Raw genomic sequence first — 56807 nt, forward strand, 5'->3', positions numbered from 1 at the left:
GACCATTGCCTCGCGATCGACGCGACCGATGCGAACGGCCAGCCGTTGCGTGTGGCGCTGGTGGGCAAGCCGCTCGGCACCTCGCCGCGAGTCGCGATCCGGCTGGGCGACGTCGCCATGGCCGCCACGACCGGTTCGCCGACCTGCCCGTCGAGCCAGGCGCAGATCGACTGGTCGTCGCTGACAGGTCACCGCATCGTATTCGACTTGAAGGACGAGAGGGTCTGGATCGACTGACTTTACCAGCCAGCGGGGGCATACCGGGTTCGCGGTCGGTAGGCCGATACGGGAGTTGCCCCCGTATCACGTCCGGTCGGCAAAGCCGGCCATCCCGCTCATGGTTAACGCCGGAACGGGCAAAAGCGGCCAAATTCTTCCCATTTCGGGCATAACGGCGCAAGAAGCCGGCCTGATGACCACCCCCCTTTCCCCGTCAGCCCGCGATCTGGTCGCCGATGCCGACCTGGCCGCGCGATTGGCCGAGGCGGCGGGCAAGGTGCTGGTGGAGGTGCGCGACTCGCAGGAATGGCACCCGGCCGAGCTGGGCAAGGCGGGCGACGCCGCCGCCAACGAACTGCTTTGCCGCGCGATCGCCGCCGAACGTCCCGACGACGGCCTGCTGTCCGAAGAACATCCCTGCGACGGCACTCGTTTGCGGCGATCGCGCGTGTGGATCGTCGATCCGGTCGACGGCACGCGCGAATATGGCGAAGCGCGCGACGATTGGGCGGTGCACGTCGCATTGTGCATCGATGGCGCTCCCGTGGTCGGGGCGGTCGCGCTGCCCGATACCGGGCTGGTGCTGCGCTCCGACGCGCCGCCTGCGCTCGGACCGCTCAACCGGCCGCCACGCATGGTGGTCAGCCGGACCCGCCCTGCACCCGAGGCCGTCGCTGTCGCCGATGCGATCGGGGCCGAGCTCGTGCCGATGGGGTCGGCCGGGGCCAAGGCGATGGCGGTGGTGCGCGGGATCGCCGACCTCTATCTCCATTCGGGCGGGCAGCATGAGTGGGATTCGGCGGCGCCCGTCGCCGTCGCGCTGGCCGCCGGGCTGTATTGCGCGCGGCTCGACGGAACGCCGCTCCTCTACAATTGCGCCGACACCTATGTGCACGACCTGCTGATCTGCCGCCGCGAGCTGGTTCCGTCCGTGACCGCCGCTTTGGCCCGAGGAGTTGCGAATGCCGGTCTATGAACTCGACGGCAAACGGCCCGTCATCGGCGCCGACGTCTGGATCGCGCCCGACGCGCATGTGATCGGCGAGGTCGTGTTGGGCGACGCGGTCGGCGTGTGGTTCGGCAGCGTGATCCGCGGTGACACCTCGCTCATCACCGTCGGCGATCGTACCAATGTGCAGGACGGCGCGATGCTGCATTCGGATCACGGCGTCTCGCTGACGATCGGCGCTGAATGCACGATCGGGCACCATGCGATTCTGCACGGCTGCACGGTCGGCGATCGCGTGCTGGTGGGCATAGGCGCGACCGTGCTCAACCAGGCGGTAATCGGCGACGAATGCGTGATCGGCGCCAACGCGCTGGTGACCGAGGGCAAGAGTTTCGATGCCGGGAGCCTGATCGTCGGCAGTCCCGCGCGCGCGATCAAGGCGCTGGGGCCGGAACAGCGCGGGTTCCTGAAGGCGTCGGCGGCGCACTACGTCGCCAACGCCCAGCGCTTCACCAAGGGATTGAAACGGATCGACTAGGCCCGATCGACATTCAGCTATGATGTAGCATTTCGAGCCACCTATTGCCCGTCATCCCCGCGAAGGCGGGGATCCAGAGTCGCGAGAATGGCGGTTTCAAGCTGTAGATATAACCAGTCTGGATCCCCGCCTGCGCGGGGATGACGAACATGGAAGTGACGTTCACCGGTTAGCTGAATGTCGATCCTTCCTAGCGCGCCGCCCCGGCACTGGCCGGGGCGACGATGGCGTCAGTTCGCGCCCCCGACCCACGCCGCGACGCCGGGCCGCAACCGGTCGGCGACCGCCTTGCGCACCGCCATTAGCGCGATCGTCCGCCGCGCGCCACCGCGCGCCGCCTCGGGCAGGTACTTCTCGGCATAGGCCGTGATCTTGCCGGGCATCGCCGGATCGTTCGACCCCATTCCCAGGCTGACCAGGAAACCGGCGCGCGAGCTCTGTTCGATGAAGCCGTTGACGAGGTCGGCATTGGCCACCGCCCAGTCGAACGCCATGTCGGGATGCCCGCCCGACACCGCCCGCAGCAGGTTCGGCTTCTGCTGCGCGGTGAGCGTATCGCCCTTGAGCAGTACAAGCGCGCGCGCCGCCAGTGCGTCGTCCCGCGCCGCGCCGAGCAGGCGGACATAGCCGTTCTTCGCGACCGGATTGGTCTCCGCCGTCGTCAGCGCGAGCAGTTGCTCCCACTCCGCCGGCGTCGCGTTGCGCGCGAAGGTGTTGAGGATGGGGGTACGAATCGCCGGCGGGATCGCGTTCCTGTCGGTGCGGAGCTTGGCGAAATAGGATCGCGCATTGGCCAGCACCTCCGGGTCGCCCGCCGCCCCCAGCCGTCCGACCAGATCCTCGCGCAGGTTGGTGACCAGCGGCGATTCATCCGGCTTCGCTTCGTATCCGATCCGCGCCAGCACCGGCCCGAGCTTGCGCACGGTCAGCGCGTTCACCTGGTCGCGCAACGCCCCCTCGCCGACGATGCCCGAGATCGAGCCGAGTTCGTTCGACATCAGGCCCCATTCGAGTGGGCTGGCATCGTCCGGCACCGCGGCGAACGTCCTGGTGTAGACCGCGAACGCCTGATCGTCCGACAGCGCCAGCGCGAAATCGTCGGCCAGCGTGCCGAGCCGGTCGGCCGTGCTCAGCTGGCGGTATTGCGCGATCAGCGGCGCGTGCGTGTCGCCGCCGTAGCGTGCGCGGAAATAGCTGCCCTTGCCGACGTTCAGCAGCACCGGGCCGCAGCCCGGCACCGTCACTTGCGTCGCGGGGCCGGTCGCGATCGTGCTGACCGGCTGGCCGCCGACCGTCACGATACGCAGCGGCACGCGCCACGTCTGCGGCTTCTTCGATGCGGCATCGAGCCCGAACCGGCCCTGCGCCAGCGTCGCCTGGGTCTGCCCGCCGACGCACTTCGCGCCGGTCAGCGTGATGAGCGGCACCCCGCCCTGCAAGGTGAAGTCGTGCGCGAAACCGGTCACCGGCTTGCCCGATGCGGCCTCGAGCTCGGCCCAGAGCTGGTCGGTCTCGGTGTTGTTATAGCGATATTTCGCCATGTAGCGGCGGATGCCAGCGCGGAAGGAATCGGGGCCGAGCACCGACTCGATCATGCCGATGACCGCCTGGCCCTTTTGATAGGTGATGCCGTCGAACGCCTCGCCGATCTGGTCGACCGTCTCGACATGGCGGATGATCGGATGCGTCGCGGCGGTCGCATCGGCGTTGAGCGCCGCTTCGCGGTCCGATCCGACGGCGGCGTCACGCGCGTCCCAGGCGGGATTGAGGTCGGCCGACGACTTGTTCTCCATCCACGAGGCGAAGCCTTCGTTGAGCCAGAGGTCGTCCCACCACTTCATCGTGACGAGGTCGCCGAACCACTGGTGCGCCATTTCGTGCGCGACGACGGTGAAGATGCGCTGCTTGCCGCTGACGGTCGCGCGCTTGGGATCGAACAGCAGTTCGGGCTCGAAATAGAAGATCGCGCCCCAATTCTCCATCGCGCCGAAGAATTGCGACGAGCCCGGCCCGGCGATCATGTCCAGCTTGGGCAGCGGATAGGGCTGGCCGAAATAGTCGTTGTAATAGGTCAGCAGCCGCTTGGCGGAGGCGAGCGCATAGTTGCCCTGGCTCGACACGCCGCGCCGGGTGATGACGCCGATCTCGGTCTTGCCCGACATCACCGTCTTGCGCTCCATGTCGCCCATGCCGAAGAACAGCAGGTAGCTCGACATGACCGGCGACTGACGGAAGCGATAGACCTGACTGCCGTCGGCGCGCTTGGTCACGACGGCGGGCATGTTGGAAAAGCCGAGCTGCCCCTTCGGCACCACCGCCGACAGCGTGAAGCGCGCCTTGAAGCTCGGCTCGTCCCACATCGGCGCGAACCGGCGCGCGTCGGGCGCCTCGAACTGAGTCGCCAGCATCCGCGCCTTCGACCCGTCGTTGTTGGTGTAATCGATCGCGAACAGGCCGGCGGCCGACTGGTTGATCTTGCCGCTCCACGCGAAAGCGACGGTGTGCGGGCCGGCGGCGATCGGCCCCGGCAGCGTGAGCGTCAGCCGCTGATTGTCCTTGTCGATCGTGTACGGCACGACGCGCCCGTCGACCCGCGCATCGTTGATCGTCAGGTCCGCCGCGTTCAGCACGATGGTCCGCGTCGGCTTGCGGACGTTGACGGTCACCTTCTCCTCACCGGTGAAGGTCATCGCCGTCGCGTTCGGCGCGATCGAGATCGCATAGTCGATCGGCGCGACGTCGGTCGGCAACCGGCCATTGTCCGCGGCGAGCGCCGGGGCCGATACGGCGGACAGCAGGGCGGCGGCGACGGCGAACTTCATGGGTGACCTCTTCTTCGGTGTATTGCCCCGCCATAACGCGATTGGTTGCAATGGCAACGATCCTGTCGCGTTTGCCGCGCTGGACAGCCATTTCGGTTGCGCTATGAAATCCATATGTCGTTGCCGCCGCTGTTCGACCGCCTGCGCCTGCCCGTGATCGGGTCGCCGCTCTTCATCATCTCCGGGCCCGATCTGGTGATCGCGCAATGCAAGGCGGGGATCGTCGGGTCGTTCCCGGCGCTCAACGCCAGACCGCAGGCGCAGCTCGACGAATGGCTGCATCGCATCACCGAGGAGTTGGCGGCCTGGAACCGCGACAACCCGGATCGCCCGGCCGCGCCGTTCGCGGTCAACCAGATCGTTCACAAGTCGAACGACCGGCTGGAGGCCGACCTCGCGACCTGCGCCAAGTGGCAGGTGCCAATCGTCATCACGTCGCTCGGCGCGCGGCCGGAGCTCAACGAGGCGGTCCACGGCTGGGGCGGCATCACGCTGCACGACGTGATCGACGATCGTTTCGCGCGGAAGGCGATCGAAAAGGGCGCGGACGGGCTGATCGCGGTCGCGGCGGGGGCCGGCGGCCATGCCGGGCGGCTGTCGCCCTTCGCGATCGTCCAGGAAATCCGCCAGTGGTTCGACGGCCCGCTCGCTTTGTCGGGCGCGATCGCCAATGGCGGCGCGGTGTTGGCGGCGCAGGCGATGGGCGCCGACCTCGCCTATATCGGCTCGCCGTTCATCGCGACCGACGAGGCCAATGCGGTCGCCGGCTACAAGCAGGGCATCGTTGAGGGGCGCGCCGCCGACATCGTCTATTCGAACCTCTTCACCGGCGTGCACGGCAATTACCTGCGCGGGTCGATCGTCGCGGCGGGGATGGACCCGGACAATCTGCCCGAGGGCGACCTGTCGACGATGAACTTCGGCGGCAACCGCGAGGCGAAGGCGTGGAAGGACATCTGGGGATCGGGCCAGGGCATCGGCGCGGTCGACAAGGTCGAACCGGTCGCGGCGCGAGTCGAGCGGCTGGCGGCGGAATATCGGGCGGCAAGAGCGAGGATCACGGCATGACCATTTCTCGACGCGAGGCAGTGATGGCGGGCGGCGCGGCATTGCTGTTGCCGGCGGCGACGCGCGGCAGCGATCCACGGGCGAAGTTCATCGCCGGCGTCCGCAAGCTGGAAGCCGGGCTCGGACGCGGCGCGCGGATCGGCGTGCAACTGATCGACCCGGTCAGCGGCCGCAATGCGAGTTGGCGCGCGACCGAGCGTTTCCCGATGTGCAGCACGTTCAAGCTGCTGCTTGCCGGCCAGATGCTGTGGCGGGTGGATCACGGGCAGGAGAAGCTGGCGCGCGAACTGGCGGTGCCGGCGACCACCCTGCCCAACTCGCCGACCACGCGAGCGCATGCCGGCGGCCGGCTGAGCATCGCCGATCTGTGCAAGGCGGCGGTGACGCAAAGCGACAACACCGCCGCCAACCTGCTGCTCGGCACCGTCGGCGGGCCCGCCGGGCTGACCGCCTTCCTGCGGACGACCGGCGATCGCGTGACTCGGCTCGACCGTACCGAGCCCAGTCTCAACGAGGCGACGCCCGGCGACCCGCGCGATACGACCACGCCGGGGGCGATGCTGGAGACGCTGCGGCGGCTGACCTATGGCGCGGTGTTGAGCGCAGCGTCGCGGCAGCAGCTCGTCGCGTGGCTGCGCGCCAACACGACCGGTGGCGAGCGGCTGGCGAAGGGCCTGCCGGCCGGCTGGGCGATCGGCGACAAGACCGGAACCGGCACGCACATGAGCAACAACGACGTCGCGCTGATCTGGCCGGCCGGACGCGCGACGGAGAGGCCGATCTTCGCGACGGTGCTCTTGACCGGCGGCGCGGGCGACGATGCGCTCGCGCGCAATCCGGTGCACGCGAAGATCGGAGCGATGATCGGGGAATTGCTGGGGGCGGGCTGAACGCTTCGCCGTTCCCTACGTCATTGCGGCCGCGCCGCGGCGAAGCCGCGTCGTCGGTCGTGGCTCGCGCCACGCCGGCCGGGCTTCGCGCTCGACGGGATTTAGCTGCGCTGAATTCCGGCGCGAAACCTAGAACGCCATCGCCAGTCGGGCCTGCAACAACTGCGCCGGACTGTCCGCCGGCGGTTCCGGGTCGGCCTGCGCCCCGTCGAGCCGGGCGACGCGGCGGTGGAGATCGATGCTCGCGACGATCAGCGCCTGCGCATCCTCCGGCATTTGCGCGAGGATATCGTCCTCGGTCACCGGCGCCTCGCCGAGCCGCCGCGACGGGTCGAGCGCATCGCGCGGCGACAGTTCGCCGGCGTCGACCGCGCGCTGCGTCAGCAGCCAGGCGATGATGTGCATCAGCCGCGTCGTGACCTTCAGCGACTCGCACGAGAACGTCACCCGGCCGAACGGGTCGAGCTGGTCTCGCGCCGTCCGCGCGCCCTGGTCGAAATACCCGCGCGCCTCGTCGGCCAGCAGCATCGCCTCAACATAGAACGAGTCGATCAGCCGGCGATGCACGCCGACGCCGATCCTGTCTGTACGCTCCAACTCCATCCTGCGACCGTCGCCCGAAACGCGCCGTTGCGCAACGCAAGATGGCTCCTCGCCCGTCCCAATATCGATCAGGCGATGATGTCGGGGATCAGCTGATCCTGCAACTTGGCGATCTCGTCCTTCAGCATCAGCTTGCGCTTCTTCAGTCGCGCGATCTGCAACTGGTCGCCCCCGCCCATCACGATCAGCGCGTCGATCGCCGCGTCGAGATCGCGGTGTTCGGTCTTGAGCAGCCCGAGCCGCTGGATGATCTGTGCTTCGTCCATCAGGCCATCGGCAAAACGATGCGGCGCATCGATTCGCAAGCGAAATCGATGGCGACAATTAACGTCTTTCGTGTTCTACTTTCCTCCCCCACCTGAACGAAGGAGGTTGCTTTCCATGCAAAACCCGCATCTCTCGGCCCTCGAGACGAAGCACAACGTGCTGGACCAGCAGATTGTCGCGGAGAGCCATCGACCGCTCCCCGACTCGCAATTGCTTGCGGACCTCAAGAAGCAGAAGCTGCGGGTAAAGGAAGCCATCGCCGCCTTGTAGGCGACACCCGCGCGGTCGGCCCGGCCACGGCGCCGGGCGGCCGCAATCATCGCAGGATTGGTTTGATCGGCTTGTCGAGCGTCGCCGGTTCGACCTTCGCGACGACCGGCTTGCGCGCCGCCGCCGGATCGATCTCGCGGTCGAGCGATACGCCGATCCGTCCTTGCGTTGCCCATGCCACCTTGCCGCCGACCTTGCCGATGCCGCGCAGGTCGATCTTGACCGCCGTACCGATCGCGACCGGCCGGTCGAATTCGGCCATCAGGCCGCCCGGCGACAGGTTGCGGACGCGGACCTGATGCTGGCCCGCTCGTCCCTCGATTTCCAGCCCGGCGCTCAACAGCATGCTGTCGCGCGATTTCCCGCGCTTCGCTGTCGACAGCTCGACGACGTCAGGCGTGAACGAATCGTGCGGAAGATGCTTCATTGTACGCGCCCAACAGAAAGGTTCGGGCGCACGGATACGGCGCAAACTTGTCCAAAGTGTTAAACGTCGGAAAGGTGCTTCCGGCCGCCGCCGGACGGAAACTCAGTCCTCGCGCGAGACCTTCTCGTTGCGCTCGTGCCGCTCCTGCGCCTCGACCGTCATCGTCGCGATCGGCCGCGCTTCCAGCCGGCCGAGCGAGATCGGCTCGCCGGTCACTTCGCAATAACCGTATTCGCCTTCCTCGATCCGGCGCAGCGCCGCATCGATCTTGGAAATCAGCTTGCGCTGGCGATCGCGCGTGCGCAGTTCGATCGACCAGTCGGTTTCCGACGACGCGCGGTCGGTCAGGTCCGCCTCGCGCAAAGGCTCGACCTGAAGCTGCGACAGCGTGACCTCCGCCTCGCGCAGGATCGCGTCTTTCCAATTCTGTAGCTTGTTTCGGAAATAGGCCTGCTGGCGCGGCCCCATGAACGGTTCGTCCGGCCCCGGTCGATAGCCGTCATCGGCATCGTTGGCCGGCATGCCGAACCCGGAATTATCCACGCGATTGAACGCCGTAGCCATCCCCACTCTCCCGCATGGCTCGTGGCGACCTTACCTTGCCTATCGAACCAACCCCCATGGGGCGGGCCTATAGCGACGCGGTGACGGCTCCACAAGCGGGCGTCGCGACGAATACCTTACGCATCGCAACAGCTTGGGCGCGACCTCTACGCCGACCGGCGTTGCCGGGTCATGAACCGGGCGTGCAGCAACGCGACAGCATCGCGCGGACCGACTTCGCCGTTAACGCCGCGCGGTTCCACAATGGAACATTAACCATGTTCCGGTCCGGCTCACGCGACAACTTCACTCAAATCAGCCGTTATTCTTGGTTAACGTCGTTGCACTTAAGGATTTGTTCGACGTTTATCCGGATAGCGGCGCATCAGCTGCAACGAACCTTTGTCGTTCCTGTGGGGGCAGGCACGGTGAGAACGAGAGAGTGACGCGATGTCTGTTCGGATGGCCATGGCAAAACTTTGCGCCTGCGCATGCGGCGGCGCCATCCTGGGCGGCGGCGCCGTCAAGGTGGTCGAGCACCGCTCCACCGGGTCGGGCTATGTCAAGACGGTCAAGAAGCGCGTCGTCACGACTCGCGTCGCCGCGACGCGCGGATCGCGCGTTCGCCGCGTCGTGTCCACCACGACGACCTGCCCGCCCTCGGTCGTGACCGTCGCGGGCGGCGCCCCGCTTCCGGTACCGCCGCCGTTCGGCGGGTCGAGCGGCGAAGCGCCGGTGATGGTCGGCGGCTCGGGCGGCGGCGGTGGTGGCGGTGGATTCTTTGCCGGCGGCTTCTTCGGCGGCGGCGGTGGCGGCGGCGGGTCGGGCGGCATCGTCGTCTCGTCCACCTCGTCGAGCGGCAAGATCGATATCGACAATTCGAACTCGAACCAGAGCCAGAACAACAACGACAACAGCTCGAAGAACACGAGCAATTCGAACGCCAACGCGAACAGCAACAGCTCAAGCGAGAGCACCAGCAACGCGAACAACAGCAACACGAACAACAACGAGGCCAACGCCAACAGCAGCAACACGAACAACAATAACAACAACAATTCGAACGAGCAGAGCCAGAACCAGGGCCAAAACCAGAATCAAGGTCAGAACCAAGGGCAAGGCCAGGGTCAGGGACAAGGTCAGGGCCAGTCGAGCACGACGTCCTCGTCCAGCTACGGCTCGTCGTCGAAGGGCTGGAGCTCGTCGAGCAGCTGGGGGTCGAGCGGCTGGCACGGCAGCAGCGGGTCGAGCGGATCGACCGGCGGCCCGCCCGCCCCTGTTCCGGCGCCGCCGATGGTGTTCCTGTTCGGCGGTGCCGCCGCCGCGCTGGTCGCGCGTAAGCGCTTCGCCGGCAAGCAGACTACCGTGACCGCCTGATCTCCTGCGGGGGAGGCCAAAGACGGCCCGCGCTCGACAGGAGCGCGGGCCGTTTCTATTTTCGGAGTATGCGGTTCCTTTAGGCCGCGCTGAGCAGCTTCTCGATCTCCGGGATCGGATGCCCGGTCAGGTCCTTGGCCAGTTCGCCGGCCAGCCGGTTCTCCACCTCGACATGATAATGCTTGCGCAGTTCGCCCAACGTCTTGGCCGGGGCGGCGATGATGAGCTTCTCGAACTCGTTGGCGAGCGCACGTTTCTTCAGCATCGCGCCCACTTCGGCGGCGAAGCGATCCTCCTCCTGCTGGTGGAAATCCACTTCGTCCATCGACGATTGGCGCCCGCCGATCCCGCCCGACGCGCGGCCCGGTGCGTCGGTCTTCTGGTCGCGGTCGGCCGGATTGACCTGCTCCTCGGCATGTTCGACGATCAGATTGGGATGCGTCGCATCGCCCTCGTTGCGCAGGAACAGCGCCTTGCGGCCGTCCGCGACGACGACGAGGGTGTTGTTGGCGATCTGCATGGGGATTCTCCTTCTGGTTTGACCAGAGAACGCGGCAACCGCGCGGCGGGTTGCGCCGCCCGCGCGGCGTCGCCATAGCCTGCCGCGCATGCACGATATCCGCCTGATCCGGGACGATCCCGCCGCTTTCGACGCCGGCCTCGCGCGGCGCGGGCTCGCGCCGCTGGCCGCCGAGCTGGTCGCGCTCGACGAGCGTCGCCGCGCCGTCGTCACCGAATTGCAGGCCGGCCAGACTCGCCGCAACGAAGCGTCGAAGGCGATCGGCGCGGCGAAAGCGGCCAGGGACGAGGCGACCGCGCAAGGCTTGATGGCCGAGGTCGCGACGTTGAAGACGCGCCTGCCCGAGCTTGAGGAGCAGGAAAAGGCGCTCGACGCCGAGTTGAACGGCCAGTTGGCCGCCATCCCCAACCTGCCGCTCGCCGACGTGCCGGAAGGGTCCGACGAGGACGACAACCAGCTCGTCGCCGAGCATGGCCGCAAGCCCGACTTCGGCTTCGCGATCCGCGAGCATGACGCGATCGGCCCGGCGCTCGGCCTCGATTTCGAGACCGGCGCGGCGATGGCGGGTGCGCGGTTCACGCTGGTCCGTGGCGCGGCGGCCCGGCTCAACCGCGCGCTGGGCCAGTTCGGGCTCGACGTGCTGACCCGCGACCATGGCTATGAGGAAGTCGTGCCCCCGCTGATGGTGCGCGACGAAGCGATGTTCGGCACCGGGCAACTGCCCAAGTTCGCCGAGGATCTGTTCCAGACCACCGACGGCCGCTGGCTGATCCCCACCGCCGAGGTGAGCCTGACCAACATCGTCCGCGAGAAGATCCTGAGCGAGGCCGAGCTCCCGCTCCGCTTCACCGCGCTGACCCCCTGTTTCCGCTCCGAAGCGGGGGCGGCGGGACGCGATACGCGCGGCTTCATCCGCCAGCACCAGTTCGAAAAGGCGGAGATGGTCTCGATCGTCACCCCCGACCAGTCGGAGGTCGAGCACGAGCGGATGACCGCGGCGGCGGAGGACGTGCTCACCCGGCTCGGCTTGCCGTTCCGCCGGATGAAGCTGTGCACCGGCGACATGGGCTTCACCGCGGCACGTACCTACGACCTCGAAGTATGGCTGCCCGGCCAGGGACGGTATCGCGAGATTTCCAGCTGTTCGACCTGCACCGATTTCCAGGCGCGCCGCATGAACGCGCGGTACCGGTCGGAGGGCGAGAAGGGCACGCGGTTCGTCCACACGCTCAACGGGTCGGGGCTGGTGGTCGGCCGCATGATGGTCGCGATCCTGGAGAATTATCAGCAGGCGGACGGATCGGTCGCGATCCCCGACGTGCTGCAACCGTATCTGCGCGGGCTCAACCGGCTCGAACCGGCAGCGTAGCGGACTTTCCGAACGGCCCGCAGCCGCTATGCTGGCACGACGACGGGAGGGCGCGATGCGGACGAAGCTGTGGATCGTGATGGCGTTGCCGCTGAGCGCGTGCATCCCGGCCGGCCGCTACGATCCCGCCGACGCCGCGCCGCCGCCCCCGCCCGCGCCACGCGCCGTGGACGAGCAACCGGCGCCGATGCCGGATTATCGCGATCCGGCGCCCGCGCAGGACTATCCGGCCGAGCGGTACGATCCCGATCGCATCGATCCGCGCATCCCCGCCCCGCCCTCCGCGCCGCCGGCCTGGGTCGCGCGACCCGTCACCCCCGATGCGCGGACGATCCCCGACCAGACCTACACGGTCGAGCCCGGCGACAGCCTGCGCCGGATCGCCGAACGCGTCGGCGCGAGCGCGGACGTGATCGCGGCGGCGAACGATCTCGCGCCGCCCTTCGCGATCCGCGCCGGGCAGGAACTGCGCATCCCCGGCGGCCGCTACCACCTGATCCGGCCCGGCGAGTCGGGCATCGCGATCGCGCGAGCGTACGGCGTCAAATGGGCGGATATCGTCGACGCCAACCGGCTGGAAGAGCCCTATACGCTACGTGCCGGCCAGCGCGTGCTGATCCCCGGCGGCGGAGCCCCTGCTCGCCCGCCGCAGACGCTGGCAGAGCGCGCGGCGGCGTTCAGGATCGACCTCGGCGATATCGCGACCGGCGGCGGCGAGCCCGCCATCGCCGAGAACGACCGGCCGCCGCCGGCACCGACCAAGGTCCGTGCGCCGCTCCCCTCCTCGGTCCCGATCGACGCGCCGCTCACGCTCAACGGCCCGTTCCAGTGGCCGACCACCGGCGGACAGGTCGTCAAGCGGTTCGGCGCCGGCGCCAGCGGGGAGCGCAACGACGGCATCAAGATCGCTGTCCCGCTCGGCACCCCGGTCAAGGCGGCGGCGGACGGCACCGTCATCTATACCGCGACGGGTATCGCGGGGCTCGGCGGTCTCGTCATGGTCAAGCATGGCGACGGCTGGACCAGCGTTTACGGCTATCTCGGCCGCATCCTTGTCCAGCGCGGCCAGGCGGTGCGCCGCGGCCAGCAGATCGCGCAGTCCGGCCAGACCGGCTTCGCCGACCGCCCCGAACTCCATTTCGAACTGCGCAAGGGCCGCGCCCCGGTCGATCCGCTGACCAAGCTGTCGCGCCGATAGCGCGAGGGTTTGCCGCGCCGGGTCGCCATGCTACCGGCGCGCGCATCATGAGCACCTATCAGTCCGACCTGCTCCGCCTGCTCGACGAGCGCGGCTACATCCATCAGATGACCGACGCGGCGGGCCTCGATGCGCTCGCGGCGAAGCAGATCGTGCCCGGCTATATCGGGTTCGATCCGACCGCGCCGTCGCTCCATGTCGGGTCGATGGTCCAGATCATGCTGCTCCGTCGCCTCCAGCAGGCGGGTCACAAGCCGATCGTGCTGATGGGCGGCGGCACCGGCAAGGTCGGCGATCCAAGCTTCAAGGACGAAGCGCGCAAGCTTATGACCGAGGAGACGATCGCGGCCAACATCGCCTCGATCAAGCGCGTATTCGAACGCTTCCTGACGTTCGGCGACGGCCCGACCGACGCAGTGATGGTCGACAATGCCGAGTGGCTCGATCGCCTCGAATATCTGCCGTTCCTGCGCGACATCGGGCGGTATTTCTCGGTCAACCGCATGCTGAGCTTCGACTCGGTGAAGCTGCGGCTCGATCGCGAGCAATCGCTGTCGTTCCTCGAGTTCAACTACATGATCCTGCAAGGGTACGATTTCCTCGAACTGTCGCGTCGGCTGGGCGTACGGTTGCAAATGGGCGGGTCGGACCAGTGGGGGAACATCGTCAACGGCATCGACCTGGGGCGTCGCGCCGACGGCGTCGAGCTCTATGCGGTCACCACGCCGCTCATCACCACAGCGGACGGCGGCAAGATGGGCAAGACCGCGTCGGGCGCGGTATGGCTGAACGAGGATGCGCTGCCGGCGTACGATTACTGGCAGTTCTGGCGCAACACCGACGACCGCGACGTCGGCAAGTTCCTGCGGCTGTTCACCGACCTGCCGCTCGACGAGATCGCACGGCTGGAGGCATTGCCGGGCGCCGAGATCAACCAGGCGAAAATCGTGCTGGCGAACGAAGCCACGGTCATGTGCCGGGGACGCGCGGCGGCGGAGCAGGCGGCGGAAACCGCGCGGCGGACGTTCGAGGAGGGCGCCAGCGGCGACGCGCTGCCGACATTGTCCGTCAGCGGCTCGATCGCCGTCGTCGACGCGCTGATCGGGCTCGGCTTCTGTTCGTCGAAGGGCGAGGCGCGGCGGCTGATCGCCGGCGGCGGCGCGCGGATCGACGGCGAGAAGGTGACCGACGAGGCGCATGCGATCACGGTCGGCGCCGATACCGTGCGCATCTCCGCCGGTAAGAAGCATCACGGGCTGCTGACCGGGGTCTGAGCGTTCGATCGTTTATCGCTAACGCGCGTTAAATAGATTTCTTTTCAGGCCCTTCATGTCCTCGCCCTTACCCAGAACGGGTTACAGGGGCGTACGGACGATGGCGGCAACCGCATTGGCCTATTCAGAAAAGCGCGAACTCCCGCGCGACGAGGTCGATTACCGCGCGCGCGCCTGTGGCGGGGACGCGCAGACGGTGTGGCTGCAAGTCGTCAACCTGTCGGCGCAGGGACTGATGGCGCGCGTGAGCGGCGACCGGCCGATCGGCGAGCGGCTGCGCGTGACGTTGCCGGTCGTCGGCACCATCGTCGCCGAAGTGCGCTGGTCGCTGGGCGGCCGGATCGGCTGCGAGCTCGACCGGCCGATCGGCATGGCGGATTATTACGAACTGCTCGCGGCGCTGCTCAGGGGCGTGCGCTAGGCGCGGCGGACGCGCTGTCCTCAGCCCGACCGCAACAATTGCACTCCGGCGTCCCGCTCGAACAGGTAGAGCGCGATCCGCGCCGCCGTGCCACGCGGCGTCGCCAGCGCGCGGTCCTGATGCTCCAGCAGCCGGGCATCGTCGTTGGCGGCGGTCATCAACTCCTTCAGGTTCTCGGGCATCGGCAGGCGGAATCCCTGCTGCCCCGACTGTCGAGTCCCCAGCCATTCGCCGCCGCCGCGCAGGTCGAGATCGCGCTCGGCGATCAGGAAGCCGTCGGTCGTGTCGCGCATCAGCGCCAGCCGCTCGCGCGCGGTTTCGTTGAGCCGCTCGCTCCGCAACAAAATGCAGTGCGATACGCCGCCGCCCCGCCCGACCCGGCCACGGAGCTGGTGGAGCTGCGCCAGGCCGAAGCGATCGGCATGCTCGATCACGATCAGTGTCGCGTTGGGCACGTCGACCCCGACTTCGATCACCGTGGTCGCGACCAGCACGCCGAGCGCGCCGCTGGCGAAGCGCGCCATCACCGCATCCTTTTCCGCCGGCTTCATCCGGCCATGGACCAGCCCGATGCGATCGCCGAACCGTGCGCTCAGCGCCGCGGCACGCGCCTCCGCCGCGGCGAGGTCGGTCTTCTCGCTCTCCTCGACCAGCGGGCAGACCCAATAGGATTGCTTTCCCGCCGCCAGATGACGCCCCAGCCCCTCGACCACGTCGCCCAGGCGATCCTCGGCGATGACCGTCGTCCGGATCGGCTCGCGGCCGGGCGGCATCTCGTCGAGCCGGCTGACGTCCATTTCACCGTGCGTCGCCAGTTGCAGCGTGCGCGGGATCGGGGTCGCGGTCATCACCAGCAGATGCGGCGGCACCTGCCCCTTGGCCTGGAGCATCAGCCGTTCGGCCACGCCGAAGCGATGCTGCTCGTCCACCACGACCAGTCCGAGGTCGCGATAGCCGACGCCCTCCTGAAAGATCGCGTGCGTGCCGATCAGGATATCGATCTCGCCCGATGCCAGCCCCATCAGCGTCGCCTCACGCACCCGACCCTTGTCGCGACCGGTCAGCGCCGCCACTCGGACGCCGAGCGAGCCGAGCATCCGGCCGAGCGTGTCGAAATGCTGGCGGGCGAGGATTTCGGTCGGGGCGAGCAGCGCCCCTTGCGCCCCGGCCTCCACCGCGATCAGCAACGCCATCGTCGCGACCAGGGTCTTGCCCGAGCCGACATCGCCTTGCAGCAATCGCAGCATCGGGCGCGACTGCGCCATGTCGCCGGCGATCTCGCCGATCGTCCGCGTCTGCGCGCCGGTCGGCGTGTAGGGCAGCTTCAACGCGTCGCGCAGCCGCCCGTCGCCCTGCAACGCCCGCCCGCGCTTGGCCCGCGCCTCGCCGCGCACCAGCATCAGCGCGAGCTGGTTGGCGAACAGCTCGTCATAGGCCAGCCGCTCGCGCGCCTTGCCATCCTGCGGATCGGCGTGCGCGCGAGCCAGCGCCTCCCGCCAGCCCGGCCAGTCGTGCTTCGCCTTCAGCCCCGGCTCGATCCATTCGGGCAGATCGGGAGCGCGCTCGATCGCCTGATGCGCGAAATCGCTGAGCCGGCGCGAGGTCAGTCCTTCGGACAGCGGATAGATCGCCTCGCGCTCGCGGAACCCCTCGCCGGCCTCGATCAGGTCGGGATGGACGATCTGCAATTCCTGCCCGTACAGTTCGAGCTTGCCCGACACGCGCTTCGCCTCGCTTAGCGGGAGCAGCTTGCGCACCCAGCCCGACGATCCGCCGAAATAGACCAGGCTGACATAATTGCCCTTCGCGTCCGTCGCATGCACGCGAGTCGGCCCGCGCGGGCTGCTGCTGGTCTTGTAGTCGACCGGAGTCAGCGTGATCGCGATCGTTCGCCCGGCATCGGCCATGTCGAGTTCGTCGCGCGGAATCCGATCGACGAACCCGCTCGGCAGATGGAACGCGACGTCCAGCACGCGGTGCAGCCCGAGCTTGTCGAGCGGTTTGGCCAGCCCCGGGCCGACGCCCTTCAGCGACGTCACCTCGGCGAACAGCGGGTTGAGGATATCGGGGCGCATGATTATCTGCGGCTTATCGCGTTTCGGCTCGCGCCGGAACCGTGACAATCTCACCGCCGACGGCGCATTCCCGCGCTGCCGGCCAATCGCCGTTGGAGCAAGATGGACCGCGACACCCGCCTGAAACGTCTGCGCTTTCGCGCGTGGCATCGCGGCACCAAGGAGGCCGACCTGATGATCGGCGGCTTCTTCGATCGCCACGGCGCAACGTGGGACGCGGCGCAGCTCGACTGGTTCGAAGCGCTGCTGGAGGAACAGGATGTCGACATCATGGCCTGGGCGATCGGCACCCAGGACGTGCCCGTGCGTTGGCAGGGGCCGATGATGACCGACCTGAAGCAACTGAATTTCGTGCCGATCGCACGCTGACCATCCTTCACCGTTCGGTTCGAGCGAAGTCGAGAACCGGGACTGGGCGACCGCCCCGACAGGTGTCTCGACTTCGCTCGACACGAACGGACGCAGTTTGACCGACCCCCGCAAGATCCTCTCTGCCAAATCCCCCCTGACCCTCGCCGGCGTTCCGGCCGGGTTCCTGCCCGTGCTGCTCGCCGACCTCGCCCGCGCCGCCCCCGGCCGAGTCGTGCTGATCGCGCCGGACGAAGCGGAAATGCGCAGCATCGCGGCGACCGCGCCGTTCTTCGCGCCCGAGCTCGAGGTGATCGCCTATCCGGCATGGGATTGCCTCCCCTACGATCGCGCCTCGCCGACCTTGCGCGTGATGGCGGAGCGGCTGGCGGCGCTGCATCGGTTGCAGGCCAGGGCCAAGGGGCCGCAACTGCTCATCACCACCGCCAATGCGGCGACGCAGCGCACGCTGACGCCGTTCCGCATCCGCCAGCTGGTCGCGCGGCTGGCGGCCGGCGAGCGGATCGGGCGCGATCGGCTCGCGGCGCTGCTGGCGGCGAACGGCTATATGCGGACCGATACCGTCCACGACCAGGGCGAGTTCGCGGTGCGCGGCGGGCTGGTCGACCTGTTCCCGAGCGGCGAGGAACAGGCGCTGCGGCTCGATTTCTTCGGCGACGAGATCGAGAGCGTGCGCAGCTTCGATCCCGCCGACCAGCGCACCACGGGCCGGATCGAGGGCTTCACTCTGCTCCCTGCGTCCGAAGCGTTGCTCGACGACGAATCGATCAAGCGGTTCCGCGCCCGCTATCGCGAGACGTTCGGCGCGACCGCGACCGGCGACCCGCTGTACCAGGCGATCAGCGAGGGGCGTCGCCTCGCCGGCATGGAGCATTGGCTGCCGCTGTTCGAGGATCGGCTGGAGACATTGTTCGACCATATCGGCGACGACGCGATCGTCGTGCGCGAGGCGGGCGTGCCGGCAGCGGCGGAACAGCGGCTGGAGGCGGTCGCCGATTATCAGGCGAACCGTGTCAAGGCGCAGTCGGGCGATCCCGGCAGCTATCGCCCCCTGCCCGCCGACGCGCTGTACCTGACCCCCGACGAGTGGGCGAAGCGGCTCGACGCGGCGACGGCGCACCTGACGACGCCGTTCCACGAGCCGGAAAGCGCCAGCGTCATCGACTTCACTGTCGATGGCCCGCGCGACTTTGCGCCGGAGCGGTCGAGCGGCGTCAACATCTACGAAGCGGTGGTCGATCACCTCGCCAGGCTGCGGAAGGACAAAAAGAAACCCGTTCTCGCCAGCTATTCCGCCGGCTCGCGCGATCGCCTCGCCGGGTTGCTGCGCGACCATGGCGCCGAGCGGCTGGCGCTCGCCGATACGTGGCAGGAAGCGCTGGGCAAGGCCGATGGCGGCATCGCGCTCACCGTCCTGCCGCTCGACCACGGCTTCACCGCGCCAGACATCGCGCTGCTGACCGAACAAGACATGCTCGGCGACCGGCTGGTCCGGCGCAACCGGCGCAAGAAGTCGGCCGATGCGTTCCTGGCGGAACTCGCCACGCTGTCGCCGGGCGATCTCGTCGTCCATGCCGATCACGGTATCGGCCGCTACGAAGGGCTGACCCAGATCCCGGTGCAGAAGGCGCCGCACGATTGCGTCGCGCTGACCTATGCCGGCGGCGACAAGCTCTACGTGCCGGTCGAGAATCTCGAGGTCCTCAGCCGCTACGGTTCGGAGGAAGGCGCCGCGCTCGACAAGCTCGGCGGCGAGGCGTGGCAGCGGCGCAAGAGCCGCATGAAGGAGCGCATCCGCGAGATCGCCGGCGAGTTGATCGCGACGGCGGCCGAACGCGCGCTCCACCCCGGCGACGTGATCGAGCCCGACGAGGCCGGCTACCCCGCCTTCGTCGATCGCTTCCCCTACGAGGAAACCGACGACCAGGATCGCGCGATCGACGACGTGCTCGGCGATCTGGCGGCGGGCAAGCCGATGGACCGGCTGGTGGTCGGCGACGTCGGCTTCGGCAAGACCGAGGTCGCGTTGCGCGCCGCGTTCGCTGCGGCGATGGCGGGGAAACAGGTCGCGATCGTCTGCCCGACCACGCTGCTCGCGCGCCAGCATTACAACAATTTCGCCGCGCGCTTCGACGGTTTCCCGCTCAAGGTCGGGCGGCTGTCGCGGCTGGTCGGTACCGCCGAGGCCAAGGCGACGCGCGAGGGGCTCGCGGCGGGTACGATCGACGTCGTCGTCGGCACCCATGCGATCCTGGCCAAGGGCGTCGAGTTCAAGCGGCTCGGGCTCGTCGTCGTCGATGAGGAGCAGCGCTTCGGCGTCACTCACAAGGAACGGCTGAAGACGCTGCGCGCCGACGTCCATGTCCTGACCCTGACCGCCACCCCGATCCCGCGCACGTTGCAGATGGCGATGTCGGGCATCCGCGAGTTGTCGGTGATCCAGACCCCGCCGGTCGATCGCCTGGCGGTGCGCACCTACGTCATGCCGTGGGACCCGGTCGTGCTGCGCGAGGCGTTGCTGCGCGAGCATTATCGCGGCGGGCAGAGCTTCTTCGTCACCCCGCGGATCAAGGACCTGCCCGCGATCGAGGAATTCCTGCGCGAGAGCGTGCCCGAGATCCGCTACGTCGTCGCCCACGGCCAGATGTCGGCGGGCGAGGTCGAGGAGCGGATGTCCGCCTTCTACGACAAGAAGTTCGAGGTGCTGGTCTCGACCACCATCGTCGAAAGCGGGCTCGACATCCCGAGCGCCAACACGATGATCGTCCACCGCGCCGATATGTTTGGACTTGCCCAACTGTATCAACTTCGGGGCCGTGTTGGACGATCGAAGACGCGTGCTTATGCCTACATGACCACGCCGCCGAACCGAATCGTGACCGAAACCGCCGATAAGCGGCTCAAGGTGCTGAGCGATCTCGACACGATCGGCGCGGGATTCCAGCTCGCGAGCTACGACCTCGATATCCGGGGGGCGGGCAACTTGCTCGGCGACGAGCAATCGGGGCACATCCGCGAGGTCGGCTACGAACTCTACCAGTCGATGCTGGAGGAGGCGATCCTCGACGCGAAGGCCGGCGGTTTGGCCAAGCGCCCGCGCGATTTCTCGCCCCAGATCACGGTCGATGCGCCGATCATGATCCCGGAGGATTACGTCCCCGATCTCGACCTGCGCATGGGCCTCTATCGCCGCCTCAACGAGCTGGAGGATCAGGACGGGATCGAGGCGTTCGCCGCCGAACTGATCGACCGCTTCGGCAAGCTGCCCGAGGCGACCGCGAATCTCATCAAGCTCATCGAGATCAAGCAGAACGCGAAGACCGCCTGCGTCGCCAAGATCGACGTCGGGCCGAAGGGTGCGCTGGTCGCGTTCCACGACGATACGCCGCCCAACATCGCCGGCCTGCTTGCCTATGTCGAGCGGCTGAAGGGTGTCGCCAAGCTGCGCCCCGATTCGAAGCTGGTGATCGCGCGGGAGTGGACCGACCCGCAGGCACGGCTGAACGGCGCGCTGCAATTGTCGAAGGGGCTGGCGAAGGCGGCCGGCTGACCAACATATGTTGCTGAAACACGTGGATTTTTCGTAACGCGTTGTTATCCCGGCCGTGCGATACCCGAAATGGGTATGACGACGATCCGATTTCAACGATGGCGCCTGATGCGCGCGGCAACCGAACGGTTGGCCGATGCCCGATCGCTCGAGGATATCCTCGAAGTGCTGCGGTCGAGCGCGCGGTCGATCGTGCGTGCCGACGGCGTCACCGTCGTGCGGCGAGAAGGCGAGATGGTCCATTATGTCGGCGAGGATGCGATCGCGCCGCTATGGACCGGGCAGCGCTTTCCGCTCCGCTCGTGCGTGTCGGAGGTCGCGATGATCGACCGCGCGATGGTGGTTATCCCCGATATCCGGGTCGATGCGCGCGTGCCGCTCAACGCCTACCTCTCGACGTTCGTTACCGGGATGGCCGTCGCGCCGATCGGCCATGGCGAGCCGGTCGCGGCGGTCGGCGCCTACTGGCGCGCGCGGCATGCGATCGACGAGGACGCGCTGGCGCTGCTCGACATGCTGGCGAAGGCCGCCGGCGCGCAACTCGAACGCATCGCCGCCGAGCGCGAGGCCGGCCGCCACGGTCCGCGCGACGCGGCGTGACATTTTGCGCTGGCAATGTTGGATTTAGCGCGTCAGCCTAGCCGAGTTCCGCGGCGTTCGAGACGGTAACGAAAAAACACCGCGTCCGCGCAAACTTCGTCAACTTCGCCCGCCGGCGACCAGCCCGGCCAGCGCCTCGCTCGTCAACGGCTCGGCACACAGGAAGCCTTGGTAATACTGGCACCCCTCCTTCGCGAGCAGGTCGAGTTGCTCGCCGGTTTCGACTCCTTCGGCGATCACCGCCAGGCCCAGCGAGCGCGCCATGTCGATCACCCCGCGCACGACGACGCGATCGCGATGCGACCCGCCGATGTCCTGCGCCAACTTCTTGTCGAGCTTGAGATAATCGAGCGGCAACGCCTTCAGGTAGGCAAGGCTCGAATAGCCCGTTCCGAAATCGTCGATCGCCACCCGGCACCCGGCATGGCGCAACGCGGCGAGCAACTGGCCCGCCCCGCTCAAATCCTCGATCAGTCCGCTCTCGGTGATTTCGACCGTCAGCCGCGTCCGCGCGAACCCCGACGCATCGACGCGATCGAGGAACCGGTCGACGAACCCCGCTCGCGCAATGTCCGCCGCAGTCAGGTTGAGCGACAGGCGCAACCCGCCCAGCGGCATCGGCCACCGCGCCGCGCCGGCCAGCGTCAGCTGTTGCAGATGGTCCGACAACGCCAGGCCCAAGTCGGCGCGATCGGCGGCGGCGAACAATTGCTCCGCCCCAACGGCGCCGAACACGCCATGCTCCCACCGCGCCAGCGCCTCGACCCCGACGATCCGCCCGGTCGCGACCTCGACCTGCGGCTGGAACAGTACCGCGATCTCGCCGGTGTCGATCGCGCGGCGCAGGTCCACCGACAGCGCCTCGGCGATCGGCGGCTGGTCGGCGAGCCGGATCGTCGCGCCGCCCGACGCGCGTGCGTCGTCGAGCGCGTCGGCGGCGCGGCGCAGCAGCGTGTCGGGCGCCTCCCCCGCCTCCGCCACGCCGACGCCGAACCGCGCACCGACCGTGACCAGCGCGCCCTCGATCGCGAACGGTCGCGACAGCGCCGCGGCCAGTCGCTCGGCGAGCGCCTCGGCCTGATCCGGCGCGTCGAACACCACCAGGAATTCCGGTCCCTTGGCCCGCGCGACGAGTTGGTGCTCGCCGAGCACGTCCCATGCCGCCCCGGCCAGCCGTCGCGCCGCCGCCTCGATCAGGGCATCGCCGACGTCACGGCCATAGCCGCTGTTGACCAGGTCGAACCGGCTGATCGCCACGCGCACGGCGGCGGTCGCTCCCTCGGGCAACCGCGCCGCCAGCCAGCGCCGTGCGCCATCGTCGTCGGCCGGCTGCGCCATCGCGCCGGCCGCGCCGCCGGCGAAGCGCAATGCCGCCCGCACCTCGTCGTCGCCGAACGGCGCCACCAGGAAGTGGGTCGCGCCCGCCGCGTGGAAGCGGTCGAGCAGAGCGACATCGCCCGCCGCGACCAGCACCACCATACCGACGCGCCCGCTCCGCGATCGCAGCGCCTCCGCATCGGCCAGCGCCGCCTCGCCATCGTCGCGGGCATCGAGCAACAGCACGTCACCCAGCTCGCCATCCTCGGCCAGCGGCCACCCGCCCCCGCGCACCACGCCCGCCAACTCGGCGTGCCGCATGGCCGAACGGATCAGGACGGAGCGTTGCGAGGACGTGGCGGCGGACATCGCGATCGCCCCTAGCCTCACCTCGGTTAACATCGCCACCCCTAGCCCGTGTATCAGCCTTGCCGCCGCGCCAGCGAGCGCCTAGCTCTGCGGGCCATGGCGTCGTTGCCCGCCTTGCCGCCCGAACCGGGGCTGATCGACCGCCACGGCCGCGCGATCCGCTATCTCCGCGTGTCGGTGACCGATCGCTGCGACCTGCGCTGCCGCTATTGCATGGCCGAGCAGATGACGTTCCTGCCGCGCCGCGCGTTGTTGGCGCTGGAGGAGATCGCGATCATCGCCGCACGCTTCATTGCGCGCGGCGTGACCAAGGTCCGGCTGAGCGGCGGCGAACCGCTGGTGCGGCGCGACGTGATCGACTTGGTCGAGCGGCTCGGGCGGCGGCTCGGCGACGGGCTCGACGAACTGACGATGACGACCAACGGCACGCGGCTGGCGGAATTCGCCGGACGGCTGGCGGATGCCGGCATCCGTCGCGTCAACGTCAGCCTCGACAGCCGCGATCCGGCGCGCTTCCGCCACATCACACGGCACGGCGACGTGGCGCAAGTGCTCGGCGGCATCGCGGCGGCCCGGGCGGCCGGGTTGCGGGTGAAGATCAACATGGTGGCGCTCAAGGGCCTCAACCAGGACGAAATCGCCGACATGCTCGCCTGGGCGGTCGATCAGGGCCACGACCTCAGCTTGATCGAAACGATGCCGCTTGGCGCGATCGACGAGGATCGGGTGGATCGTTTCCTGCCGCTGACGGCGGTGTTCGAGGATCTGGCGCACCGCTTCGACCTGACCCGTGACAGCCATTCGAGTGGCGGTCCTGCCCGCTACTGGCGGGTCGGTGACAGCGAGACGCGGCTCGGGATGATCTCGCCGCTCACCGCCAATTTCTGCGACGGCTGCAACCGCGTGCGGCTGACGACCGAGGGCAAGCTCTATGCCTGCCTTGGCCATGACGACCAGGTCGACCTGAAGACGGCGTTGCGCACCGGCGGGATCGCCGCGCTGGATGCCGCGATCGACGACGCGCTCGCGATCAAACCCGCCCGCCACGATTTCCGGATCGCCGCCGGCGCCGCCCCGGCGGTCGCCCGCCACATGAGCGTGACCGGCGGATGAAGCGTGCGCTGGTCGCGTCGCCGACCCCTCCCGCCGAAGCCGCCGAGCGCGAACTGCGCGCGGCATATGACTGGGTGCCGGTCGAAGCGGCGGAAATGATCGTCGCGCTGGGCGGCGACGGCTTCATGCTGCAGACCCTGCACGCGCAGCTGGAGAGCGATGGCGCGCCGGTACCGGTGTTCGGCATGAACCTCGGCACGGTCGGTTTCCTGCTCAACGAATGGCGCTGCGCCGGGCTCGATGCCCGCATCGCACGGACCAAGCCGTTCAAGGTCACCCCGCTCCGGATGACGGCGCGGACCATCGCCGGCGAGGAACTCACGCTGCCGGCGATCAACGAAGTGTCGCTGCTGCGCGAGACGCGCCAGACCGCGAAGCTGGAAGTGACGGTCAACGATCGTGTCGTCCTGCCCGAACTCGCCTGCGACGGCATCCTGGCGGCGACCCCGGCCGGATCGACCGCGTACAATTTGTCCGCCAACGGCCCGATCCTGCCGCTCGGCTCGGCCTTGATCGCGCTGACGCCGATCTCCGCTTTCCGCCCGCGGCGCTGGCGCGGGGCGATCCTGCCCGACAAGGCGAGGATCAGCCTCAATGTGCTCGAACCGGACAAGCGCCCGGTATCCGCCGTCGCCGACCAGCGCGAGGTTCGTGACGTCGCGCGAGTCGATATCGCGGTCGATCATGCGCGCGAGCTGACCTTGCTGTTCGATCCCGAGCACGCGCTCGACGACCGCATTACGATGGAGCAGTTCGTCGCGTAGCGCGGCTTGCCGCATCCTGCGGCAAGACTCGCGCGAGCGCGGCCGGCATCGCGAAAGCGACGTCCGACGACGCGGCTTCGCCGCGGTGCTGCGTTGTTGGGGTTGCATCACGAAATCTGCCGGTTATAGAGCGCGCCTTCAACGCTGTTCCCTGATAGCTCAGCGGTAGAGCTCTCGACTGTTAATCGAGCGGCCGTAGGTTCGAATCCTACTCAGGGAGCCAGCGCTGACCGTGCCCGATCGTGGCACCCGCCCCCCTTACAAACTGCGACAATATTAGACCTTGCGGCGCGGGAGCCTTTTCCGTTCATGCGGCGTTCCATCTTGCGATGGCAGGATGGGGCGTTGCGGACCATCGACGAACGGAGAGTTATCATGGCGTTTTCCTGGCGACGCGCATCGGCCCTCGGGCTGATCGCCGCTTCCTCGCTGGCCCTGGCCGGCTGCATGACCGAGACCACCTATCGCCCGGCGACCGGCCGGGGGTTCGAGCGCGAGGGGTATAGCGAGCGGCAGATCGAGCCGAACCGCTTCCTGGTGATGTTCGCCGGCAATTCGGTGACCAGCCGCGAAACCGTGGAACGCTACCTGCTGTTCCGCGCGGCCGAACTGACCGTGCAGCAGGGCTTCGACTATTTCGTGATGGCCGATCGCGACACCGACAAGCGGACCCGCACTTACGTGACCGAGCCGTTCGGGCCGGGGCCGTGGGGCTATTGGGGGCCGCGCTGGCGCTATTACGGGCGCGGATTCGGCTGGCGGTCGTGGGATCCGTTCTGGGGCGATCCGTTCTGGGGTGACCGCGTCGACGTGAACACGGTCGACAAGTTCGAGGCGAGCGCCGAGATCGTCATGGGCCATGGCCCCAAGCCCGCCGGCAACGTTCGCGCGTTCGACGCGCGCGCGGTGATGGCGAATATCGGCCCGTCGGTGGTGATGCCGAAATAAGCCGGCCATCGGCTTGACCAGACGAAAAGGCCGGGGATCGCTCCCCGGCCTTTTTGCTGTCCGACGCTGTCCCCGAAAGGACAAACCAGGCGATCACCCCACCTGGCCGTGGCAATGCTTGTATTTCAGCCCGGAGCCGCACGGGCATGGCGCGTTGCGGCTGACCTTGCCTTCCCATTCCGCCGGATCCTCGCCGAGATCGGCCGCCTGCGGCTTCGGAATCGACAGCGTCGGCAGCGCGGCCGTGACCGTGCCGAGCGTCCCGCCGTCGATGTCGCGCGTGTCGTCGGTGCCGGTGAACGGATCGAAATGCTGGGTGATGAAGTCCGGCAGTTCGGGCAGCTCGGGCGGCGGCTGGAACCGGAACTCGGCATGCGCGAGCGTGCGCGTCACGTCCTCGCGGATCGCGCCGAGCATGCGTTCGAACAGCGCGAACGCTTCCTGCTTGTATTCGTTGATCGGCGTCTTCTGGGCATAGGCGCGCAGGTGAATGACCTGGCGCAGCGCGTCGAGCGTCGCAAGATGCTCCTTCCAATGATGGTCGAGGTTCTGGAGCAGGATCGACTTCTCGATGCTCGTCCAGGTCTCGGCGTCGATCTCGCCGCCCTTGGTGGCGACCAGCGCATCGGCCGCTTCCTTCAGTCGCTCCTCGACCATCTCGACATCGACCGATTCCTCGGTCAGCCAGTCGTCGATCGGCGGCTGGATGCCGAGCAAGTCGCTGGTCCGCTGCTTCAGCCCCTCGATATCCCATTGCTCGGGATAGGAGGCCGGCGGGCAATGTTCGCCGACGACGGCGTTGACCGTCTCCGTCCGCATGTCCTCGACCACGTCGCCGACCGCTTCCGCGTCCATGATGTCGGCGCGCTGCTCGTACACGACCTTGCGCTGGTCGTTCATGACGTCGTCATATTCGACGACCTGCTTGCGGATGTCGTAGTTGCGCGCCTCGACCTTCTTCTGCGCGGTCTCGATCGCCTTCGACATCCACTTCGACGGCGGCAGCGCCTCGCCGTCCTCCAGGCTGGAGCGCATCATCTTCGCGAACAGCGTATTGGGTCCGAAAATGCGGAGCAGGTCGTCGTCGAGGCTGAGGTAGAAACGCGACAGGCCGGGATCGCCCTGCCGCCCCGACCGACCGCGCAGCTGATTGTCGATGCGCCGGCTCTCATGGCGTTCGGTGCCGAGCACGAACAGGCCGCCGGCGGCCAGCACTTCCTGCTTCTCCGCGGCGATCTCCGTCTTGATCCGTTCGATCGCGACATCGCGCTCCGGCCCTTCCGGCATTTCCGCCAGTTCGTCCTCGACGCGGAATTCGAGGTTGCCGCCGAGCTGGATGTCGGTGCCACGGCCCGCCATGTTGGTCGCGATCGTGACGGCGCCCTTGCGCCCCGCTTGGGCCACGATGTGCGCTTCCATCTCGTGATAGCGCGCGTTCAGCACCTTGTGCGCGACCTTCTCCTCGTTGAGGAATTCGGACAGCATCTCCGACTTCTCGATCGAGACGGTGCCGACCAGGATCGGCTGGCCCTTCTGCTGGTGTTCCTTGATCGTCTTGGCGATGCCGCGGAACTTGTCTTCCAGGCTCTTGTAGAACGAATCTTCCTCGTCGACCCGCTGGACCGCGACGTTGGTCGGGATCGAGACGACGTTCATCTTGTAAATGTCGAAGAATTCGGCAGCTTCGGTCGCGGCGGTGCCGGTCATCCCCGACAGCTTCGGATACATGCGGAAATAGTTCTGGAACGTGATCGAGGCCATCGTCTGGTTCTCGGGCTCGATCTCGACGCCCTCCTTCGCCTCGACCGCCTGGTGCAGGCCGTCCGACCAGCGCCGGCCGTCCATCATGCGGCCGGTGAACTCGTCAATGATGATGACCTTGCCGTCCTTGACGATGTAGTCGATGTCGCGCTTGAACATCTTGTTCGCGCGCAGCGCCTGGTTGAGGTGGTGCACCACCTGCGTATTCTCGAAATCGTAGAGGTTCGCGCCTTCGAGCAGCCCCGCCGCCTCCAGTGCGCGTTCGACCGTCTCGGTGCCTTCCTCGGTCAGGATGATGGACTTCTGCTTCTCGTCCTTTTCGTACGTCTCGGGAGCGAGCTGCTTCACCACGGCGTCGACCTGACGATACAACTCCGACTTGTCATCGGTCGGACCGGAAATGATGAGCGGCGTGCGCGCCTCGTCGATCAGCACCGAATCGACCTCGTCGACGATCGCCATCGCGAACGGGCGCTGGACCATCTGGTCGCGCTCGTACTTCATGTTGTCGCGCAGGTAATCGAAGCCGAACTCGTTGTTCGTGCCGTACGTTATGTCCGACCCATACGCTTCCTTGCGCTGGTGATCGGTCAGGTTGGGGATGATGACGCCGACGGTCAGCCCCAGGAATTTGTAGATCCGCCCCATCCATTCGGCGTCGCGCGCCGCCAGATAGTCGTTGACCGTGATGACGTGGACGCCCTGCCCCGTCAGCGCGTTGAGATAGACCGCCAGCGTCGCGACCAGCGTCTTGCCCTCGCCCGTCCGCATCTCCGCGATCTCGCCGCGGTGAAGGACGATGCCGCCGATCATCTGCACGTCGAAATGGCGCATGCCGAGCACACGCATCGCCGCCTCGCGCACCGTCGCGAACGCTTCGGGGAGCAGGTCGTCGAGCGTCTCGCCCGCCGCCAGCCGCTCGCGGAACTTGACCGTCTGCGCGGCGAGCGTGGCGTCGTCCATCGCCTTCAGCGTCGGCTCGAACCCGGCGATCGTGTTGATCGTCGGCTGTAGCGACTTGACGTAACGGTCGTTCGACGACCCGAAAATGGCCTTGGCGATTCCGCCCAGCATGGTGATTTCCCCGTATGTAAATGATGCGCGGCGCCATCGCGGCGCTCGCGTCGGTTATCGGTCGGATGGAATGGCCGCGCGTATGGGCGGCCGGGCGCTCACTCGCGCCGGCGGCTCGCGAAGGCCGGGATCGCGGCGTGCAGTCCGAGTGCTTCGGGCAGCGCCATTACAGCCTGCGCCGGACCGGCGATCGGCTGGGCGGGCCGTGCCGCCACCTGCGCGCGCGCTGCGGCACTGGCTTGCGCCGCCTGCGCGACGCTCCGGCTGAGCGCGACCGGCGCCGGCGTCGCTCGCACGCCACCCGCGCCGCCGAGAGCGGACAGCAGGGCAGAGAGGAGCAGCAGCAAATTCAAGACGCGGCGTTACCTAGTGACGGCGAACGACGCTGCATAGGGGCGCGACTGGTTAACGTCCATCAAAACCGCGTCAGCGCTTGACGGGCGCCGATGCGGGAACGGCGACGGGTGCCGCCGGCGCCGACGGCGGTATCTCGAGCTTCCACCGCACCGACGAACTCCATCGGCTTTCGGTCGGTTTGCCCTTCTTGTCGCGCGCTGGCGTGAAGCGCGCGTTCGCCAGCATCAGGTTGCAGGTCGTCTCGTCAAGCAACGGCGATTCGGAGGTCGCGGTGACCTTGCAATCGGAGGCATGACCGGTCTCGTCGACGGTCAGCGTGAATGCGACGCGGCCTTCCTCCGCCGATGCCTTGGCCGCGGCCGGGTAGCTGTTCTCCGGAATCCACGCGCCCGGACTGCCGATCGGCTTGGCGGTCGGCAGCACATCCTGCGCCATCACGCCCGACGCAGCCGTCATTGCGGCCACCGCTAGAAAAACCCGAAACATACGATCCTCCCAGCCCCGCGCTCTACCGCAAGCGATCGCGCGACGCCACGCCCCGTTGTGTGCGAAGCAACACGCACTATGACGGCGCGGATGACCGCTCGCTCGCCCCTCGCCCCGCCGCCGTTGACCGACATTCCCGAGATCGCCGGCGTGACTCGCCGCGTGGCGCGGGCGCGGTACAAGACCTGGGATCGCTGCGACCTGACCTATGTCGAGCTCGCGCCCGGCACCGCCGTCGCCGGGGTCACGACCAGGAGCAAGTGCGCTTCGCCGGAGGTCGATTGGTGCCGCGCCGCGCTCGTCCTCGGCCGCGCCCGCGCGCTGGTGGTCAATGCCGGCAATTCGAACGCTTTCACCGGCGATCGCGGCCGGCATGCGGTCGAGGGGCTGGTCGCGCGCGTGGCGCATCATCTCGGCTGCGAGCCGTCCGACGTGTTCGTCGCCTCGACCGGCGTGATCGGGGTGCCGCTCCCGCTCGACAAGGCCGAGGCCGGGCTCGACGCCGCCTTCGCCGCCCAGCCGTGCGACTGGATCGCAGCGGCGGAAACGATCATGACCACCGACACCTTCGCCAAGGTCGCGGTGGCCGAAGCCGCGATCGGCGACCGCATCGTCAAGCTCGTGGGCATCATCAAGGGATCGGGGATGATCGCCCCCGACATGGCGACGATGCTGGGCTTCGTGTTCACCGACGCCGCGGTCGATCCGGCCTGGCTCCAGACGGCGTTGAGCGAGGCGAACGCCAGGAGCTTCTCGTGCATCACGGTCGATAGCGACACCTCGACCAGCGACACCGTACTGGCCTTCGCGACCGGCGCGGCGGGCAACGTCGCGTTGGCGAGCGACGAGGACGAGGGCGCTCTCGCGTTCCGCGCCGCGCTCGACGACCTCTGCCTGCAACTGGCGCATCTGGTGATTCGCGACGGCGAGGGCGCGACGAAGTTCATCCGCATCGACGTGACCGGCGCCGACAGCGACGCCAGCGCGCACCGCATCGGGCTCAGCATCGCCAACTCGCCGCTGGTCAAGACCGCGATCGCCGGCGAGGACGCCAATTGGGGCCGCGTCGTGATGGCGGTCGGCAAGGCGGGGGAGCCGGCCGAGCGCGACCGGCTCGCGATCCGCTTCGGCGACACGCAGGTCGCGCGCGATGGCCTGGCGGTAGCGGGCTATGACGAAGCGCCGGTCGCCGCGCACCTGAAGGGCCAGGAGATCGACATCGGCGTCGACATCGGCCTGGGCGACGGCAAGGCGACCGTGTGGACCTGCGACCTGACCCACGGCTACATCTCGATCAACGCCGATTACCGGAGTTGAAATTAAGAGGGCCGCGCCCGGCGGGACGCGGTCACTCATTTCAGGTCGGGGCTTGTGGCGTTACGCCAGTTCACCCTCGAGCCACGCCTTGATCCGGCCCTTGGGCTCGGCGCCGACCTTGGTCGCGGCGGGCGCGCCGCCCTTAAACAGGATCATCGTCGGGATGCCGCGCACGCCGTAGCGCGCCGGGGCGTCGGGATGGTCGTCGATGTTGAGCTTGGCGATCGTCACCTGCTCGCCGAGTTCGTCCGAAATCTCCTCCAAGCTCGGGCCGATCATCTTGCACGGGCCGCACCATTCGGCCCAGAAATCGACCAGCACCGGTTTGTCGGACTGGAGGACGTCGGTCTGAAAGCTGTCGTCGGTGATCGCTACGGTGGCCATCGGGAATCTCCTTCGCGGTCGCATGTAGGAAGGGTGCGCGGCCGGCTCAACTCCCATCCAGCGAATGTCGCTCGGCGCCGGGGCGGTGCCGCGCGAGCATATCGGCGGGCAGGTCGAACAGCCGCGGTGCGGACGTGTAGAGCAACGCCGCCTCGATCGCGCGGCCGGGAAAGATGACTTCGAGCGCGGAGGCATAGGCCGCCATCTGGCGCAGGTGAAACTCGGGCACCTCGTCGAGCGTCAGCGGGGTACGGCGCCCGGTCTTGAAGTCGACCACGCGCACGCGGTTCGGCTCGACCAGCAGGCGGTCGACCGTACCGGCGATGACCTGGCCCCCGGGCAGCACCGCCGAAATCGGCGCCTCGCCCAGCGAATCGGGGCCGAACAACGCCGCATGCGCCGGATCGGCGAGGATGCTGCACACCGTGCGGACGATATCCGCGCGGGCAGCGGCATCGCTCACCGCGCCGACCGTCGCCAGCCAGCGATCGGCCGCCGCCGGGCGCTGGTCCGGTGCGACCGCCGGCAAGCGCTCGAACAGCGCGTGGATCAGTCGACCGCGTTCGGCGCTGGCGCGCATCGCCGGCGTCGGTGGCGGATCGGCGACGTCGTCCTCGCCGATCGCGGACGGCGCCAGCGGACGCGGCGGACTTGCCTCCCTGGGCGCCGGCTGGCGAACCCATGCCGGCAAGTCATGGCACGGCTCGGGTGGCCGCGCCGTCGCTTTCGCCGCGACCGGGGCGGGCGGTGCATGGCCGAAGAAGCTGCGTCGTGCCGTGTCGCTCGGCTCGGCGGCGAGATTCGCCAGCGCCACATCCGCCAGCGCGTACCAGCTGAGATCGGGCGGAGCGCCATTGCTCCGCGCGCCCAACGCGCCCGCAATCTCCAGCCGTTCCTCGGCGCGAGTCGCGGCGACGTAGAACAGCCGCCAATGCTCGGCGAGGTCGCGCGCGTCGGCCTCCTCGATCACCGCCGCCAGCGGGCCGGACCGCTGCTCCTTCTTCGGCCGGAAGATCGGCAGGTCGATCCCGTCCTCGACCTTCCACACCAGGTCGCGCTGGAACGTCGCCTGCGGATCGGCGGTGGCGTCGGCCAGGATCACCAGCGGCGCCTGCAACCCCTTGGCGCCGTGCACGGTCATCACGCGAACCGCATCGAGCGGCGCGGACGGGTCGCGCTTGATCTCGACATCGCCGCGATCGAACCAGTCGAGGAACGCCTGCAAGGACGGCGTCGCGACGCGCTCGAACTCCAGCGCGGCGTTGAGCAATTCGTCGATCGGATCGCGCACCTCGCTGCCCAGCCGGCGCAACAGCTTGCGACGACCGTCCAGCGACCCCGTCAGCAGTTCCTCGAGAAATACGTACGGCGTGGTGAAATCGGCCCGGTTGAACATCGTGCGCAGCGGTTCGAGCCGCTCCGCCGGCTGCGTCTCGGTCAAGTGCAGCCACAACCCCTTGCGCCGATGCAGCGTCGCCGCCATCAATTCGTCCTGACTCCACCCGATCAGCGGCGACACCAGCAGGCTGGCGAGCGACAGATCGTCCTGCGGCTGCAACACGAACCGGATCGCGGCGAGCAGGTCCTGCACGCCGAGCGGCGCGGTCAGCCGCAGGCGGTCGACGCCCGCCACCGGCACCCCCTCGGCATAAAGCCGCGCGACGATCAGCGAGGCGAGCTCGCCGCGGCGCTTGACCAGAATCATCACGTCCTCGGGCCGGAGCGCCCGGCCCTTGCTCGCCAGCATCAATGGGTGCGCAGGGTCGAGCCATTCCTTGACCTGTCGCGCGACGCGCGCGGCATGGGCGCGGATCGCGTCGGGAATCCAGCCTTCCTCGGCATCGTCGGGCTCGTCCGCCAGCGTCGGCGACCACAGGTTGACGGCGCCCGGCCCCGCGACCTTGCTGGCATGCGCCTCCAGCGCGACCGCGCCCATCCCTTCGCCCGGCATCGCGTCGATCGCGGCATCGACGAATGCAAGGATCGGCGCGGTCGAGCGGAACGACGCGGTCAGGTTCAGGTTCCGGAACGGCGGCGGCGCGATATCAACCAGCTCGCTGTCGACCTCCGCTAGCGCACGAAACAGCTTCTCCGCCGCGCTGAAATAGATCGGGTCGGTGCCCTGAAACCCGAAGATCGCCTGTTTGTGGTCGCCGACGGTAAACAGCGTCCGGACGCGCAGGCTCTTGCTCCCGGCCCCGGCGAAGAAGTCGTCCGCGACCGACCGGACGATCGCCCATTGGTTGGCGTTGGTGTCCTGCGCCTCGTCGATCAGGATGTGGTCGGTCGCCTGGTCGAGCTTGAACCGCACCCATTCGCCCATGCCGGGCTGCGCGAGCAGATCGACCGTCGCGCGGATCAAGTCGTCGAAATCGACCGCGCCGGCATGGCGCTTCGCCGCGCGATAGGCGGCGGCATAGTCGCGCCCGACGCTCAGGCCCTGCGCGAGCAGGTCGGCGTAATCGGCCCGCGCACGAAGGGCCAGCAACGCGGAACATTGGTCGTAGAACCAGGTCGCGGTCGGCGGGTAGTCCGGGTCCTGCGGCGCCTGCGCCTTGGCAAACGAGCGGATGTCGCCGTCGCGCTTGGCCCAGACCTGGTGCAGCACGTCGAGCCCCGCCGCCCGCTCGGCCGGCGCCAGTTCGAGCCAGTCGCGGATCAACCCCGCCCGCTCGATCCCACTCTTCGTGCCCCAGGCAAGGTTCAAATCGTGGAGGACACGCAGCCCCTCTTCATCGAGCTCGCCGCACCCTTGCGCGATGGCCGCCTCGATATCGCCGTTCGGCAGGTCGAGCGCGCGGCGGACGAACGGTTGCACGCCCTCGCCCATCGGCAGCGCCGCCAAGGCGTCGGGCGCCCGCGCGCACGCCGTCAGGAAACTTTCCGCGCCGTTTTCGCCCAGCACCTTGCTCAGCGCGCCGATCGCCCGGGTCGGACCGTCGCGCCCATCGCGCTCGGCCTCGACCAGCATCCCGGCCAGCGCCTCGCGCGCCAGTTGCGACTCCTCCCGACCCTCCAGCGGGCGGAACCCGGGGACCAGCCCCGCCTCGACCGGAAACGCCGCCAGCAACGACTGGCAGAAGCCGTGAATCGTCTGAATACGCAGGCCGCCGCCGGGCGCGTCGAGCACCTTGGCGAACAGGGTCCGGGCATAGGCGATCTGGGCCGGGCCGCCCTCCTCGCCCAGCGCCTGCAAGTCGAGGAACAGCTTGTCCGGCGGCATCCGCACCCACGCCGCCAGCCGCGCGTTGATCCGCCCCGCCATCTCGGCCGCGCCCGCCTTGGTGAAGGTCAAGCACAGGATCGCGCCGGGATCGGTCCCGCCGAGCAACAGGCGATAGACGCGCGCCGCCAGCACCTGCGTCTTGCCCGTCCCCGCCGACGCAGCCAGCCAGACATGCGCGGTCGGATCGCTCGCCTGCGCCTGCGCGTCCACCAACGGCGGCAAGTTGCCGGCGCCCTCACTCACGGCCGTACCATTCGTCGCGCCGCATCAATTGGTCGTATTCGCCATAGGGCGCGTATTCGGGTCGCAGCTTGGCGGTAAACGGTTCGCCACCGGTCAGCCATCTGGCGGCGGCGCCTTCGAAGTTGCGCGCCGCGCGCGCGACGAACTCGTCGGCGGGGATCGGATCGCGCCCCTTGCACGGGGACGCGACATAGCCGAACTCGCCGCCCCGTTTCGCCAGCGACCAATATTCGAACCCGGTCGCAGTGCCAACCACCCCGGCGAACTTGCCGCGCTCGGCGATCAGCCCGAGCAGGCCGAGTTGCAGGCTGAACCCCTCGCGCACCGCGGCGACCGACGGCGGCTGGCCGGTCTTGTAGTCGATCACGACCAGCGTCCCGTCGGCGTTGCGGTCGATCCGGTCAAACCGGCCCGACAGCTCGACGCCGTGCAGGTCCAGAATCCCCTTCCCCTCGACCGCCAGGATCGTGCGGTCGCCGGCCTGCTCGCTCACCTTGCCCGCGATCCAGTCGATCGCCTCGATCAGGCGCGGTCCCCACAAAGCACGGATCATCGGATGCGTACGGACGTCGCCGATCAGCGCCTCCGCGCGCGGCCGCAGCGTCGCGGGGTCGGCGCCGTCTTGGTTGAACCAGTCCTCCAGGATCGTGTGCACCTGGTTGCCGCGCCACGCCGGGCTGGGCTCGGCATCGACCGGGTCGAGCGGCGTCAGTCGGAGCATGCGCCGCGCGTAGAAGGCGTAAGGGTCGGCATTCAGGCGATCGACCTCGGTCACGGAGATCTTGCGCGGCCGGTCGGCGAGCGGCGGGGTCGGCGCCGGGCGCAAGGCCGGTGCGAAGTCGGCCGGCGTGTCGATCGCCGTCGCCCAATCGGCCAGTTCCGGCGCGCGCTCGAACCGCTCCCCCGCCAGCGCTTCGAGCCGCAGCCAGAACCGCGACGCCAGCGTCGGCGAGCGCCCGTCGCGCCGCGCCCGCGTGATGAGCGCCTTGGGCGAGCCCAGCGCGTTGGCGAAATCGTGCGCGGCGATGCCGATGTTGCGCTCCAGCGCCGGCAGGCCGAGCTCGACCCGGACGCGCGGTGCCAGCCACGGATCGGGCTGCGCGATCGCCGGCCACACGCCCTCGTTGAGCCCGCCCAGGATCATCAGGTCGGCGGTCTGCAACCGCGCCTCGATCAAGCCGTAGATCGCCAGCCGCGGATGCCCGCCCTGTGGTGGACGCACCGCGACTTCGTCCATCAGCGTGCGTAGCATCGGCGCGACGCTGGCGGGATCGGCGATCGGTGGGCCAGCGACCGCCTGTAGCTCCAGCTCGGTCAGCAGTTCGGCCGCCGCTCGCCCCGCGGGCCCCGCCCATGGCGCGTCGCCACACAATGCCTGCGCCGTCTCGCGCAGCGTCGCGATCATCGCCGCCAGCGGCTGCGGCCCGTCGCCGAAACAGCGCGCGAGCGGCTCGAGCAACCCGCGCATCACCGGCCAGACCTGCCGCGCCGCCGCGCGCTGCTCGGCATCGAACGCGTCGCCGTCGCGCAGGTGGGTATCGATCCCGTCGAGCCCCGGCGCCGGTCGCGGACCGCGCAGCGCGCGATCGAGCTTGCGGACATCCTCCAGCCACAGCGCACGCGGCGGACCGCTCTGCACGAGCGGATGCTTGAGCAGCGCCAGCAACGCGAGCGGCGCGAAGTCCTGCGCCGCCGCTTCGGCCAGCAAGGTCAGCAACGTGCCCGGCGCGCGTGTCGACAGCGGACGCCCGGCGGTGTCGTCGATCGCGATGTCCCAGCGCCGGCAATGGGCCGCGACGCGTTCGGCCAGCGCGCGATCGGGGGTGACCAAAGCCGCGGTGCGGCCCGGCGTCTCCAGCGCCTCGCGCAACGCCAGCGCGATCACCTGCGCCTCGTCGACCGGTGTCGCCACCGCCACCGCGCGGATGCCCGCGAGCCGCCGGCGATCGGCGTCGAGCTCGGTCCATTTGCCGGTGAAGTCGGCCGGTGCCAGCGCATTGGCGATCGCCCGGCCGCGCGCGAGCGAGGCGTCGTGGTCCGACCCTGCCGGCCATTGCCGCACCTCCGCCCGCCCGGCGCCGATGCGGTCGAGCAGCAGCTTGGGCTGGAATTGCGGATGCGTCTCGATCGATCGCCGGCGCAGGCCCGTCGCGGGATCGGGCGCGTGGGGGCCGAGCGCGTCCCACTCCTCCGCCGGCATCTCCAGCGCGAGATCGCGAAACACCACGCTACTCTCGGGCAATTCGGCCACGCAGCGCAGCAGTCGCGCGACGGCGGGCGCCGGGTCGGAAATGCCGGCCGCACAGACGAAACCCGGCGGCGGCGCGGCGCGCCAGCGCTTCGCCAGCCGCTCCAGCATGCGGTTGCGCCGATCCGCCGCGTCGACCATGCCGAGCGTCGCCAGTTCCTGCGGCCAGCGCGCGATCACCAGCTCGAACAGGTCGAGCGCCCTCCGCCAATGCTGCGACAATTCCTCGCCGAGGTCGATCTCGCGCAGCCGGCGCGGCGCGACGTCCTCGACCAGCAACTGGTCGAGCGTCCGCGCCAGCGCGCCGGCCAGCCGCACCGCTTCGTCCGCCGTCACCGGCTCGCCGACCGCCGCGCGCGCTTCCGCGACCAACCGCGAGAGGATCATGCGGCGTTGCAGCGGCGGCACTGCGGACGGTAGCGGCTCCGCCTCGTCCACCGGATCGAGCAGGACGCCCGCCCCTTCGTCGAGCGCCGGATCGCCGATCGTCGCCAGTCGCGGCAACAGCAGGCCGCCGCCGCTCGCGCGCACGAACGCATCCTGGACGGCGCGCCGCCCGCGATTGTTGGGCAGCAGGACGATCCCGCGCGCCAGCCGCAGCGGATCGTCGCCATATCGCTTCATCAATCCCGCGACGAGCGAGTCGGCGAACGCGCGCTGGGCGGGAATGGTATAGAGCGCGAGCCCGCGCTCAGGCATCGGCGAGCGCCGCCTCGGTCTTGGCGATGGCCGGCGGGCTGCCGACGTCGAACCACAGGCCCTGATGGACGAAGCCATAGGCCCGGCCCGCCTCGATCGCGCGGTTCCAGAACAGATTGGTCGAAAACGGACCCTCGGGCCAATCGCGGATCACGCGCGGCGACAGGATCTGGACGCCAGTATAGACGAACGGCGCAACACGGCCGGGCCGGCGCCGCCCGATGATTCGGCCTTGCGCATCGAGGTGAAAGTCGCCCCGCCCGGGATGATTGTGCGCGCGGGCGTAGGGCACGACCAGCAACAGCGCATCCATCGTCACATCGTCCCAGCGCGACGCGAGCAGCTTGATCGTGTCGGCCGGCCCGTCGACCCACAGATTGTCGGCGTTGACGACCAGGAACGGCTGCTCCCCGATCATATCGCGCGCCTGGACCAGTCCGCCGCCGGTCTCCATCAGCCGCCCGCGCTCGTCGGATATCTCGACGTCGATGCCGTCGACATGGCTCTTGAGATGGGCTTCGAGCGCGTCGGCCAGATAATGGACGTTGACGATCGCGCGCTTGACCCCCGCCGCGCGCAGCCGATCGAACGCATGGTCGAGCAACGCGCGACCGGCGACCGGGATCAGCGGCTTGGGCCGGGTCGCGGTCAGCGGGCGCATCCGCTTGCCGAGTCCCGCGGCCATCACCATCGCCGTCTCCGGCACCGGTGCGCCGGGATCGGGCCGGATCGCGAGCGTCCGTTTCGCGCTCATGCGCTCGTCGTCTCCGCGCCGATCTCCATCGGGTCGCCGCGCTGCTCCGGCGGAATATTGGCGTCGAACCACGCCTTCACCGGCGCCAGCGCCGGATGGTCGAGATCGGCGTTGAGGTAGCGCCAGACACGCGGGCACAAGGCCGGGTAACGCGGCTTGCCGTCACGCTGCCACAGCCGGGTGAAGATGCCGACGATCTTGGCGTTCCGTTGCGCGCCGAGCACATGATAGGCGGCGTCGAACGCCTCCCCCACACCCGTCGTGCGACGATAACGGTCGAGCATCGCCGCCTCGATCGCCGGTTCGACATCGCGGCGCGCGTCCTGCAACAGCGAAACGAGATCGTACGCCGGATGCCCCGCCAGCGCGTCCTGGAAGTCGAGCAGGCCGAGCGACTCGCTGCCCCCGACCAGCATCAGGTTCTCGGCATGATAATCGCGCAGCACCGTCACCGGCGCGTCCGCCAGCGCATGGTCGAACACTGCGTCCCACGCCGCGCGATAGCTGCCCGCATCGACGTCGAGCCCGATCGCCGGACAATACCATTCGACCAGCAGGTCGGCCTCGCGATGCAGTTCGGCACGGTCGTACGCTCGCCACGGCCCCGCCGGCTCGCCATGCAGGCGGATCAGGATATCGACCGCCGCCTCGTACAGCCGCAACAGCGATTCGGGCGCGGCATCGACCGTCTCGCGCATCCGCGCGTCGCCGAAATCCTCCAGCAGCACGAGCCCCTGGTCGAGATCGGTTCCCAGGATCGCCGGCGCCGAAAATCCGCGCTCGGCCAGCCAGCCGGCCACGTCGAGGAACGGTCTGGCGTCCTCGTGCAGCGGCGGCGCATCCATCAGGATCGCGCTGCGGCCATGCCCGGCCACGCGGAAATAGCGGCGGAACGACGCGTCGCCGGCCAGCGGCAGCACGTCGGCGTCTCCCCAGCCCAGGCGGTCGAGGAAGTCGGCGGCGCCCGCCGGCGGGTTCATGTCAGGGGCCATCGCCCCTTCCATGCCGCGGGCACGGTCGCTGTCAAGCAGCGCCCGCCATCGGGTGCGAAGTCCAGGACGAGCGCCAGCGCGTCGGGCCAGCGACCCGGCGCGCGCTCGGCCCATTCGACCAGCAGCAATCCGTCGCGGCGCGCTTCGTCGAGCCCGAGTTCGTCGATCTCGGCCGGATCGTCGAGGCGATAGAGATCGACGTGCATCACCGGCATCCGCGTCTCCGGCGGTTCGTACGGCTGGACGATCGCGAAAGTCGGCGACGGCGCCTCCCCCGCGAGCCCGAGCGCCGCAAGCAGCCCGCGCGCGATGCTGGTCTTCCCCGCGCCCAGCGGGCCGGACAGGGTGATGACGTCACCCGGGCGGACGAGGGCGGCAAGCCGTCTTCCGACATCCTCGCTGTCTTGCGCATTCGATAACCGCATCAGAACCCGCTCAACAGCATGTCAATGGCGTTCATGATGACATCTTGTCGATCGCGAAGACTGATGAAACGGCGCCGCAGGATCTCGATCGGAACCGCCGCCATCAACGGCGTCATCATGACAAGGTCTTCATCGTCGATCCGAAAGACCGGATTCAAGCGTTCGATCCGACGTCGCACGGCGGCAAGAGGAATCAGGGGAACGACCAGCCGCGTTTCGACATAGTCCAGCAAGTCCGTCTGGCAATCCAGCAGCCATGGCTCGCCAGGAAAACGATAGACATCGAACCGGGCCATCAGAACATGCGATATTTGGCGAGCGGCAATCCGTGCTCGCGGACGTACTCGTTATATGCGTCCATCGCCTCGCGATTTTCTTCCTGGAATCGCCGCTTGCGCTCGGCCAACACTTCGCGCGCCAACCCTTCCTCGCTGGCGCGCGACACGTTGATGCCGAGTTGCTTGGCTTCGGCGACGAGCCGCGAATCGAGCGAGAGATTGGTCGGACGACGAAACGGCGCGCGATCTTCACGAACTCGGGTCATATCGCCCTCCTATGCGCATATGATATGCGCATACCTCTCGCGCCACAACCTATCGCGGCAGTTCGACCGTAATCAGCGTCCCATCCCCCGGCTCGGACAGCAACTGGATCGTCCCGCCATGCGCTTCGGCGAACTGCTTCGCGATCGGCAGGCCGAGACCGAGCGCGCGGTCGTCGCCATGCACTTCATGCGCGGCGAAGGTATCGAACGCCTGCGCGGCTTCCTCGGGCATCATGCCGGCGCCGTCGTCGGACACGACGATCCTTGCGCCTTTCGCATTGCCGTCGGTGTGGAGCAGCACGCGCCCGCCGTCGCCGGTCCCGGCGACCGCCTGGCGCAGCAGGTGCTCGATCATCTGGCGCAGCTTCTTGGCATCGCCGCGGACGTTGCCGGTCGAGGCCATGACCTCGATCGCGAAGTCGATCGACTTGCGCTTGGCGGCTGGCGCGATCGCCTCGGCGGCGGCATGCGCGACGCTCTCCAGGTCGACAGGCCGGCGCTCGACCTTCTGCTCGCTCTCGGTCAGGTCGAGCACGTCGTCGACCAGCGCCGACAGCCGCGCGACCGACTCCAAGATGGCATCGACATAGCCGTCGGCCTGTTTGGGCAGCTTGCCGGCATAGCCTTCGCCCATCATCTCGGCGAAACCCTGGATCGAGGTCAGCGGCGTGCGCAGTTCGTAGCTCATGTTGGCGACGAACGCGGTCTTGACGCGATCGGCCGCCTCCAGCGCCTCGGCACGGTCGCGCAACGCCTGTTCGGCGCGACGGCTGTCGGAGATGTCGAGCATCGTGAACAGCGCGTTGCCGTCGGGCAACGGCACGCCGGCAAATTCGAAATGACGGCCGTCGGCGAAGGCGACGCGGCCGGCGCGCTGCGTCCGCCCGACTGCGGCCGATCGGACCAGTTCGGCGATGATCGTGGCCCGCTCCGGCCGCGCCAGACGTCCGGCGCCTTCCGCGACCAGCGCGTCGACGCGCGGATGCGTCGCCAGGAACTCGTCCGTGAACCCCCACAATTTGCGAAACTTGTCGTTCCAAATCTGCAAGCGTCCGTCGCCCGCGAACACACCCAGCGCCTCGAACAGATTGTCGAACGTCGCAGTCCGCACGCGCAGCAGCGTGTCGCGCGCGCTCGCCAGTTGCACCTGCTCGGTGCGATCCTCGAAGATCAGCAGCAGCCCGCCATCGGGCAGCGGGTGCGCGACGACGCGCAGATGCGTGCCGCCCGACAGCGCCCAGCTTTCCTCGATCGTGCCCGTCGCCGCCACGAACCAGTCGCGCCGCTCCGCCTTCCAGCCGGGGAAATCACGCACTTCGGGCAGTCGCTTCGCCTCGCGCATGCGTTCGAGCACGCGGTCGAATTCGGGGCGATCGGCGAGCCATTCGCCGCGCATCGCGAACATGCGCTGGAACGGCTGGTTGCAGAAGATCAGGCTGCGATCCGGCCCGAATTGCGCGACGCCGGCGGACAGCCGGTCGAGCATCTCGCGCTGCGCCTCAGCGAAGCGCTTGGTCGCACCGCGCGCCTGTTCCAGTTCGTCGACATCGACCGCAAACCCGGCGACGCCGCCGGGCGGGCTCGGCAGCGGCACATCGTGGACGCGCAGCATCCGCCGCGCCCCGCCGATCGTCGCGGGCAGCGTCACCATCGCCGGCTTGTCGCTGTCGCGTGCCTTGACCGCGCTGGCGAGCGGGCCACCGGCCCCCGCGCCCTCGACCAGTTCGACCCCGCGCGACACCACGTCCTGTGCGTCGCGGCCTTCCACGGCGCGGACATAGGCGGTGTTGACCATCGCCAGCCGCAGGTCGGGTCCGCGATACCACATCGGCAGCGGCGCCGCCTCGATCAGCCCCTTCAGCGCGGCGAAGGCGTGCGCGAGCTCATCGGCCTGCGTGCGTAGCGTGCCGATCTCCGCCACCGCGTCGGTCGCATCGAAGAACCAGATCACCACCCCGCCGGCACCGATCTCGCGCGGGGCGCGCTGACCACGGGCGGTCAACACGCGCGCCGAGCCCTGCGGGCGGATCGACAGCGCGAAGGGCTCGCCGGCGCGCTGCGCCGCCGTCACCGCCTCGCCGAGCGCGGCGGCATCGTCGCTCGACAGCCCCGCGCCGGGGCTCGCGAGATCGGCCAGGAAGCGCGGCGGCGGCGCCAGGCCGAGCCAGTCGGCCAACCGGTCGGGCAGTTCGAGCCGCCCATCGGCGCGCACCACCATCGCCAGCGCCGGTCCCACGCCGAGCAGCGCCGCCAGCCGGTCGTTCCCCGCCGCGATCGCCGCCGCCGCCGCCTTCGCGCGCAGGCCGGTGTAGAGGATCCAGCACGCGGCGACGATCGCCACCGCCAGCGCCGCCCCGACCAGTCCCAATGCGCCCGTGGACAGCGCCGCCTCCCTATCCGATCCGTCGAAGGATCAGCGGTAGCATACCTTCTTGACCGTGCTCACCACCTTGTCGGCGGAAATCAGCGCGAGCTTTTCCAGATTGGCGGCATAGGGCAGCGGCACGTCCTCGTCGGCGACGCGGAGCACCGGCGCGTCGAGGTCGTCGAACCCCTCCTCCATCACGAACGCCGCGATTTCGCTGGCGATCGAACAGGTCGGCCAGCCTTCCTCGACCACCACGATGCGGTTGGTCTTGGCCAGGCTCTTGAGCACCGTCTTGCGATCGAGCGGGCGGAGCGTGCGCAGGTCGATGACCTCGGCCTCGATCCCGTCCTTCGCCAGTTCGTCGGCCGCTTCCAGGCTGACGCCGACGCCGATCGAATAGCTGACGATCGTCACGTCCTTGCCCTCGCGCATCACGCGGGCCTTGCCGATCGGCAGCACCCAGTCGTCGAGCTTGGGCACGTCGAACGAGCGACCGTAGAGCAGTTCGTTTTCGAGGAAGACCACCGGGTCCTCGCTGCGGATCGCCGCCTTCATCAGGCCTTTGGCATCGGCCGCGTCGTACGGCGCGATCACGATCAGACCGGGGACGCTGGCGTACCAGGGGCCGTAATTCTGCGAGTGCTGCGCGCCGACGCGGCTGGCCGCGCCGTTGGGACCGCGGAACACGATCGGGCATCGCATCTGGCCGCCCGACATGTAGTTGGTCTTGGCCGCCGAGTTGATGATGTGGTCGATCGCCTGCATCGCGAAGTTGAACGTCATGAACTCGACGATCGGGCGCAGGCCACCCATCGCCGCGCCCGTGCCGACGCCGGCAAAGCCGTATTCGGTGATCGGCGTGTCGATTACGCGCTGGTCGCCGAACTCGTCGAGCAGGCCCTGCGTCACCTTGTACGCGCCCTGATACTGCGCAACTTCCTCGCCCATCACGAAGACGCGGTCGTCCTTGCGCATTTCCTCGGCCATCGCGTCGCGCAACGCCTCGCGGACGGTCTTCTTGACCATCTCGGTGCCCGCGGGGATCGCCGGATCGGCGACCTCGGCGTCGTGCCTGGCCGCTTCGAACATCTGACGCGCGCCGGTCTCGACCTGGTGCGGCTCGGGGGCCTGTTCCCCTTTCCCGTCCGGAGAGGGGGCGGACGATGCGTCAGCATCGGCGCGGGGTGCGGGCTGGGTCGAGACGCTGGCCGTTTCGACCGAGCCCTCACCCCGCGCGCCTTGCGGCGCTTGCCCCTCTCCCGATAGGAGAGGGGATTCACCCTCGGCGGCGAGCGTTGCGATGACGGTGCCGACCTTCACGTTGTCGGTCCCTTCCGGCACCGCGATGCTGACGATCGTGCCCTCGTCGACCGCCTCGAACTCCATCGTCGCCTTGTCGGTCTCGATCTCGGCCATGATGTCGCCGGAGCGGACGGTGTCGCCCTCCTTCACCAGCCACTTGGCGAGCGTGCCCTCTTCCATCGTGGGCGAGAGCGCCGGCATCTTGATCTCGATCGGCATCTCAGTAGCTCTCCACCAGCACGTCGGTATACAGTTCGGCCGGTTCCGGCTCGGAGGTCTGTTCGGCGAAGTCGGCCGCTTCGTTGACCTGCTTGCGGATCGCCGCCTCGGCCGCCTTCAGGTCGGCTTCGGTCACGCCCATTCCCTCCAGCAGCGCCTTGGCGTGCTCGATCGGGTCGGACTTGTCGCGCACCGCCTGCACTTCCTCACGGCTGCGATACTTGGCCGGGTCGGACATCGAGTGGCCGCGATAGCGATACGTCTTCATCTCGAGGATCAGCGGTCCCTTGCCGGCGCGGACCCAGGCCAGCGCTTCCTCGGCCGCGCCCCGGCAGGCCAGCACGTCCATGCCGTCGACCTGGATGCCGGGAATGCGGAAGCTCTCGCCGCGACGATAGAGCTGATCCTCGGAACTGGCGCGATTGACGCTGGTGCCCATGGCGTACTGGTTGTTCTCGATCACGTAGATGATCGGCAGCTTCCACAGCTCGGCCATGTTGAACGATTCGTAGACCTGGCCCTGGTTGGCCGCGCCGTCGCCGAAATACGCCAGGCACACGCCGCCGTCGCCGCTATATTTGTGCTTGAACGCGAGGCCGGTGCCCAGCGACACCTGCGCGCCGACGATGCCGTGCCCGCCGTAGAACTTCTTCTCGGTCGAGAACATGTGCATCGACCCGCCCTTGCCCTTCGAGATGCCGGCGGCGCGGCCGGTTAGCTCGGCCATGATGACCTTGGGATCGATGCCGTAGGCGAGCATGTGGCCGTGGTCGCGATACCCGGTGATGACCGAGTCCTTCTCGCCGTCCAGCGCCGATTGCAGCCCGACCGCGACCGCTTCCTGGCCGATATACAGGTGGCAGAACCCGCCGATGAAGCCGAGCCCGTAGAGCTGCCCGGCCTTTTCCTCGAACCGGCGGATCAGCAGCATCTGCTTGTAGAATTCGAGCAGCTCCTCCTTCGACGCATCGTACGGCTGCGGCTCGTCCGGCCGCGGGCGGTTGGTCGCGGCGGGCGGTGCGGAAGGCTTCTTGGCGGGCGCTTTGGACAAGAGGAAACCTCGTTTCCGTAAGGGAGGAAGCGCGGCCTATAGGCCGGTTGCGCGCGCGGTTTCAATCGTGCGGTGCGGCATGGGTGCATCCGCACCGCAATTCGCGCGATCGCATGGTTGCGAAACGCGGCTCGCACGGTCAAAGGCTGGCGCGTGCTGCTGCCCGCCGACCATCCGCTACGCATCGCCAATTTCCGGGCGTATTTCATTTCCCGCTTCCTCGGCACGATCGCGATGAGCGCGCAGGGGATCGTGATCGGCTGGGAAGTCTATCGCCTGGCGCGCGAGCAACTGCATTACAGCATCGAGCGCGCCGCCGCGCTGCTCGGGGTGATCGGGCTGGTGCAGTTCGTGCCGCTGTTCCTGCTGACCCCGCTGGTGGGCCTCGCTGCCGACACGTTCGACCGGCGCTGGATCGTCCGTGTGACGACCGCGCTGCTGACGCTGAATGCCGTGATCCTGGCGATGCTCAGCCATTCGGGCGCGCTCAGCCTGCCGTTCCTGTTCGGCGCCGCCGCGATGGTCGGCATCGCGCGGGCGTTTTCCGGCCCGGCCTATTCGGCGCTCGCCCCCAATCTGGTCCCGCGCGAGGTCCTGCCGACCGCGATCGCGGTGTCGTCGATCGCGTGGCAGACCGGCACGATCGCGGGCCCCAGCGTCGGCGGCGTACTCTACGCGATCCACCCGGACGTCGCGTACGGCGCGGTCGGGGCGATGCTCGCTTTGGCGCTCGGCACGATCTTCCTGATCGGCAAGGTGCCGCAACCGCCCGCGCAGAAGGATCGCCACCCGATCCAGCGGATCGTCGACGGGTTCGTCTACGTCCGGCGCAACCGGCTGGTACTGGCGGCGATCACGCTCGACCTGTTCGTCGTGCTGCTGGCGGGGGCGACCGCGCTGTTGCCGGTCTATGCGCGCGACATCCTGCATGTCGGCCCGAGCGGGCTTGGCCTGCTGGCGGCCGGCATGGGGATCGGCGCGGCGGCGGGGTCGATCTACTTCTCGGTGCGGCCGATGAAGGCGAATGTCGGGGTGAAGATGCTCGCGGCGGTCGTCGTGTTCGCCATCGCCATCCTGACCTTCGGCGTCTCGACGTGGTTCCCCCTGAGCGTCGCCGCGCTGATGGTGGCGGGCGCCGCCGACATGGTGTCGGTCTATGTCCGCTCCTCGCTGATCCAGTTGCATACCCCGGACGAGATGCGCGGGCGGGTCAGCGCGGTCAGCCAGCTCACCATTTCCGCCTCCAACGAGCTCGGCGAGGCGGAGACCGGATTGATGGCCTCGCTGCTCGGCCCGGTCGGCGCCGTCGCGTTCGGCGGCATCGCCGCGATCGTCATCACGCTCGCCTGGTCGCGACTGTTTCCGGAACTCAGGCTTGCAAAGACGTTCGACCCTCCCGAGATGGTCGATCTCACGCCGGACAAGGGAGTCACGCAACCATGAAGGCCACCACGATCCTGGAAACGATCGGCAACACCCCGCACATCCGTATCCAGCGGCTGTTCCCGGGTGCCGAGGTGTGGATCAAGTCGGAACGGTCCAATCCCGGCGGATCGATCAAGGACCGCATCGCGCTGGCGATGATCGAGGCGGCGGAGAAGGACGGCAGCCTGAAGCCCGGCGGCACGATCGTCGAGCCGACCAGCGGCAATACCGGGGTCGGCCTGGCGATGGTCGCCGCGGTCAAGGGCTACAAGCTGATCCTGGTGATGCCCGAGAGCATGAGCCTCGAACGCCGCCGCCTGATGCTCGCCTATGGCGCGACGTTCGACCTGACGCCCAAGGAAAAGGGCATGAAGGGCGCGATCGCCCGCGCGCAGGAGATCGTCGAGCAGACGCCCGGCGCCTGGATGCCGCAGCAGTTCGAGAATCCGGCGAATATCGACGTCCATGTGCGCACGACGGCCGAGGAAATCCTGAAGGATTTCGCCGACGCACCGATCGACGTACTCATCACCGGGGTCGGCACCGGCGGTCACATCACCGGGGTCGCGGAAACGCTCAAGAAGAGCTGGCCGAACCTGAAGGTCTTCGCGGTCGAGCCCGAACTGTCGCCGGTCATTTCTGGCGGCGATCCGGGCCCGCACCCGATCCAGGGGATCGGTGCCGGCTTCATCCCCGCCAACCTGCATACGTCGGTGCTCGACGGCACGATCAAGGTCGATGCCGGCGTGGCGAAGGACATGGCGCGACGCTCGGCCAGCGAAGAGGGCATTCTCGTCGGGATCAGTTCCGGCGCGACGCTGGCGGCGATCCTGCAGAAGCTGCCCGACCTGCCCGACGGCGTGCGCGTGCTCGGCTTCAACTACGATACCGGCGAGCGGTATTTGTCGGTGCCGGATTTCCTGCCGGAGAGTTGAAGCGAGCGGATCGCGGATGGTCGCCGTTCCCAATAGAGGCTGGGGGGGGCGATCGGCCCGATGCTCGACCACGGCCTGCGCGGAAGACCGAGTCCAGGCCATATCCTTAAATTTCCCGTCACCCCGGCCTTGTGCCGGGGTCCACCAAGCCGCTTGCACATCTCTCGATCCTGTCGCGCCACGGAAGCCGCACAATGGACCCCGGCACAGGGCCGGGGTGACGGTAGTGAGGATGGGAGTGTACAGGATCGCGCCGAACGCCGCTCCGCTCCGGTCATGCGAGACATCGTCGGCCCCCTTTTGGCAAGCGGCGCGTAATCGGCTAAAGGCGCGCGTCGGTCGCGTGCCGGCCTCTTTTCCGACAGGTACACCTTGCCCCTCGCCCGCTTTCGTTCGCCATCGCTCGCCCTGCGCCTGATCCTGGTCGCGGTCGGGGTGGTGCTGATCGTGGTGCCGGCGTGGTTCGCGCTGCACCACCAGCATGGCGGTCGGCCAGCGGTGAAGGTCGCGCAGCGCGTCGTGCCCAAGACCGAACTGCCGCCGGTCGAGCCGGTCGAGTTCCAGTCGCTCGACCCCGACGATGCACGCAGCTTCAACGCATCGGTGCCGTTCTCGACCGCGCCCAATCCGGCGGCGCGGCCGTTCCGTTTCTCGGGCGGATCGGCCGATCGCGCGCGGGCGATCGACTGCCTGGCGGTCGGGCAGTTGTACGAGGCGGGCGACGATGTCGACGGCGAGCGCGCGGTGGCGCAGGTCGTGCTCAACCGCGTGCGGCACCCGGCCTTCCCGAAATCGGTGTGCGGCGTGGTGTTCCAGGGATCGGAGCGCTCGACCGGGTGCCAGTTCAGCTTCACCTGCGACGGCGCGCTCGACCGCTGGCACCCCAGCCCCGCCGCGTGGAGCCGCGCCCGCGACGTCGCGATCGCCGCGCTGAACGGCCACGTCTATGCCCCGGTCGGCTACGCGACGCACTATCACACCGACTGGGTCGTGCCCTATTGGAGCGCCAGCCTCGACAAGATCGCGCAGGTCAAGACACACCTGTTCTTCCGCTGGACCGGCTGGTGGGGCACGCCCGCCGCTTTCGTGCACAGCGTGTCGGGCAACGAACCCGGCATCGCCGCGCTGGCGGCGCTGTTCGACTCGCACAAGGACGCCGCCGAAGCGCTGGCCGAGGTAAAGCCGGCCGAGGTCGAGGCGGCAGGGGTCGCGGGCGCGCCGGGCCAGGCGCTGTCGATCGACCCCAACAGTTTCCTCGTCACCCTCGATCCGCACGCGGCGCCCGATTCCTTCGTCGCGATCGCCACGAAAACGTGCGGAACGCGCGATTATTGCAAGCTGATGGCCTGGAACGACCGCAGCAAGACCCCCGCCGGCCTTCCCCTCGGCCAGGCGCAGATCGCCGCGATGTCCTTCAGTTACCTGCGCGACAAAAGCCGCGGCTACGAGAAGTCGTTGTGGAATTGCAGCCAGTTCCAGCGCGCGTCGAAGGGCGAGTGCATGAAGCTGCAAGTGCTGGGGACGCCGGCGGGAACGTTGCCGACGACGACCTCGACGCTGCGTACGACGCCCGGTACGTTGACGGCAGCGCCCGGCACCATCGCGACGGCCAAGCCGATGCCGCCGGCCGCCGACGGGCTGGACGGCGTCCGCCGCAAGCCGGCCGACGCGCCGAAACCCGTGGCAACGGCGACGCCCAAGCCCGAGCATCCCTAGCCCTTCCGTCATGCCGGGCTCGTCCCGGCATCCACCGGGCCGCACGCCTCTTCGTTCAAACATTGAGCGTCGAGCAAGCCGCCCGGTGGACCCCGGCACCAGGCCGGGGTGACGATTATTGTCTTACGCCGCCGCGAACATCTCCGGCGGCAGGGCCATGACGGCTTCCGCCCCGCCCTCGATCTTGCGGCGCAACGCGCCGGCATCGGGCAGCACGCGCTCCGCATAGAAGCGCGCAGTCGTCAGCTTGGCATCGAGGAACGCGGCATCCCCCTCGCCCGCCGCTTTCAGCAGGGCCGCGGCGGCGGCCATGCGCAACCACATCAGCCCGACCGCGACCACGCCCATCAGCGTCATGTAGCTGTACGCCCCCGCGCCGACATTGTTGGGGTTGGTCATGCCGTTCTGCAGGAACCACATCGTCGCGGCCTGCAACTCGTTATTGGCCTTCTCCAGCCGCGCGGCGAAATCGGCGGTCGCTTCGACACCCTTCGCCGCGGCAACTTCGTCACCGACCACCTTGAACAGCGCCTGCACCGCACGCCCACCGTTCGACGCCAGCTTGCGCCCGACCAGGTCCATCGCCTGCACGCCGTTGGTGCCTTCGTAGATCATCGCGATCCGGGCATCGCGGACATACTGCTCCATCCCCCATTCCTGGATGTAGCCGTGCCCGCCATAGACCTGCTGCGCGTTGGTCGCGGTGGCGTAGCCGATATCGGTGCCGTAGCCCTTGATGACCGGGGTCAGCAGCCCGACCAGATCCTCGGCCAGCTGCCGCTCCGTCTCGTCGCTCGCGGCATGTTCGAGATCGACCTGGAGCGCGCCCCACAGGCACAATGCGCGCAACCCCTCGGTCATCGCCTTCGCTTCCATCAGCATGCGGCGGACGTCGGGGTGGACGAACAGCGTGTCGGCCTTTTCCTGCGGCTCGGCGGGGCCGGTCAGCGCGCGGCCCTGGCGGCGATCATGCGCGTACTGAACGGCGTTCTGGTAGGCGGTCTCGGCGACCCCCAGCCCTTGCAGCCCCACGCCCAGCCGCGCCGCGTTCATCATGATGAACATCGCGGCGAGACCCTTCATCTCCTCGCCGACCAGCCAGCCGGTCGCGCCGTCATAGTTCATGACGCAGGTCGCGTTGCCGTGGATGCCCATCTTGTGCTCGATCGAGCCGCACTGGACGGCGTTGCGCGCGCCGAGCGAGCCGTCGTCGTTCACCAGCACCTTCGGCACCACGAACAGCGAGATGCCCTTCGAACTGTCCGGCGCGCCGGGCGTCTTCGCCAGGACGAGGTGGATGATATTGTCGGTCAAGTCGTGCTCGCCCGCCGAGATGAAGATCTTGGTGCCGGTGATCGCGTAGGAGCCGTCGGCCTGCGGTTCGGCCTTGGTGCGGATCAGGCCGAGGTCGGTGCCGCATTGCGGCTCGGTCAGGTTCATGGTGCCGCCCCACTCGCCCGAGATCATCCTGGGCAGGTATTTCGCCTGCTGCTCCGGCGAGCCCTTGGCGATCAGCGCGGCGATCGCGCCGTGGGTCAGACCCGGATACATAGCGAATGCCATGTTCGAGGAGATCATATATTCCTGAAATGCCGTCGACACGACGTGCGGCATCCCCTGCCCGCCGAACTGCTCGGGCGCCGACAACGTACCCCAGCCCGACGCGACGAACTGGTCGTATGCCTGCTTAAACCCCTTGGGCGTCGTCACGCTGCCATCGTCATGGCGCGTGCAGCCCTCCTGATCGCCCGACTGGTTGATCGGGAACAGCACCTCGGCGACGAACTTGCCGCCTTCTTCCAGCACCGCGTCGATCGTGTCGGGCGTCGCATTCTCGAACCCCGGCAGATTGGCGTAGCGCGACAGGCCGAGCACATGGTCTAGGATGAAGCGCGTATCGCGGACGGGCGGCGTGTAGTGGGGCATGGTTAGGGTCCTAGTCCTTCCGGTCGGCGCGTGCGCCCGCTTCGAGCAGCGCGGTGAATTCGGTGAGTTCGGCGATGGCGGCGTCGATGTCGCGCTTCTGCGCGGTCAGCGTCTCGATCCGGTTGTGGCAGCGGTCGATGGTCCGCTGACGCTGGGTCCGGCGACCGTCGCCGACATCGTACAGGTCGATCAGTTCGCGGATGTCGGTCAGCGAGAAGCCGACGCGCTTGCCGCGCAGGATCCACGCCAGCCGCGCGCGATCGCGATGCGAATAGATGCGCTGCGTGCCCCGCCGTTCGGGCGCGATGAGCCCCTCGTCCTCGTAGAAGCGCAACGCGCGTGCCGTCACACCGAATTCGGCGGAGAGATCGGAAATCGAGAAGGCATCGCGGTCGGCGAGCGGCTCGATTGGCGCATAGGACGGCACCCAGGGCATGCCGCCATCCTACCGCAGCTTTACGTTTACGTCAAAGGGAAGCGGCGCTCAGTCGCCGGCGCATAACGGCTGCCCACGTCGGTCGCGCAAGCCACCGGCCTCGTCGGACGAATCGCTCAGCCGCTCGACGCCCAGCCCCGCCAGCGATGCGCGTTCGGTACACGCCTTCTGGCATGCATCGGGCAACGCGCCGGGCAGGTTGATGCGGTCGCCCTCGAACCGCGCATCGAACGAGCAACCCGGCGCCGATGTCAGCGCGACGTGCAGCGCCTCCCCGGCACGAGTCGCGGTACCGCGCCCCGTGCAATAATATTGATCCCCGTACGTGACGGTGATGCCGATCCGATAGCCCGTCGCCCCCGGCACCAGGCACAATTTGTCGTTGTCGCGGGCATACAGTCCCGTCGGGTCGCCGGCCGCCGGGTCGGCGACGATCCCGGCCGCGACCGCCGCCGCTTCCAAGCTGGTCGGCGCCGGCTGCGTTGCGTTCGCCGACTCGCGCTGGCACCCACCGAGCAGAAGCAGCGCGACCAGCGCCCGCTTCACGCGATGCGCTCCAGTCCGGTTCTCGTCACGCGCCGATAGAAACAGGATCGCTCGCCGGTGTGACAGGCCGGCCCGGCCGGATCGACGATCAGCCACACCGCATCCTGGTCGCAATCGATCCGGATCTCGCGCACCGCCATCGTGTTGCCGGACGTCGCGCCCTTGCGCCACAACTCGCCCCGGCTGCGCGACCAGAACGTCGCATGGCCGCTCGTGATCGTCGCGTTCAGCGCCTGGCGGTTCATGTGCGCGACCATCAGCAAATTGCCGTCCGGATCGCTCACCACCGCGGTGATGAGTCCGTTGGCGTCCCATTTCGGATCGAGCGTCAGCCCGGAATCGCGCGAGTCGGTCATGCGGCTTCCTTACCCGCCTCGCAAACACGACAAAATGCACGATCGGTCGATGACAAATGCGCGACAAAGCCGATCCCCGTCACTATATGGCCCTCGCGCCACGGCATCCGGGAAGCCCATGCTGACGACCAATCCCTTCGATGACGATAAACTCCGCGAGGAGTGCGGTGTGTTCGGCGTGTCCGGCGCCGACGGCGCGGCCGCGCTGGTCGCACTCGGTCTCCATGCGTTGCAGCATCGCGGCCAGGAAGCGGCCGGCATCACCAGCTGGGACGGTGCGCATTTCCACAGCCATCGCGCGATGGGGCACGTGGCGGGCAATTTCGACCGCGACGAGATCATGGGCGCGTTGCGCGGCAACGTCGCCTGCGGCCATGTCCGCTATTCGACCACCGGCGAAACGGCGCTGCGCAACGTCCAGCCGCTGTTCGCCGACCTGGCCAGCGGCGGCTTCGCGGTTGCGCATAACGGCAACATTTCCAACGCGATGTTCCTGCGCGACGACCTCGTCGCACGCGGCGCGATCTTCCAGTCGACCAGCGATACCGAGGTCATCCTGCACCTCGTCGCGACCAGTTCGTATCGCGATCCGCTCGACAAGTTCATCGACGCGCTGCGCCGGGTCGAGGGCGCCTATTCGCTGATCGTGATGACGTCGCAGGGGATGATCGCCTGCCGCGACCCGCTCGGCATCCGGCCGCTGGTGATGGGCAAGCTGGGCGACGCCTATATCTTCGCGTCGGAGACGGTGGCGCTCGACGTGGTCGGCGCCGATTATGTCCGCTCGATCGAGCCGGGCGAACTGGTGCTGGTCGAGGACGGCAAGCTCCGTTCGCTGCGCCCGTTCGGCGATCATCGCCCGCGCCCGTGCATCTTCGAATGGGTCTATTTCTCGCGCCCCGATTCGATCGCCGGCGACCAGTCGGTCTATTCAGTGCGCAAGGCGATCGGTGCGCAACTGGCGATCGAGGCGCCGGTCGAGGCCGACCTCGTCATCCCCGTCCCCGATTCGGGCGTGCCCGCCGCGATCGGCTATGCCCAGCAGAGCGGCATCCCGTTCGAACTCGGCATCATTCGCTCGCATTATGTCGGTCGCACGTTCATCCAGCCCTCGGCGGAGGTGCGGCGGCTCGGCGTCAAGCTGAAGCACAACGCCAACCGCGCGCTCATCAAGGGCAAGTCGATCGTGCTGGTCGACGATTCGATCGTCCGTGGCACCACCAGCTTAAAGATCGTCGAGATGATGCGCGAGGCCGGCGCGCGCGAGGTCCATATGCGGATCGCCAGCCCGCCGACGACCAATTCGTGCTTCTACGGCGTCGACACGCCCGAGCGTGAGAAGCTGCTCGCGTCTCGTCTGAGTCTCGCCGGCATGACCGATTTCATCCACGCCGACAGCCTGGCGTTCGTCAGCATCGACGGCTTGTACAAGGCGCTGGGCGAAGCGGGCCGCGACGACCTGACGCCGCGCTATTGCGATGCGTGTTTCACCGGCGACTATCCGACTCGCCTGACCGATCACGATGCGATGGACGCCGAACTCGCGCTGCACGAAGCCGCTGAATAGGGATTCATGACCAGGAAATTCGAAGGACAACTCGCGCTGGTGACCGGCGCGAGCCGGGGGATCGGCGCGGCGATCGCACATAAGCTGGCGGCGGAGGGCGCGCACGTCGTCCTGACCGCGCGGTCGGCCGGCGCATTGGAGCAGGTCGAGGAAGCGATCCACGCTGCCGGCGGCACCGCGACGATCGCGCCACTCGACCTCGCCGAAAGCGACAGCATCGCCAAGCTGGCGACCGCGATCGGCGAGCGGTGGCCGGCGCTCGACATGCTGGTGCTCAATGCGGCGACCTTGGGCTCGCTGTCGGCGGTCCCGGCGATCGATCCGGGCGAGTTCGCGCGCGTGATGACGCTCAACGTATCGGCGCAGGCCGCGCTGATCGCGGCGTTCGATCCGCTGTTGCGCAAGTCGACCGACGCCCGCGTCGTGGCGATGACCTCCAGCGTCGGCCGCCAGCCGCGCGCTTATTGGGGCGGGTACGGCGCGTCGAAAGCGGCGATGGAGACGCTCGTGTTGGCCTATGGCGAGGAAGTGTCGGGGGTCAGCAAAGTCCGCGTCGCGGTGATCGACCCCGGCGCCACGCGCACCCGCATGCGCGAGCGCGCCTATCCCGGCGAGGATCCGGCGAGCGTCAAGCCACCCGAGGCCGTGGCGGAACGCATCGCGGCGCTGCTCGGCGAGGATTTCGTGTCGGGACATTGCGAGCGGGTCGGCTGATCCACTGGCGATGTTGGGTTTAGCATGCCAAGCCGCGGCATGCTTTTCGAACGTGTTTCAGGCCGGTCGGCGGTCGCATGCTTGGGGCCGCTACCCCCGTCAATTTTGTCAAGTTTGGCGCTGACCGGCCAGGCGGACGTCAGCGCGCCTTCACCAGCGTCACCTGCGCGACATCGATCGCCCCGCCGCGGAACCCGCCTTCGCAATACATCAGATAATAGCGCCACAAGTCGATGAAATATCTGTCGAACCGCGCCGGCAAAAGCCCTTCTGCGACCGCCGCGTCGAATGCCACGCGCCAGCGCCGCAGCGTCTCGGCATAATCGAGCCCGAAGGCGTGACGGTCCTGCCAGGCCAGTCCGTGCCGCTCGGCGATGGCGCGGAAGCGACTTTCGGACAGCAGCATCCCACCGGGAAAGACGTAACGCTGAATGAAATCGACGTTGCGAGCGTAACCGTCGAAGATCGCATCGTCGATCGCGATATACTGGATCGCCGCGCGGCCACCGGGCTTCAAGGCGCGGGCGATGGCGGCGAGGTAGTCGGGCCAATATTCCTCGCCCACCGCCTCGACCATCTCGATGCTGACGATGCCATCGTACGTATCACCGACGTCGCGATAGTCGATCAGGTCGATCGTCACGCTGTCGAGCCCTAGCCGCGCCATCCGCGCTTCGGCAAAGGCGCGCTGGTCGGTGGAAAGCGTGATGCCGTGGACGCCGACCCCGGCCCTCGCCGCGGTCTCGGCGAACGACCCCCAGCCGCACCCGATCTCCAGGATGCGATTACCCGTGCCGCATCCGGTCCGTGCCAGCATCGCCGCCAGTTTGGTGTCCTGCGCCGCCGTCAGATCCTGTCCCGGCGCCGCGAACACCGCGCTCGAATAAGTCATCCCCGGATCGAGCCACAGGGCGTAGAAATCGTTGCCCAGATCGTAATGCTCGTGGATGTTCCGAAGCGCCCCCGCTCGGTCGTTGCGTCGCGCCCGGTGCCATTGCCGCCGCAGCCATCGACCCAGCCCCTGCGCCCGCCCGGCCGGCGCCAGCGTGCGGCGATTGCGCGTGAACAGTTCGAACAGGGCGACCGGATCGGGGCTTTCCCATTCCCCCGCCGCCCACGCCTCGTACCAGCCCGCCGATCCGCCGGTCGCCAGCCGCCATAACGACCACCACGAACGCAAGATGACGATCGCTTCCGGCCCCGGCGCTCGTCCACCGAGTCGCATCGGCTCGCCGCCGGGAAGCGATGTCAGGATAGCCCCCTCGACGATGCCGCGATCGATCCGGGCGAGCACGCGCCGGCCGAACCAGCCGAGCGGGCTGGGGCGGCGGCGTTTGGTTCGGGTCACGGCGACGTCCATCGCGCGGCGTCATGCCAAAGCGGCGGCGCTCCGCCAAGGCACTTGGGTTAGCGAACCGCGCGTCCGGCGGCCAAGGCGCGCTCGCGGGCCTCACGATGCCCGATCAGCTTGGCGGGATAGGCATCGGGCTTGCACCCGGATGCCTCGGGATCGTGGATCGCCGCATCGGACAGGCCGCGCAGTTCGGACACCCATTCGCGGATATAATCGGCGGCGTCGAACTTCTCCGATTGCGCGAGCGGCGCCATGATCCGGCCCCACATATTGGCGTCGATCCCGGTGCCCGCGACCCACTGCCAGTTCACCGAGTTGTTGCCGTAATCGCCGTCGACCAGGCAGTCCCAAAACCACCGCTCGCCCTCGCGCCAGTCGATCAGCAGATGCTTGATGAGGAAGGAGGCGGCGATCATCCGGACGCGGTTGTGCATCCAGCCGCTCGTCCACAACTGGCGCATGCCGGCGTCGACGATGGGGTAGCCAGTGAGCCCGCGCTGCCACGCCCGGAAATCGGCCTTC

At 68.3% G+C, this 56807-nt stretch carries 52 protein-coding genes and 1 tRNA gene (2 of these 53 cut by a window edge); 25 read left to right on the forward strand and 28 right to left on the reverse strand.

Annotated features, from left to right (window positions below):
* The 3 genes from J0I47_RS04830 to J0I47_RS04840 all read left to right on the forward strand — a co-directional run.
* Positions 1-237, forward strand: partial view of a hypothetical protein gene (locus tag J0I47_RS04830; protein ID WP_294045296.1) — the 3' portion only. The gene continues 405 nt to the left of window position 1, outside the view; the window shows 237 of its 642 coding nt (coding positions 406-642); its start codon lies off the left edge, out of view; the stop codon is at positions 235-237.
* A 175-nt stretch (positions 238-412) separates the two neighbouring features.
* The gene (locus tag J0I47_RS04835) at positions 413-1195 is read left to right on the forward strand and encodes a 3'(2'),5'-bisphosphate nucleotidase CysQ (protein WP_294045297.1); all 783 of its coding nucleotides are present in this window, start codon (positions 413-415) and stop codon (positions 1193-1195) included.
* On the forward strand, positions 1182-1706 hold the full coding sequence (locus J0I47_RS04840; protein WP_294045298.1) for a gamma carbonic anhydrase family protein: 525 nt from the start codon (positions 1182-1184) through the stop codon (positions 1704-1706). The genes J0I47_RS04835 and J0I47_RS04840 overlap by 14 nt, the downstream gene beginning before the upstream one ends.
* 230 nt (positions 1707-1936) lie before the next feature.
* Here J0I47_RS04840 and J0I47_RS04845 read toward each other — a convergent pair whose 3' ends face one another.
* Positions 1937-4528 carry a M1 family metallopeptidase gene (locus J0I47_RS04845; protein WP_294045299.1) on the reverse strand — a complete coding sequence of 864 codons (2592 nt, stop codon included), beginning with the start codon at positions 4526-4528 and terminating at the stop codon, positions 1937-1939.
* Positions 4529-4642: 114 nt separating this feature from the next.
* On the opposite strand from J0I47_RS04845, the gene J0I47_RS04850 reads away from it, so the two are divergent.
* Positions 4643-5596, forward strand: a complete 954-nt coding sequence (locus tag J0I47_RS04850) for a nitronate monooxygenase family protein (protein WP_294045300.1) — start codon at positions 4643-4645, stop codon at positions 5594-5596.
* A complete protein-coding gene (gene bla / locus J0I47_RS04855; RefSeq protein ID WP_294045301.1) occupies positions 5593-6486 on the forward strand; it encodes a class A beta-lactamase in 894 nt (297 codons plus the stop codon). The genes J0I47_RS04850 and bla overlap by 4 nt, the downstream gene beginning before the upstream one ends.
* Before the next feature lie 129 nt (positions 6487-6615).
* Here the strand turns inward: bla and J0I47_RS04860 are convergent, their stop codons facing one another.
* Both J0I47_RS04860 and J0I47_RS04865 read right to left on the reverse strand, forming a co-directional pair.
* Positions 6616-7089, reverse strand: a complete 474-nt coding sequence (locus J0I47_RS04860; protein ID WP_294045302.1) for a DUF1465 family protein — start codon at positions 7087-7089, stop codon at positions 6616-6618.
* A 68-nt stretch (positions 7090-7157) separates the two neighbouring features.
* Positions 7158-7355, reverse strand: coding sequence for a DUF465 domain-containing protein (locus tag J0I47_RS04865; RefSeq protein WP_294045868.1), 198 nt, complete (start codon positions 7353-7355; stop codon positions 7158-7160).
* A 115-nt stretch (positions 7356-7470) separates the two neighbouring features.
* Between J0I47_RS04865 and J0I47_RS04870 the strand changes: the two genes are divergently transcribed.
* Complete coding sequence (locus J0I47_RS04870) at positions 7471-7626, forward strand: YdcH family protein (protein WP_294045303.1); 156 nt, start codon at positions 7471-7473, stop codon at positions 7624-7626.
* Positions 7627-7672: 46 nt separating this feature from the next.
* On the opposite strand, the gene J0I47_RS04875 is transcribed toward J0I47_RS04870, so the two are convergent.
* Complete coding sequence (locus tag J0I47_RS04875) at positions 7673-8053, reverse strand: PilZ domain-containing protein (RefSeq protein ID WP_294045304.1); 381 nt, start codon at positions 8051-8053, stop codon at positions 7673-7675.
* 102 nt (positions 8054-8155) lie between these two features.
* Positions 8156-8617 (reverse strand): RNA polymerase-binding protein DksA, encoded by a 462-nt coding sequence (gene dksA / locus J0I47_RS04880; RefSeq protein ID WP_294045305.1) that lies wholly within the window; start codon positions 8615-8617, stop codon positions 8156-8158.
* Positions 8618-8631: 14 nt separating this feature from the next.
* Between dksA and J0I47_RS04885 the strand changes: the two genes are divergently transcribed.
* Positions 8632-9042, forward strand: a complete 411-nt coding sequence (locus tag J0I47_RS04885; RefSeq protein ID WP_294045307.1) for a hypothetical protein — start codon at positions 8632-8634, stop codon at positions 9040-9042.
* 22 nt (positions 9043-9064) lie between these two features.
* Positions 9065-9973 carry a hypothetical protein gene (locus J0I47_RS04890; RefSeq protein WP_294045308.1) on the forward strand — a complete coding sequence of 303 codons (909 nt, stop codon included), beginning with the start codon at positions 9065-9067 and terminating at the stop codon, positions 9971-9973.
* A 79-nt stretch (positions 9974-10052) separates the two neighbouring features.
* Here the strand turns inward: J0I47_RS04890 and J0I47_RS04895 are convergent, their stop codons facing one another.
* Positions 10053-10493, reverse strand: a complete 441-nt coding sequence (locus tag J0I47_RS04895; RefSeq protein ID WP_294045309.1) for a host attachment family protein — start codon at positions 10491-10493, stop codon at positions 10053-10055.
* 88 nt (positions 10494-10581) lie between these two features.
* On the opposite strand from J0I47_RS04895, the gene serS reads away from it, so the two are divergent.
* From serS to J0I47_RS04915, 4 genes are all read left to right on the forward strand, one after another.
* Complete coding sequence (gene serS / locus J0I47_RS04900; protein WP_294045310.1) at positions 10582-11862, forward strand: serine--tRNA ligase; 1281 nt, start codon at positions 10582-10584, stop codon at positions 11860-11862.
* Positions 11863-11917: 55 nt separating this feature from the next.
* Complete coding sequence (locus J0I47_RS04905) at positions 11918-13060, forward strand: M23 family metallopeptidase (protein WP_294045312.1); 1143 nt, start codon at positions 11918-11920, stop codon at positions 13058-13060.
* Between the two features lie 47 nt (positions 13061-13107).
* Positions 13108-14334, forward strand: coding sequence for a tyrosine--tRNA ligase (gene tyrS, locus J0I47_RS04910; protein WP_294045313.1), 1227 nt, complete (start codon positions 13108-13110; stop codon positions 14332-14334).
* A gap of 100 nt (positions 14335-14434) precedes the next feature.
* A complete protein-coding gene (locus J0I47_RS04915) occupies positions 14435-14755 on the forward strand; it encodes a PilZ domain-containing protein (protein ID WP_294045315.1) in 321 nt (106 codons plus the stop codon).
* A gap of 20 nt (positions 14756-14775) precedes the next feature.
* Here the strand turns inward: J0I47_RS04915 and recG are convergent, their stop codons facing one another.
* Positions 14776-16830, reverse strand: coding sequence for an ATP-dependent DNA helicase RecG (gene recG / locus J0I47_RS04920; protein ID WP_294045316.1), 2055 nt, complete (start codon positions 16828-16830; stop codon positions 14776-14778).
* A 102-nt stretch (positions 16831-16932) separates the two neighbouring features.
* Here recG and J0I47_RS04925 point away from each other — a divergent pair, with 102 nt between their 5' ends.
* From J0I47_RS04925 to J0I47_RS04935, 3 genes are all read left to right on the forward strand, one after another.
* On the forward strand, positions 16933-17199 hold the full coding sequence (locus tag J0I47_RS04925; RefSeq protein WP_294045317.1) for a succinate dehydrogenase assembly factor 2: 267 nt from the start codon (positions 16933-16935) through the stop codon (positions 17197-17199).
* A gap of 97 nt (positions 17200-17296) precedes the next feature.
* A complete protein-coding gene (gene mfd / locus J0I47_RS04930; protein WP_294045318.1) occupies positions 17297-20749 on the forward strand; it encodes a transcription-repair coupling factor in 3453 nt (1150 codons plus the stop codon).
* A 108-nt stretch (positions 20750-20857) separates the two neighbouring features.
* Positions 20858-21349, forward strand: coding sequence for a GAF domain-containing protein (locus J0I47_RS04935; protein ID WP_294045319.1), 492 nt, complete (start codon positions 20858-20860; stop codon positions 21347-21349).
* A 99-nt stretch (positions 21350-21448) separates the two neighbouring features.
* Here the strand turns inward: J0I47_RS04935 and J0I47_RS04940 are convergent, their stop codons facing one another.
* On the reverse strand, positions 21449-23035 hold the full coding sequence (locus J0I47_RS04940; protein WP_294045320.1) for an EAL domain-containing protein: 1587 nt from the start codon (positions 23033-23035) through the stop codon (positions 21449-21451).
* Between the two features lie 96 nt (positions 23036-23131).
* Between J0I47_RS04940 and moaA the strand changes: the two genes are divergently transcribed.
* The 4 genes from moaA to J0I47_RS04960 all read left to right on the forward strand — a co-directional run bounded on the left by moaA (position 23132) and on the right by J0I47_RS04960 (position 25860).
* Complete coding sequence (gene moaA / locus J0I47_RS04945) at positions 23132-24148, forward strand: GTP 3',8-cyclase MoaA (protein ID WP_294045321.1); 1017 nt, start codon at positions 23132-23134, stop codon at positions 24146-24148.
* Positions 24145-24912, forward strand: a complete 768-nt coding sequence (locus J0I47_RS04950; protein WP_294045322.1) for an NAD kinase — start codon at positions 24145-24147, stop codon at positions 24910-24912. The genes moaA and J0I47_RS04950 overlap by 4 nt, the downstream gene beginning before the upstream one ends.
* A gap of 148 nt (positions 24913-25060) precedes the next feature.
* A tRNA-Asn gene (locus J0I47_RS04955) sits at positions 25061-25135 on the forward strand.
* Between the two features lie 152 nt (positions 25136-25287).
* Positions 25288-25860 (forward strand): hypothetical protein, encoded by a 573-nt coding sequence (locus tag J0I47_RS04960; protein WP_294045323.1) that lies wholly within the window; start codon positions 25288-25290, stop codon positions 25858-25860.
* Between the two features lie 93 nt (positions 25861-25953).
* On the opposite strand, the gene secA is transcribed toward J0I47_RS04960, so the two are convergent.
* The 3 genes from secA to J0I47_RS04975 form a co-directional block, all read right to left on the reverse strand.
* Entirely contained in the window at positions 25954-28695 is a 2742-nt protein-coding gene (gene secA, locus J0I47_RS04965; RefSeq protein ID WP_294045324.1) for a preprotein translocase subunit SecA, read from the reverse strand.
* A gap of 98 nt (positions 28696-28793) precedes the next feature.
* The gene (locus J0I47_RS04970; RefSeq protein ID WP_294045325.1) at positions 28794-29048 is read right to left on the reverse strand and encodes a hypothetical protein; all 255 of its coding nucleotides are present in this window, start codon (positions 29046-29048) and stop codon (positions 28794-28796) included.
* 73 nt (positions 29049-29121) lie between these two features.
* The gene (locus tag J0I47_RS04975; RefSeq protein ID WP_294045326.1) at positions 29122-29508 is read right to left on the reverse strand and encodes an energy transducer TonB; all 387 of its coding nucleotides are present in this window, start codon (positions 29506-29508) and stop codon (positions 29122-29124) included.
* Positions 29509-29628: 120 nt separating this feature from the next.
* Between J0I47_RS04975 and argJ the strand changes: the two genes are divergently transcribed.
* Positions 29629-30855: a bifunctional glutamate N-acetyltransferase/amino-acid acetyltransferase ArgJ gene (gene argJ / locus J0I47_RS04980; RefSeq protein ID WP_294045327.1), complete on the forward strand. Its 1227-nt coding sequence runs from the start codon at positions 29629-29631 to the stop codon at positions 30853-30855.
* Positions 30856-30915: 60 nt separating this feature from the next.
* Here the strand turns inward: argJ and trxA are convergent, their stop codons facing one another.
* From trxA to pdhA, 11 genes are read right to left on the reverse strand one after another with little or no spacing between them, the layout of a single operon-like run.
* Positions 30916-31239 carry a thioredoxin TrxA gene (gene trxA, locus J0I47_RS04985; protein WP_294045328.1) on the reverse strand — a complete coding sequence of 108 codons (324 nt, stop codon included), beginning with the start codon at positions 31237-31239 and terminating at the stop codon, positions 30916-30918.
* Positions 31240-31285: 46 nt separating this feature from the next.
* On the reverse strand, positions 31286-34708 hold the full coding sequence (gene addA / locus J0I47_RS04990; RefSeq protein WP_294045329.1) for a double-strand break repair helicase AddA: 3423 nt from the start codon (positions 34706-34708) through the stop codon (positions 31286-31288).
* A complete protein-coding gene (gene addB, locus J0I47_RS04995) occupies positions 34701-37655 on the reverse strand; it encodes a double-strand break repair protein AddB (RefSeq protein ID WP_294045330.1) in 2955 nt (984 codons plus the stop codon). Before addB ends, addA begins: the two co-directional genes overlap by 8 nt.
* Positions 37648-38409, reverse strand: coding sequence for a nucleotidyltransferase family protein (locus J0I47_RS05000; protein ID WP_294045331.1), 762 nt, complete (start codon positions 38407-38409; stop codon positions 37648-37650). The genes addB and J0I47_RS05000 overlap by 8 nt, the downstream gene beginning before the upstream one ends.
* The gene (locus tag J0I47_RS05005; protein ID WP_294045870.1) at positions 38406-39389 is read right to left on the reverse strand and encodes a phosphotransferase; all 984 of its coding nucleotides are present in this window, start codon (positions 39387-39389) and stop codon (positions 38406-38408) included. Before J0I47_RS05005 ends, J0I47_RS05000 begins: the two co-directional genes overlap by 4 nt.
* On the reverse strand, positions 39386-39826 hold the full coding sequence (gene tsaE, locus J0I47_RS05010; RefSeq protein WP_294045332.1) for a tRNA (adenosine(37)-N6)-threonylcarbamoyltransferase complex ATPase subunit type 1 TsaE: 441 nt from the start codon (positions 39824-39826) through the stop codon (positions 39386-39388). Before tsaE ends, J0I47_RS05005 begins: the two co-directional genes overlap by 4 nt.
* Positions 39826-40122, reverse strand: coding sequence for a CcdB family protein (locus J0I47_RS05015; protein WP_294045333.1), 297 nt, complete (start codon positions 40120-40122; stop codon positions 39826-39828). Before J0I47_RS05015 ends, tsaE begins: the two co-directional genes overlap by 1 nt.
* Positions 40122-40370 (reverse strand): type II toxin-antitoxin system CcdA family antitoxin, encoded by a 249-nt coding sequence (locus J0I47_RS05020; protein WP_294045335.1) that lies wholly within the window; start codon positions 40368-40370, stop codon positions 40122-40124. Before J0I47_RS05020 ends, J0I47_RS05015 begins: the two co-directional genes overlap by 1 nt.
* Before the next feature lie 49 nt (positions 40371-40419).
* Complete coding sequence (locus tag J0I47_RS05025) at positions 40420-42732, reverse strand: PAS domain-containing sensor histidine kinase (protein WP_294045871.1); 2313 nt, start codon at positions 42730-42732, stop codon at positions 40420-40422.
* A 51-nt stretch (positions 42733-42783) separates the two neighbouring features.
* Entirely contained in the window at positions 42784-44259 is a 1476-nt protein-coding gene (locus J0I47_RS05030; protein ID WP_294045336.1) for a pyruvate dehydrogenase complex E1 component subunit beta, read from the reverse strand.
* A 1-nt stretch (position 44260) separates the two neighbouring features.
* Positions 44261-45310, reverse strand: coding sequence for a pyruvate dehydrogenase (acetyl-transferring) E1 component subunit alpha (pdhA, locus tag J0I47_RS05035; protein ID WP_294045338.1), 1050 nt, complete (start codon positions 45308-45310; stop codon positions 44261-44263).
* Between the two features lie 117 nt (positions 45311-45427).
* Between pdhA and J0I47_RS05040 the strand changes: the two genes are divergently transcribed.
* The 3 genes from J0I47_RS05040 (at position 45428) to J0I47_RS05050 (ending at position 49386) form a co-directional block, all read left to right on the forward strand.
* Complete coding sequence (locus J0I47_RS05040; protein ID WP_294045340.1) at positions 45428-46753, forward strand: MFS transporter; 1326 nt, start codon at positions 45428-45430, stop codon at positions 46751-46753.
* The gene (gene cysK / locus J0I47_RS05045) at positions 46750-47670 is read left to right on the forward strand and encodes a cysteine synthase A (RefSeq protein WP_294045341.1); all 921 of its coding nucleotides are present in this window, start codon (positions 46750-46752) and stop codon (positions 47668-47670) included. The genes J0I47_RS05040 and cysK overlap by 4 nt, the downstream gene beginning before the upstream one ends.
* Before the next feature lie 372 nt (positions 47671-48042).
* On the forward strand, positions 48043-49386 hold the full coding sequence (locus J0I47_RS05050) for a cell wall hydrolase (RefSeq protein WP_294045342.1): 1344 nt from the start codon (positions 48043-48045) through the stop codon (positions 49384-49386).
* A gap of 123 nt (positions 49387-49509) precedes the next feature.
* Here J0I47_RS05050 and J0I47_RS05055 read toward each other — a convergent pair whose 3' ends face one another.
* The 4 genes from J0I47_RS05055 to hisI are packed head-to-tail and all read right to left on the reverse strand — an operon-like array spanning position 49510 to position 52650.
* Entirely contained in the window at positions 49510-51312 is a 1803-nt protein-coding gene (locus J0I47_RS05055) for an acyl-CoA dehydrogenase C-terminal domain-containing protein (RefSeq protein ID WP_294045343.1), read from the reverse strand.
* 10 nt (positions 51313-51322) lie between these two features.
* Positions 51323-51748, reverse strand: coding sequence for a MerR family DNA-binding transcriptional regulator (locus J0I47_RS05060; protein ID WP_294045345.1), 426 nt, complete (start codon positions 51746-51748; stop codon positions 51323-51325).
* 48 nt (positions 51749-51796) lie between these two features.
* Positions 51797-52294: a hypothetical protein gene (locus tag J0I47_RS05065; RefSeq protein ID WP_294045346.1), complete on the reverse strand. Its 498-nt coding sequence runs from the start codon at positions 52292-52294 to the stop codon at positions 51797-51799.
* Complete coding sequence (gene hisI, locus J0I47_RS05070; protein ID WP_294045347.1) at positions 52291-52650, reverse strand: phosphoribosyl-AMP cyclohydrolase; 360 nt, start codon at positions 52648-52650, stop codon at positions 52291-52293. The genes J0I47_RS05065 and hisI overlap by 4 nt, the downstream gene beginning before the upstream one ends.
* A 118-nt stretch (positions 52651-52768) precedes the next feature.
* On the opposite strand from hisI, the gene purF reads away from it, so the two are divergent.
* Together purF and J0I47_RS05080 are read left to right on the forward strand one after the other, a co-directional pair.
* The gene (purF, locus tag J0I47_RS05075; protein WP_294045349.1) at positions 52769-54217 is read left to right on the forward strand and encodes an amidophosphoribosyltransferase; all 1449 of its coding nucleotides are present in this window, start codon (positions 52769-52771) and stop codon (positions 54215-54217) included.
* 6 nt (positions 54218-54223) lie between these two features.
* Entirely contained in the window at positions 54224-54931 is a 708-nt protein-coding gene (locus J0I47_RS05080; RefSeq protein WP_294045351.1) for an SDR family NAD(P)-dependent oxidoreductase, read from the forward strand.
* Between the two features lie 139 nt (positions 54932-55070).
* Here J0I47_RS05080 and J0I47_RS05085 read toward each other — a convergent pair whose 3' ends face one another.
* Together J0I47_RS05085 and J0I47_RS05090 are read right to left on the reverse strand one after the other, a co-directional pair.
* On the reverse strand, positions 55071-56279 hold the full coding sequence (locus tag J0I47_RS05085) for a cyclopropane-fatty-acyl-phospholipid synthase family protein (protein ID WP_294045352.1): 1209 nt from the start codon (positions 56277-56279) through the stop codon (positions 55071-55073).
* 59 nt (positions 56280-56338) lie between these two features.
* Positions 56339-56807: the 3' end of a deoxyribodipyrimidine photo-lyase gene (locus J0I47_RS05090; RefSeq protein WP_294045353.1), read on the reverse strand. Its footprint extends 905 nt past the window's final position; only the last 469 of its 1374 coding nucleotides appear in the window; its start codon lies off the right edge, out of view; it ends in the stop codon at positions 56339-56341.

Origin of the sequence: Sphingomonas sp. (assembly GCF_017304635.1) — a bacterium.
Taxonomy (GTDB): Bacteria; Pseudomonadota; Alphaproteobacteria; order Sphingomonadales; family Sphingomonadaceae; genus Sphingomonas.

Bases quoted from the DNA above. Each gene is read 5' to 3' on its own strand.
- J0I47_RS04835 (WP_294045297.1), top strand. From the start codon at position 413: ATGACCACCCCCCTTTCCCCGTCAGCCCGCGATCTGGTCGCCGATGCC.
- J0I47_RS05005 (WP_294045870.1), bottom strand. From the start codon at position 39,389: ATGAACCCGCCGGCGGGCGCCGCCGACTTCCTCGACCGCCTGGGCTGG.
- J0I47_RS04940 (WP_294045320.1), bottom strand. From the start codon at position 23,035: ATGTCCGCCGCCACGTCCTCGCAACGCTCCGTCCTGATCCGTTCGGCC.
- J0I47_RS04875 (WP_294045304.1), bottom strand. From the start codon at position 8,053: ATGAAGCATCTTCCGCACGATTCGTTCACGCCTGACGTCGTCGAGCTG.
- tsaE (WP_294045332.1), bottom strand. From the start codon at position 39,826: ATGCGGTTATCGAATGCGCAAGACAGCGAGGATGTCGGAAGACGGCTT.
- J0I47_RS05015 (WP_294045333.1), bottom strand. From the start codon at position 40,122: ATGGCCCGGTTCGATGTCTATCGTTTTCCTGGCGAGCCATGGCTGCTG.
- bla (WP_294045301.1), top strand. From the start codon at position 5,593: ATGACCATTTCTCGACGCGAGGCAGTGATGGCGGGCGGCGCGGCATTG.
- recG (WP_294045316.1), bottom strand. From the start codon at position 16,830: ATGCGCCCCGATATCCTCAACCCGCTGTTCGCCGAGGTGACGTCGCTG.
- moaA (WP_294045321.1), top strand. From the start codon at position 23,132: ATGGCGTCGTTGCCCGCCTTGCCGCCCGAACCGGGGCTGATCGACCGC.
- J0I47_RS04915 (WP_294045315.1), top strand. From the start codon at position 14,435: ATGGCGGCAACCGCATTGGCCTATTCAGAAAAGCGCGAACTCCCGCGC.
- J0I47_RS04975 (WP_294045326.1), bottom strand. From the start codon at position 29,508: ATGACGGCTGCGTCGGGCGTGATGGCGCAGGATGTGCTGCCGACCGCC.
- trxA (WP_294045328.1), bottom strand. From the start codon at position 31,239: ATGGCCACCGTAGCGATCACCGACGACAGCTTTCAGACCGACGTCCTC.
- cysK (WP_294045341.1), top strand. From the start codon at position 46,750: ATGAAGGCCACCACGATCCTGGAAACGATCGGCAACACCCCGCACATC.
- J0I47_RS04890 (WP_294045308.1), top strand. From the start codon at position 9,065: ATGGCAAAACTTTGCGCCTGCGCATGCGGCGGCGCCATCCTGGGCGGC.
- J0I47_RS04895 (WP_294045309.1), bottom strand. From the start codon at position 10,493: ATGCAGATCGCCAACAACACCCTCGTCGTCGTCGCGGACGGCCGCAAG.
- J0I47_RS04885 (WP_294045307.1), top strand. From the start codon at position 8,632: ATGGCTCGTGGCGACCTTACCTTGCCTATCGAACCAACCCCCATGGGG.
- J0I47_RS04925 (WP_294045317.1), top strand. From the start codon at position 16,933: ATGGACCGCGACACCCGCCTGAAACGTCTGCGCTTTCGCGCGTGGCAT.
- J0I47_RS05055 (WP_294045343.1), bottom strand. From the start codon at position 51,312: ATGCCCCACTACACGCCGCCCGTCCGCGATACGCGCTTCATCCTAGAC.
- J0I47_RS04870 (WP_294045303.1), top strand. From the start codon at position 7,471: ATGCAAAACCCGCATCTCTCGGCCCTCGAGACGAAGCACAACGTGCTG.
- J0I47_RS05060 (WP_294045345.1), bottom strand. From the start codon at position 51,748: ATGCCCTGGGTGCCGTCCTATGCGCCAATCGAGCCGCTCGCCGACCGC.
- purF (WP_294045349.1), top strand. From the start codon at position 52,769: ATGCTGACGACCAATCCCTTCGATGACGATAAACTCCGCGAGGAGTGC.
- J0I47_RS04860 (WP_294045302.1), bottom strand. From the start codon at position 7,089: ATGGAGTTGGAGCGTACAGACAGGATCGGCGTCGGCGTGCATCGCCGG.
- J0I47_RS05080 (WP_294045351.1), top strand. From the start codon at position 54,224: ATGACCAGGAAATTCGAAGGACAACTCGCGCTGGTGACCGGCGCGAGC.
- hisI (WP_294045347.1), bottom strand. From the start codon at position 52,650: ATGACCGACTCGCGCGATTCCGGGCTGACGCTCGATCCGAAATGGGAC.
- secA (WP_294045324.1), bottom strand. From the start codon at position 28,695: ATGCTGGGCGGAATCGCCAAGGCCATTTTCGGGTCGTCGAACGACCGT.
- J0I47_RS04840 (WP_294045298.1), top strand. From the start codon at position 1,182: ATGCCGGTCTATGAACTCGACGGCAAACGGCCCGTCATCGGCGCCGAC.
- addB (WP_294045330.1), bottom strand. From the start codon at position 37,655: ATGCCTGAGCGCGGGCTCGCGCTCTATACCATTCCCGCCCAGCGCGCG.
- J0I47_RS05020 (WP_294045335.1), bottom strand. From the start codon at position 40,370: ATGACCCGAGTTCGTGAAGATCGCGCGCCGTTTCGTCGTCCGACCAAT.
- J0I47_RS05000 (WP_294045331.1), bottom strand. From the start codon at position 38,409: ATGAGCGCGAAACGGACGCTCGCGATCCGGCCCGATCCCGGCGCACCG.
- dksA (WP_294045305.1), bottom strand. From the start codon at position 8,617: ATGGCTACGGCGTTCAATCGCGTGGATAATTCCGGGTTCGGCATGCCG.
- J0I47_RS04850 (WP_294045300.1), top strand. From the start codon at position 4,643: ATGTCGTTGCCGCCGCTGTTCGACCGCCTGCGCCTGCCCGTGATCGGG.
- tyrS (WP_294045313.1), top strand. From the start codon at position 13,108: ATGAGCACCTATCAGTCCGACCTGCTCCGCCTGCTCGACGAGCGCGGC.
- J0I47_RS04950 (WP_294045322.1), top strand. From the start codon at position 24,145: ATGAAGCGTGCGCTGGTCGCGTCGCCGACCCCTCCCGCCGAAGCCGCC.
- serS (WP_294045310.1), top strand. From the start codon at position 10,582: ATGCACGATATCCGCCTGATCCGGGACGATCCCGCCGCTTTCGACGCC.
- J0I47_RS04845 (WP_294045299.1), bottom strand. From the start codon at position 4,528: ATGAAGTTCGCCGTCGCCGCCGCCCTGCTGTCCGCCGTATCGGCCCCG.
- J0I47_RS05030 (WP_294045336.1), bottom strand. From the start codon at position 44,259: ATGCCGATCGAGATCAAGATGCCGGCGCTCTCGCCCACGATGGAAGAG.
- J0I47_RS04960 (WP_294045323.1), top strand. From the start codon at position 25,288: ATGGCGTTTTCCTGGCGACGCGCATCGGCCCTCGGGCTGATCGCCGCT.
- argJ (WP_294045327.1), top strand. From the start codon at position 29,629: ATGACCGCTCGCTCGCCCCTCGCCCCGCCGCCGTTGACCGACATTCCC.
- J0I47_RS04905 (WP_294045312.1), top strand. From the start codon at position 11,918: ATGCGGACGAAGCTGTGGATCGTGATGGCGTTGCCGCTGAGCGCGTGC.
- J0I47_RS04865 (WP_294045868.1), bottom strand. From the start codon at position 7,355: ATGGACGAAGCACAGATCATCCAGCGGCTCGGGCTGCTCAAGACCGAA.
- J0I47_RS04935 (WP_294045319.1), top strand. From the start codon at position 20,858: ATGCGCGCGGCAACCGAACGGTTGGCCGATGCCCGATCGCTCGAGGAT.